This is a genomic window from Caballeronia sp. LZ062 (assembly GCF_031450785.1).
GTDB lineage: Bacteria > Pseudomonadota > Gammaproteobacteria > Burkholderiales > Burkholderiaceae > Caballeronia.
Genome location: NZ_JARTWB010000002.1, coordinates 400165 through 457835 on the forward strand (window position 1 = coordinate 400165; position 57671 = coordinate 457835).

A 57671-nucleotide genomic window follows, 5' to 3' on the forward strand; every position below is an offset into this window, starting at 1 on the left:
TCGCGGTCGTACCAGCTGGCATCGACAGGCGTGACGGGCGGGGCGCTCCAGTATTGCAGCAGGCGGTCGGTGCGGCCGAAGTGAAACCAGTCGCTCAGATGAAACGGCAGACGCTCGAAGATGGTCGGGTCGAGCGTAAAGAACGAATTCGCAAGGATGCGCGTGTCCTTTCCGTCGCGCTGATAGACGGCTTTGGCAAAATCCAGAAAGCCGGCGTGCTCCAGCATGCTGTCGGTGCGCAGCTTGACGACATAAGGCGTGCGCACGGACTCGAGCCCCGCGAGCGTCGAAACGATTTGCCGGTTCACGTTGTTGGCCTTCGGCGAGTCGTACTTGATGCCGGGCAACCCGCCCGGATCGTCCGACTCGATGACGGCATCGGCGAGCAGCCCACGAGGCAGCTCCGCACCTTTCCACGTCGAGACGATGATGTCGGCGTTCGGCAAGGACCGCCGCGTCTGACGGACGTTCTCGCGAAACGAGTCGCGGTCCGCGCCGACATACGGCTTGACGGCGCCCTGAAACACCACGGTGATGTCGCTTGTCTTCATGATGAGGCGGGCCGTTCGTGCGCGGACAGAACGCGGGCTGAAGGAAGCTGTCGGATGAAATGCCGCAGCGGGTTATCGAGCGTGCGAGGCACGCGTTTGACGCCGTAAAGCGAATGCCGGTCGAAGACTTGCCAAGTCGCGTCTCCGTCGTTCATCCATTGCAGTTGAGAGAGACGACGCGCGAGCCGGGCATCGTCTATTGCGCTGTCGGACACGCTCCGGCTCATCTGCGCGATGACGCGGATCATGCCGGGGCTCAAGCGGTAATAGGGCGTCTTGATGAACGCATATTCGACGCAGTGCCTGAGCCCGCGCGCACGCTCCCAATTGTTTCCGAAGAGCCACTCGAATGCTTGCAGGAAACGCCAGTACGTGCGGTCGAACACATGCGTTTCGGAGTACACGTAAGGCGTGACATGAGGCGTCGCGCCGATAGCATGCGCAATGGTCGGAAACACGACTTCCTCGAGCGGATAGCTCGCCTCGCCGGAATGCGCGCCGCGCGCGATATCGGCGACTTCGTACAAGGTATCCGCCTCGTAGAATGCGCCTTCGATCTGCGATCCGACGAGCGGGCAATTGCTGAAGGTCTTGCAAAGCGCGTCGAGCGCAGCGTCCGCGCGGGCCTTCGGGCTGACCCACCAGTAGCTGCGGGGCGTGATCGGTCTTACGTTATAGCCGCGCCCGTGCCGCGCTATATGGTCGGCCACGCCGGGCGCGACGAGCATGTCGTTCGACGCATGAAAGCAGATGTGCGTCGCATCGCCGAGCGACCGAATGAACGCGATGTTCGAAAGATGCGCGCGGAAAATGCTGCCCCAACGCGTGTTTTCATGGGCGGGGTTGATGACGTAGTTGCCGCACCGCTGGCTTTCGAGCGTGGCCCGCAGACTTGCCTCGTCGAGCCTGCCGCTGCGCGACACATGAAGCACGACGCACGCTTCCGGGAAGAAGCGCGCGAAGTTCGCCAACTGGTCTGCGACCACGAGCGGCGCTTCATGAACCGGCAGCGACACGTAGATGGTCATGCCTGTACCTGTTGCCTCGCGAGCGCGACCTGTTCTGTAGGCTTGCGCCACTGCTGGCCGGACTGGCTGCGGCGCTTCATCAGTTCGCTGTGATTGAAGGCGATTGGGAATGCCGGTCCGACATGGTTCAAATCCGCCGAGCACAGCGCAAAAGGGCGCCGCTTGTGCGTGTCGACGATGGGTAGCGCTGAGAAGTCCTCAGCGGGCACAGTCAAAGCCTCCCACGCGACTCGACCTTGTCCCATAGCCAATTCGTCGGACTGTTGTGCTGGCATAACAAGCGCCCTTACTGCGGCCACCCGGTACTCGTGCATCGGAAGCGCGCAGTGGCAAGACGGTCGAGGCAGGCGTGTCGGCGTGGTCGGTAACAGTCATCGGTCGCAGCCATCCCTCTAATGATTTCGATCAGCACTGCAACGCGGAGACATGGGTGATCGACGCGTGCCGTCTCGCGAGTTCTCGAAGCGTGGTGTGAACTGGTGCGCCGCAATCTTTGTGCCTTATAGGCAACGCGCGGTGCGGAGAAGACGTTGATGTTGCGTAGCAGTTGCGGTTGCGCCCGCATTACCATGAGCAGCGGGGACCGTCGACTTCGCAGGCGTCTTGTTTTCGGTGTCGGGGGCGCTTCAGTTCGCGTCACTTTCGGTGCATTGCACAGGGAAAGAGCACCGCGGGGCGATAGAAACGTTCTGCCGTGGGCTAACGTTTCTGCTCTTGCCTCAGACGCGCGTCAACTACCGCGCCTCCGCGACGCGACACCATTGATAAGGATAAACACCGGCCCCGATGCGAGCGTCGTACAGCTTGCAGGAACCGACGTCGAGCGCGAAACCGTAGTCTGCGAGCGCATTCTGCGAATCGGCGAGCTCCCGCGCGTTTCGCGCGGCGTCGTATTCGCGCTTGTCCATATAGCCGGGAATGAGGGCGTACACAGGTCCGCCGCGTGAACGCGCCATCGTGTGAATCCGTTCGTCGTAGGCGGGGCGGGCTTGCGGGAAAGCTGATCGAATCGTGGCGAACGCGACCGATCCGGGAAACAGCGGGACGAGCCAGCCCAGCGGCGGGTCGCCTGCGGTCAGGATGACCGTCGTCTTCCCGGCAGCGGGAAGCGAGGGCAGGTCGATGGAAAACATCTTGGCAGCCCAGCGTTCGTGCCCCCACGAATGCGCGCCGCCGGCCAGCACGAGGACCGAGCAGGCGATGAACGTTCTCTTGGCGAGCGTATTCGCTCGCTCATACGTCGTCATCTGGCGAAGCATGAGATAGATCACCAGCGGCAAACAGAGCTCTATGGAGACCAGGTATCGCTGGATGCTGAACACCTTCATCCAGACGATATAGCCGATTGCGACGTAGGCAATGACGTATCGGCCACGGGACGGCAGCGCCGGACTTTGCATGCCCTTGAATCGCCGGACAGCGCGCGCGCCCACCCAGCACCAGAAGCAGGCGTAGGCCAAAGCCCAGATCACCTGATGCAGACGGGCTTGCCCGACGCGGCGCGGGTCAAGCGAGAAAATGAAAGGCCACGCAAGGGATTCCCAGACGTTCCGGGGAAACCAGACGGTGTCCACGATGGACACCGATGATGTAAGCGGGCTCGGGAAAACGGCGCTGAACTGTGGATAGAGCGGATTGCCGTACCGATGCCACAGCTCCACGAACCAGAAGCCGCCCGTGAGCGCGAGTCCTGCCAGGACCCCCACGCCGAAAAGAAACGCTGTCAGAACGCGCCTTCGCAACGACAGGGGAGCGGCAAGCAGACCGGCGCACATCGCGACGCAGAAGACGGCCGTCGTCAACTTGAGTCCGGCGCCCGCGCCCGAGACGATTCCTGCCATGCACACCGTCGCCAAGACCCGCACGCTCGCTTGCGGCAGCCGCGGCCACACCTTCAGCAGCACGAGCAACGCGCCGAGGCTGAAAAGCGAGGTCGTATCGTCGCCCATGCTGTTGCCGACGCCGGACAGGAAGTTGGCCGTAAGACAGCCGGCGATGGCAAGCCAGAAAGGCGTTCGATACTTTGCAGTCTCGGGCAGATCATCCAGCGTGAGACGGCAGATTCCGAGCAGCAGCACGAAGTTGAGACCGTGCACGACGCCCATGATGAAGCCGACCAGCATCGCCGGCAGATGCATCGTCATCAAGTAATACGGCACGTCCAGCAGCGGATTGAAGTAGCTCTGCATGCCGGCCGGAGCAAGATCCGTCGACAACCTTCCGGTCAGGAAGGCGAAAGCGTTGTACAGGTGATAGTTGCGCAGGTCCCAATTGGCGTCCGCACCCTGAGCCATCGAAAAGAGGCCGAAAACCAGCGGAACGATCCAGGACGCGCGCGTGAGCGACTGTGGGCTGTTCATGTCGATGCGCCGCAGCGCACGCGTTCGATTGTTTGCAGTCGTCGTGTTCATCGAGATGGGTGCAATGCTTTCAGTTTCTGAAGGCCCAGAACTTCGCTGCGAAGAAGTTCACGGCCATGCCGGCGATCGAGCCGCAGGCCACGCCGAGCAGCGGCAGCACGGGACCGTGCCGGCCAGCGACGATCACGAGCGAGTACACCGCATAGTTCACGCTTGCGCCGCCCGTCATCGAGATCAGATAGCGCCACCATTCAGCCCAGACCGAACGTTCGACCCGGCCGCGAAAGGTGTATCGCCGATTGATCCGCCACGTCACCCAGACGGCAGCGAGGAAAGACACGGCGCGGCCGGCGAACGGTCCGAGTCCGCAAGCGAGGGCGAGATACAGCACGCCTGCATCGACCACGAAACCGATTGTCCCGGCAATCGCGAATCGAATGAGTTGTGATGTCGTCGTCACCGGCGCGGGCCCGGCACGGCCAGATAGGCAAGGCGCTTGGCTTCCGCCCGCCCGTGCGTGACCGTGTCGAGCACGACGCCGCACGTGAGCAGCATGGCGCCGAAGAGCACGAGCGCCACGCACAGCAATGCCGTGGGAAGGCGAGGCACGAGCCCGGTGCGAGCATACGTTTCCAGCAGCGGCAAGGCGAGCAGAACGGCGCAGATCGCACAGACGCCGAAGCCGAGCGAGAAAAACGCAAGCGGCTTCTCTGTCTTGAAGAGCCTGGCGATGGTCATGAGGATGCGAAACCCATCGCGATACGTGTTGAGCTTGCTCACGGACCCGTCGGGGCGCGACTTATAACGTGTCGATGTCTCAGCGACCGGCATCCGTAGTTCGAGTGCGTGCACCGTCAGCTCCGTTTCTGTCTCGAAGCCTGTGGCGTGAGCCGGAAACGACTTGACATAGCGGCGCGAAAGCACTCGAAAGCCCGAGAGCATGTCCGTGAACGTGCGACCGAAGATTCGGGAGACACAGCGAGTGAGCAATACGTTTCCAAACCGGTGCCCGAGCCGATACGCGCTTTGCTCGTCGGAGACTCGCGTGCCGACGACCATGTCGAGCCCGTCGTCCAGCATCATCGCGACCATTCGTGGCGTCGCCGTCGCATCATAAGTGTCGTCGCCGTCCACGAGCACGTAGATATCGGCCTCGACGTCTGCGAACATTCGACGGATCACGTTTCCTTTGCCGCGCAACGCAACGCTTCGAACGTGGGCTCCTGCGTGTCGAGCGACATCCGTTGTCTTGTCCGCTGATCCGTTATCGAAAACATGGATTTCACACTGCGGCAGCGCCGCCTTGAAGTCGTGCACGACCTTGCTGACTGTCGAAGCTTCATTGAGGCAAGGGATGAGAACGGCGATACGGGGTTCGGACTGGTCGGACATTGGGCGGTGACTCGATACTCATGGAATCCGTGATCGCGGTTCGCAATCTGACGGGCCACTATGGTAATCGATTTGTTTTCGCCGGCGACGGCAGACCGAGCCCAAGGAGGGCAGCATCCGCGATGGCTTCGCAATCGAAAGGCCGTTGCGTGGATTCTCGTGTCGTCTTACACCCATGAAAATGGCAAGAGCGCGTGTGACGATTAAACGGACCGAATGCGACTGGTTCCACCATTTTTTTCGATTAATTGCTTGACCGGCTGCATAGTGAAAAGGGCATTGAGGCGTTAAGCGCAACGGCATCCGGTTAATCGCGTTCCGCCACGCCGGAACGAACGCGTCATGGCAATAGCGCAAATTGTCGAATCTTTCCTACAAGCGGTTCATTTCGGGGAAAATGCCGGATGCGTCGTCCGACAAAACATGCCGCAAAGTCAGAACCAGTCATTAAGAATGCAGTTGAACGCCCAATCCGCCAACGCAAGCTCGATTCAATTGATCAGCGTATCCCTCGTCGTCTATCGCCCGCATCGGCAGCTTCTCGAACGCACGCTTCGTACGCTCGATGAGGCGCTGCATTGTCTGCCGCTTGCCGATCACGGCGCCTCCGCGCCGCTGTATCTCATCAACAACGGAACAGACGATGGATTCGACCTCTTTGCGCTTGCCGGCGAAGCTGCGCTCGAGACGCACATAATCGAAGGCCAGGGCAATGTCGGCTACGGCCGCGGCCACAATCTGGCCATCGAGCGGGCGGCGAGCCGCTATCACCTGATTCTGAACCCCGACATCGAACTGGACGGCGACGCACTCGCCCACGCGCTCGCCTTCATGGACGCGCACCCGGACGTCGGTCTTCTTTCGCCGCAGATCATCGAAGACGACGGCAGCCGGCAATACCTCTGCCGCCGCTATCCCACGGTGTTCGACCTCTTCATCCGCGGCTTTCTTCCGCGCAGCCTGCGAAAGCCGTTTCAACACAGGCTCGCGAGATACGAAATGCGCGACGTCATCGGCGAGAAAGACGTCGTGTGGGAACCGCCCATCGTCAGCGGTTGCTTCATGCTGTTTCGCACCGAAGTCCTGAAAAAGCTCGGCGGCTTCGATCCGCGCTACTTCCTCTACTTCGAAGACTACGACCTGAGCCTGCGCACGCACGACGTGGCGCGCGTGGCCTACGTGCCGTCCGTGCGCGTGCTGCATCACGGCGGCGACGCGGCCGGCAAGGGCTGGACGCACATCAAGCTCTTCATCGCGTCGGCGTACAAGTTCTTCAACCGCTTCGGCTGGAAATGGCTATGACCGGGCGTATCGCCGTGACGGGAGCGAACGGCTTCGTCGGCCGTGCGGTCACGCGTGCGTTGATCGACGCAGGCAAGGAGCCGCTTGGCATCGTCCGCCAGAATGCGGGCCCGCGGACCGTGCAGGTTCCTTCGCTCGACGCGATCACGCCCGCCGTCTTCGAAGGCTGCGATTCGGTGATTCATCTCGCCGCGCGCGTGCACGTCATGCGCGACGCCGCCGCCGATCCGCTCGCCGCCTTTCGCGCGGTCAACGTCGACGGCGCGCTGAAGGTCGCCGACGCCGCGCGTCGCGCCGGTGCGACGCGCTTCGTGTTCGTGAGCAGCATCAAGGCGCTCGCGGAATTCGACCACGGCGAGGCGCTGAAGGAGACTGACGAACGCCGTCCGCCGGACGCGTATGGCGTCTCCAAAGCGGAAGCCGAAGTGAGTCTTCGCGAGTTCGGTGCGCGCACCGGGCTGGAAATCGTGATCGCGCGTCCGCCGCTCGTGTACGGACCCGACGTGCGCGCCAACTTTCTGGCGCTCATGCGGGCGATCGCGAAGGGCGTGCCGCTGCCCATCGGCGCGGTGACGGCGCGAAGAAGTCTCGTCTACGTCGATAACCTCGCGAGCGCGCTCGTCGAATGCGCGACGAATCCGCGCGCGGCTAACCAGATCTTCCACGTCACCGATGGCGAAGACCCCGGCGTGGCCGAACTCGCGCGCCGCCTCGGGCATCATCTGAAGCGGCCCGCGCGTCTGTTGCCGGTGCCCGTCGGCCTGTTGCAGGCGGCCGGGCGGCTCACGGGCAAGACGGCGCAAATCGAGCGGTTGACGGGCAGCCTGCGTGTCGATTCGACCCATATCCGCGATGTGCTAGGCTGGCGCCCCTCGTACTCGCTGGATGCGGGTCTCGCCGCCACCGCCGAGTGGTTTTTGGAGCAAAGTGCGGCAAGGACGACGGCTTAACGTCCGGTAACAACCGATAAGTGGCGGTAACACGCGGGTCAGCGCGAAACCGGCATTATCGGCTCTAGCTTAAAAAAAACGTACACAAGGCCAATCGGGAAATGAGTGCCTCGCTGTTTCCGTTCCTCGTTCATTCGCCGTGGATGTCGGCCGCCTGGGTCGCGGCTGCGTCGCTCGGCGTGTGCGCGCTGATCCTGTTCGCGCTGCTGCGCACGGGTCTCGCGTGGCGGCTTGCCACCGACATTCCGAACGACCGTTCGCTCCATACGCGTCCGACGCCGCGTGTCGGCGGATGGGGCATCGTGCCGGTCGCCGTCATCGCGATGCTGCTGCTCACGCCGTCGATCTGGCTGGCTGCGCTGCTCGCCGCCGCACTTGCCGCCGTGTCGCAGATCGACGACCGCCGCGGCTTGCCCGCGCGTGTGCGTTTCGGGGCGCACGTCGTGGCCGTCGCGCTGTTGATCGCGCTGAATCCGGCTCCCGTGCCGTGGTGGGCGCTGGCGGCGGTCGGTTTCCTGATGGTCTGGCTCGTCAATCTTTACAACTTCATGGACGGTTCGGACGGGCTCGCGGGCGGCATGGCGCTCTTCGGCTTCGGCGGCTACGCAGTCGCGGCGCTGTCCGGTCCGGTGCCGCAGATCGATCTCGGCGTTGCAAGCGCAGCCGTCGCGGGCGCGGCGGCGGGCTTCTTGCTCTTCAACTTTCATCCGGCACGAATATTTCTAGGCGATTCGGGGTCCATTCCTCTAGGATTCCTGGCAGGGGCGCTCGGCTACTGGGGCTGGCTGAAGGGCACGTGGCCGGTCTGGTTTCCGGCGCTCGTGTTCGCACCGTTCATCGGCGATGCATCGGTCACGCTGCTGCGGCGGCTCGCGCGTGGCGAGAAGTTCTGGCAGGCGCATCGCGAGCATTACTATCAGCGCATGGTGCGGCTCGGGGCCGGTCACGCGCGCACGGCGCTCATGTGGTACGCGTTGATGCTGGCGGGCGTGGTGCTCGCCAACTGGGCGCTCGCGCTTTCGCCGGTGGCGCAGTGGACCGCGGTTGCGGCCTGGGCCGTCGTATTCGTGGTCGCTGGACTCGCAGTCGATGCATGCTGGCGGCGCCACGTGGCGCTGCCGACCGAACAATCTCGAGGTAGTCGCGGATGATTCGATATAAAGCTTCATGGCTTTCCGCAGGCGCCTTCACGTTCGACCTGTGCGCGGTCGCAGGCACCTGGCTGGCAGCTTATCTGATCCGCTTCAACGGCACGGTGCCGCACGACTTCCGGCACGGCGCGCTCGTCGCGCTCACGTGGGTGCTGCCCGTGTACGGCGTCATGTTCCGCGTCTTCGGGCTGTATCGCGGCATGTGGGTGTTCGCGAGCCTGCCCGATCTAATGCGCATCTCGAAGTCGGTGGTGGTCGGCGCGCTCGTCGTGATGATCGGCGCGGTGATGGCGCAGCCCACGCCCGTTATTCCGCGCTCAGTCCTGATCGTCGCGCCGCTGTTGCTGTTTCTGGCGATGGGCGGCGCGCGGGCGCTGTATCGCGCGAGCAAGGAGTTCTATCTGTACGGCGGCCTCGTCGGGCAGGGCAAGCCCGTCATCGTGCTCGGCGCGGGCACGGCGGGCGCCATGCTGGCGCGCGAACTCGCGCGGTCGTCGGAATGGCGTCTTGTCGGCCTGCTCGACGACGATCCCGCCAAGCAAGGCCGCGAAGTGCTCGGCCACAAGGTGCTCGGCTCGTTCAGCGACTTGTCGAAAGTTGCGGAGCAGTACAAGACCGACTACGCGATCATCGCGATACCGTCTTCATCCGTCGACGAACAGCGGCGCGTCGCGACGCTCTGCGTGCGCGCGGGCGTCAAAGTCATGGTGCTGCCCGCGCTCAATCAGTTGACGCAAGGCGAGGGCGGGTTTCTGTCGCGCGTGCGGCAGATCGACCTCGAAGATCTGCTCGGCCGCGAGCCGGTGAAGATCGACATGCCGCATGTGGAGCAACTGCTGCACGGGCGCGTCGTGATGGTGACGGGCGCGGGCGGTTCCATCGGTTCGGAACTGTGCCGGCAGATTCTGCGCTTTTCGCCGGCGCAACTCGTGGCCTACGATCTGAGCGAATACGCGATGTATCGCCTGATCGAAGAACTGCATGACAAGTTTCCGGATTTCTCCGTGGTGCCCGTGGTCGGCGACGCGAAGGATTCGCTCCTGCTCGATCAGACGATGGCGCGCTTCACGCCGCATATCGTGTTTCATGCGGCGGCGTACAAGCACGTGCCGCTGATGGAAGAGCAGAACGCGTGGCAGGCCGTGCGCAATAACGTGCTGGGCACGCTGCGCGTCGCGCGCGCCGCGATCCGTCACGACGTGCGCCATTTCGTGTTGATTTCGACCGACAAGGCCGTCAATCCGACTAACGTGATGGGCGCGAGCAAGCGCCTGGCCGAGATGACGTGTCAGGCGTTGCAGCAAACCGCGCCGCGCACGCAGTTCGAAACCGTGCGCTTCGGCAACGTGCTCGGCAGCGCGGGCAGCGTGATCCCGAAGTTCCAGCAGCAGATCGCGAAGGGCGGGCCGGTCACGGTCACGCACCCGGAAATCACGCGCTTTTTCATGACGATTCCCGAAGCCGCGCAACTGGTGTTGCAGGCATCGAGCATGGGGCGCGGCGGCGAAATCTTCATTCTCGACATGGGGCAGCCGGTGCGAATCGTCGATCTCGCGCGCGATCTGATTCGGCTCTACGGCTTCAGCGAGGAGCAGATTCGCATCGTGTTCACGGGTTTGCGACCCGGCGAGAAGCTCTACGAAGAACTCCTCGCCGACGACGAAACCACCACGCGCACGCCGCATCCGAAATTGCGGATCGCGCAGGCGCGGGGCGTGCCGGAAGGGTTCATCGACGAACTCTTGCCGTGGCTCATGCAGCATCGCGTGTTGTCGGACGACGAAGTGCGGCGCGATCTGCGCCGATGGGTGCCCGAATACCAGACGGCCGTGGCGCCGGTGCTGCAAAGCGTGCCGGTGACGAAGGCAAAGGCGGCGAACTAGGCGCAGTCGCCGCTCGTCGTCACGCCCGCGTATCGCTCTCCTGAAACGTCGGCAGACGCGCGTACAACTCGGCGACCCAGTCGATGAACACGCGCACGCGCCGCGGCTGATGCCGATTCGCCGCGTACAGCACGGACACCACGCGCGGCTGGGCCGGATACTCCGTCAGCACACGCCGCAATGCGCCGCTTCTCAAATGCGGATCGAGCGTATAGCTCGAACTCTGAATCAGCCCGAGTCCCGACAGGCCGCACGCGATATACGAATCGGCGTCGTCGACGGCGATCTTGTACTTGAGCGCGACGGTGCGCGCTTCGCCGTCCACGATGAATTCCCAGTTGCGCACGCGTCCCGACTTGTTGAGCACATAGCCCACGGCCAGGTGCCGCTCCAGATCGTCGAGCGTGCGCGGCTCGCCGTATCGCTCGATGTAGCCCGGCGATGCGCACGTGATCTGCGTATAAGCGCCGATGCGCTTCGCCACCAGTCCGACATCGCCGATCGCGCCCACACGCACGACGCAATCGACGGCTTCTTCGACCAGATCGACCTGCCGGTCCGTGAGCACGAGTTCGATGCCGATGTCCGGATACGCCGCGAAAAACTCCGGCAGCGCGGGAATGATGGTGTTCTTCGCCATCACTTGCGGCAGGCTCACCTTGACGTTGCCCTTGGGACTCAGCTTCGAATGCGAAAGCGACGCTTCCATGTCGTCCACTTCGCCGAGCACGCGCACGCATCGCTCGTAATAGGCTTCGCCGTCTTCCGTGATGCTGATGCTGCGCGTCGTGCGATTGAGCAGGCGCGCGCCGAGATGCGCCTCGAGCGCCTGCAGCGTGCGCGACACGCTCGCGGGCGGCAGGCGAAGCGCGTCGGCGGCTTTGGAAAAGCTGCCCGCCTCGACCACGCGCGCGAACACTTTCATTGCAAGGAAGCGGTCCATCCCGAGATCCCGAATCGTGAATATGAGCCTGCGATCAAGCGAGGATCATACTTGGGATCGCTTCGTGCGCGCGAAGAACGGCAGCGCCGGCTATTGCGTCAAAGGCCGAGCCCCTTGCACAGCCACCACGAGTAATGCTCGATCAGCCGCTGAAACGGCGCGTGATGCCCGTAAGCGATGGACGACACCGCCAGCAGTCCGACGCCCGCCACGACGGCGCGCGGCATCTTGCGCGGCTGCTCGAACACGCGCACGAGCAGCATGGCCGCGATGGCCGCGCCGAGCAGCCAGCCCACGACGACTTCACTCGGCGTGTGCGCGTCCTGAATGATGCGGCTCGCGCCGATCAGCGCCGCGAGCCCGAGACCGCCCGCCGCGCCCAGCCGATACCACCATCCGCCGAGGCTGCCCGCGAGCAGGCCGCCCGCGACCGTGTAGATGGACGCGGCGAGCATGGTGTGGCCGCTGATCATGCGGAAATTGACCGCGGACAATTCCAGTCCGCAGCCCGCATAAAGAATCTTGGAGAGTCCGACAAGACCCATTCCGATGCCGAGCAGCACGGCCCAGCGCACGGCGAGGCGCATGTCCACCGAGCGCAGCCAGAGCGCGCAGACCAACGCGAGCGGCAGTAAAAGCGCCGCATCCCCGAGATTCGAAAAAATCCACAGTACCCGTTCTTGCATACGTATCCGTTTTAGGTATCCGTCGATGTGACGATTGTCGTTATGAACTGTCCGCCTGCTTTCTGCGGCCGGCGAGCCGATATTCGGTCGGCGAAATGGAAAGCCGCTTGCGGAAAATCTTCGCGAGGCCGTCGCCGCTGCCCGCGCCGCAGCGCCGCGCAATCTTATCCACGGGCAAGTCTGTCGCGGCGAGCAGCATGCAGCTTGCATCCAGACGCGCACGCAACAAGTATTCCGATGGCGTCAGCCCGATCTGCGCCTTGAAGCGGCGCAGGAAGTTGCGCTCGCTCATCGCGGCGACGCGCGCCGCATCCGTGATGGAGATCGGCTTCACGTAGTTCTCGCGAATCCAGCGCGCGGCGGCGTCGATTTTCTGGCGCACGCCCACGCTGTCGGTGTCGTCCAGCACGGTGGCGAGCTTCTGCCATGCGCCCGGAATGGACCGCTCCGACACTTCACGCGCAACAGCCGCGCCGTAATCGCGCTTGACCAGCGAGAGCGCCGCCGCAATCGGGCCTTTCGGATCGTCGAGCGTGAGCGTCTGCTCGGCGATGCACAGCGCATTCGATAACGCCGGCGACAGCGCCGACGACAGCGCCTGCGCGCCCGGCTGCTCGCTGAAATCGAGCGAGCGGTTCTGCAACGTGAGATTCGCCGCCGCGAGAATATGCGCGCCTTCGCCGATGGCCTTGATGAACGGAATCTTCGGCGCGACGCGGCCCAACTGCTTCCTCAGGAGCGCGTCCTGACGTGCCTGCCGCGCACCTGCGCCGCCCGCGATGAAAAGCGCATCGCACTCGTTCATCCAGCGCGTTTCGATGCTTTCGGTCCAGATGCGCATGGAGCAGCTGCTTGCAATGCTGCCTCCCACGCTTGACACGAACTGCAGCGAATAGTTCGGCGTTCGCGCGGCGAATGCGTGCGGCTCGCCACGTTCGACGCCCGCAGAGGACAGACGCACCTGATTCGCGAGCGAGAAGACCTCGGAAATCGAACTGACCTCGACGAGCGAAAAGTCCTCGAAGATCAGAATGCCGATCCGCTTTGCCGTGTCGGCGGACGGCGCTTCACGTTCGGGCGAGCGCACCGCTTGCAGCCTTCCCGTACCATTGGCGTACACCATCGACTTTCTCCCTTTTTCCCTGTCATCCCCTTTGTTCGAAAGAACGTCGAAAGCGGGAAAAGTAAGCACACATGCGACGCACTATACGCGGCAGCGAACAGTCGCCGCGCCGCGAGTCTGAAAATGACGATGTGTTGGCAGATGATTTCGATATCGCGGGAATAAGCTGACGCAACTCGTGTCGTCTGATGAAATCGGACGACTGCGACTACAAGAAGAGGCGGCCGCACATGCTTACACGGCGTCGCGTTCGCCTCCTACAACTATTCAATAAGGTGAGCCGATGCTTAAAGTGCGCAAGGCGGTATTTCCGGTGGCGGGCCTCGGCACGCGTTTCCTTCCCGCAACGAAGGCGAGCCCGAAGGAAATGCTTCCGGTGGTGGACAAGCCACTGATTCAATACGCGGTCGAAGAGGCGATGGCCGCGGGTATCACCGAGATGATCTTCGTCACGGGGCGCAGCAAGCGCGCAATCGAAGATCACTTCGACAAGTCCTACGAGATCGAAGCCGAGCTCGAAGCGCGCGGCAAGGAAAAGCTGCTCGAACTCGTGCGCGGCATTCTGCCGAGCCATGTGACGTGCATGTACGTGCGTCAGGCCGAAGCGCTGGGTCTCGGCCACGCGGTACTGTGCGCGGAGAAGCTCGTCGGCGACGAGCCGTTCGCCGTGGTGCTGGCGGACGACCTGCTCGACGGTCAGCCGCCCGTGCTCGCGCAAATGGTCGAGGTATTCGATCACTATCATTCGTCGGTGATCGGCGTCGAAGAAATCGACCGCAAGGATTCGCGCTCGTATGGCGTCATCGAGGGCAAGCCTTGGGACGACGGCCTGTTCAAACTCTCGCGCGTGGTCGAGAAGCCGGACCCGGAAGTCGCGCCGTCGAACTTCGGCGTGGTCGGCCGCTATGTGCTGATGCCGCGCATCTTCGAATTTTTGCGCTCGCAAAAGCCCGGCGCAGGCGGCGAAATTCAGTTGACCGATGGAATCGAGACGCTGCTTTCGCAGGAGCAAGTGCTGGCGTACCGGTATCGCGGCAAGCGCTTCGATTGCGGCAGCAAGCTCGGCTATTTGAAGGCGACGGTCGAATTCGCGCTGCGGCATCCCGAAGTGCGCGACGAATTCTCGGACTATCTGCGCTCGCATTTCGCACCGGCGCCGGCTCCGGTGATCGAGCCGGTGGTCGACCGGATCGATGTCGAATCCGGTGATGCCGAAGACGAACTCCCGGTCGATGCCTAAGCCGTGTTGAATACGCTTCGAGGCGCTGATCGCGCCTCGAAGCGGTTAAGCAGTTGCCGCACAGTTACCGCACGCAGTTACCGGAAATACGCCTTCGTATTCTCATGCACGTCTTCGCGTGCCAGCAGTTCATCCGCGAGCAGCCACTCGTAGCCGCTATGCTGATCGAACCGTCCGATCGGCACCGAACCGCTCAAGCTCATCGCGTAAGCCAGCACGATGTAATGCGTGCCGAACCCCGGCGTCCCCGCGAAATTGTCATCGTAGCGATGCTCGAAGACGCCATAAAAGCGCGCCGACGATCGCTCCGCACTCGCGACACCCAATTCGTTATGCACGATGCGCCTGAAGGCCGCATCGAGCGATTCGTCCTTGGCTATCCGTCCGCCCGGAACGAACCACGTATCCTGCGCGGGCCGGTTGCGCCGCTGCCCGACGAGCACGCGCCGGTTGCCGTCCGTCACGATCAGATCGATCGAGACGAGCGGCGCAAGCCGAACCACTGTCATGAAATCCGCTTCGCTCAACATCGCCATTGCGTTGGTCATTTGCTTTAATCGTTATGAATGTTGTTGCCGGTCCCCGCTGAATCATGTCAGCCCGGCGCGATCAGTGTAGCGTGCGGGTGCGTGCGGCAGGCCGCCGCAGCACTGGTATTAAACGACTAAAGATCGCTTAGTGGTGCCATCGAGTTATTGAGCTCCATAGCCCACGGGTTTAGTAACGTTCGCGCGCATGAGATCGGCGTTGACGGAGACCACATAGACCGGCGCTTCGGTCAGCTTGAGCGCCACGCGGCCGTCGCTATACGGCAGCGTCGATGCGTTGCCCATCATGTCGAACACCGTCACCGTTCCCGACTTACCCGGCACATCGACAGCGAGGCTGTAGTTCACCGCATGCGACGCGTCGAAGCCGTTCGCGCCAGGCCACGACGCGTTGCTGTGCGTCCAAAGCGCCGTGACCACCTTGCCGCCATTCAGACGCTGAAATGCGTACGCATAGACGCCCTTGGGCATGCCGTTGAGATAGCCGAGCGTGGTCGTACCGTCGACGATGCGCGTCATCGCGGCCACGGCCATCGCGGCGGGCTTCGGGCTGATGTCCTTCTGGCCGTAGCCGCCTTGCGCGTTGACGAGATCGAAGAACACGCCGTAGCCCACTTCGGGCGGATCGGCGGCATAGAAAACGAAGCTCACGTCCGCGCCTTCGCCGAGCAGCATCAGATGCGTGCGTGCGGCCACCGCGCCTTGCGCGTACAGCACGTTCCAGTTCGGCGTATCGGCGCCGTACTTGCTGCCGATGTCGTAGCTCACGCCCGTTTCCGTGACGAAGAGCTTCGCGCCCGGCTTCACGACTTCGCTCATCGTGCGGCGCAGTTCGCGCATGGCGGCGGGCATCGCTTTGGCGGCGGTCGCCGCGTTCGCATCGAAACGTTCTGGCGGATGCGACGGCGACGTGCCCACGTCGTAATAGCCGTGCGCGCTCACGCCGTCCAGATACTTGCCGATGCCGAGCGGCGCGAGACGCTTCAGCCATGCCGCATTCGACGCGAGGTTCGAGAGCGTCAGACCCATCACGACCCCGTTGGGATCGCCCGCATGAATGGCTTCGTGCGTGGCCTTGTACATGGCCACGAGATTGGCGTCCGAGTCGCGCCAGGGCAGGCCGCCTTCATAGTCCGGCTCCCACGTCACCTGATAGTAGTTGCGTGACTGTCGAGGAAACCAGCGCTTCAGCACCGCGTTCGATTCCTCGCCGACGCGCTTCATGTAGTGGCGGTACGCATCGAGCGACGTGGGCGCGTAGCTGTGCGTGGTCTGCTTCGTGGGGCTCGCCCATGCGGGAATACCGTCGAGCTGAATAAGGCGCAGCAGGTCGCCGGGCTTGAAGAAGGGCGCGAGATTATCCTTCGATGCGTCGAAGGTGTTCGGCCCTTTCTCTTCGGTCATATACCAGTTGCGGTTGTCGTTGACCCACGTGAGGCCGAGGTTGGGATAGAGCGGCCGATAGCCGTCGCCCGAGCAGCAACCTTCGCCCGGCTTCAGATACGCGGCGCCCTGCCCGCCGAAGCGATGCTCGTCCGGATGCGCGAAGGTCACGGCGGCCAGCGCCGGCGACACATCGGGCAGCACGCCGAACGTGGCGATGCCGGCCGGCCGCGTGCCGCGCATCGGCAATGCGCGCTTGCCCGATTCGAGCGATGCGCTCACCGCGAAGTAGCCCGCCGCTTGAGATCTGCACGTGAGCGAGACCGTCGCCGGTCTCGCATCGACGGCGAAGCGGCCGCTTGCCTTGACCGTGTTCCACGCGTCGCGGATCTGCCAGTTCACCGTGTCGGCGGAGGCTGCGCGCGTCGTGATCGCGATGCGCAGCGGCGCGTTCAGCGCGAACATGCGCGTGCCGTCGCTGCCGGGCGTATCGGCTTCGATCGCCGCGCTGGCGCTGCTGCCTGCCGAGGCACTGACGGGCGGTGAGGGCGGCTCGCACCGAAGCGGAGGCGTATCCGACGCCGTGCGCTGGACGACCGCCGCAGGCGTGTTCTGCGCCGCGGCTTCGTCGGACGCAGCCTTGTCGCAGCCGGTGATGCACAGAAGCGCGGCGCTCGCGATTGCGAGGCGATGCATGGGCGGATATGGGTTCATCGTACGAACGTTCGGGCAAATGAGCGGCTTGCGGCCGGGAGATCGCGCAACGATGGCCTCCCGACTGCCGCGCGACCGTGCGCGCGCGCACGCGTAAGTGTCGTTCGTCGGAAGAATACGGAACCGCGAACGCACGTCTGTGCCTTTCGCGTGCGACCACATATCAGAAGTGAAACAGGACGTGCCGCGACCCCGTTGCTTCGCATTGCGCCGTGTCGGAAAACCTGACCGACGGTTTCTCGAACGGCAGGCGGACTTTCTGGGCATTTCGATAACGTGCGTATCCATCCGACAAACTATCCGCTTTCGCCCGACGATTTGAAGTGCGCGTTAGGTGTTCGTCAGCTATTTAATTCTTTTGCCGTGCGCCGCCGCAAACAACTAGCCGTTGGCGGAAACAGCCGCCCGCCGAGACCCGTGCGCGCGCCGCTTTGGGGCTTCCGCTGTGTTTTGCGCCGCAGCATGAGACGGCCATTCCCGCGCGACGATTATGTCGTTCGATAATTAATCCACGGATATTTTAACGAGTGAGCTTTTTTCATTATGTCCGTTTATTTAGAGCGGTCCGGAATTAATCTGGCGCTTCCGAAGGTTTATTAAATGCACGGTGATACAGACGCATTCCAATCTCGGAACGCCGCGATGGCATAAACACGGATTTGCCGCTTCGAGCGATACATCGTCAGCCTGTCATACTGCCTGATGTTTCATCGATGAATCAGTTTCGCTGCCAGATTTGACCGCGCATACCCCGTGAGGCCGCACACGACCGCCCGGTGAGGCTTTCGGGGCGCGTGGGTGGCGCATCGCACAGAGCGGTATTTGCGCTCTATCCAACAATCGTGTAACCGTTTGTATGATGAATCTGGAATTCTTTTCCGCTCTCGATTTGAATGAAACGGTCATCTGGATTCGAGAGGGGTTATCAATGTGCGCTCACCCTCATATCGGGACAGGTTTTGTCGTTCAGGCGCGAAAATCAGCCCACAAATAAACTTTGTCTGCTTATTATTCACACCAGCGGACCGATTCCGCCAGACTCTCGTTCCCATCGGTCACGGCAACCCGGCGAAGTTCGGGAAACGCCTTGATGCAACGCAATGGCCGAGTAACTCTTCCGCACCCTGGAAACAAAAGCTGCAGAGGATGACCATGCCTTACGCCACTCTCGAACCCGTTGTCATGGGTTGGACGCCTCCCTCGCCACGACCGTCGCAGGTCGAGGTGAAACGCATCGCGATTCTGCTGTTCGACGGATTCTCGCTTCTGGGCGCGGGAATCGTCGCCGAGGTCTTTCACATGGCGAACGAACTGTCGTCGTTGAAGACGCGCGCCGAATGCACCTACGACGTGCGCTTTCTGTCGGTCGAAGGCGGCAACGTGGCTTGCGCCTCGTCGGTACGCGTCTCGACTGACGGACTCGACGCGCGCCACTACGGCGGCTTCGACGCGCTGTTCGTCGCGGGCGGCCGCGGCGCCGAAGAAGCGGCGAAGGACGAGCGCATCGTCGAATGGGTGCGCCGCATGAACACGAAGACCACGGTCGTGAAGGCGATCTCCGAGGGCCGCAAGGTGCTGGAGGCAGCGGGCATCGGGTGCGCAGGCAACGCTGGCGGCGAAGCGCAGGCGCGTTACGGCAACGCGATGATCCAGCTCGTGCGCGACGATCAGTCCGCCGACGGCGGCGACCGCTACGAGTCGATGAAAGGCGCGCTCATGATCGTGAAGCGCGATCTCGGCCTCGACGTATCGCGCAGTGTCGCCGAACGTCTGATGCCGGGGTCGGCCGCGAAGCTCGTGTCGATTCTCGGCGACAGCGGCGCTGCATCCGCAGGCGACAAGATTCGCGCGGCGGCGCGCTGGCTGCAGGACAACTGCGAGCGGCCCATCTCCGTGGTCGATGCCGCGCAGGTCGCCGCGATGAGCGAGCGCAACTTCCTGCGCCGCTTCAAGATCGAGATGGGCATCACGCCATCGGATTACTTGCTTCAGGCACGCCTTGCCGTGACGTGCGCGCTGCTCACCGACTCTGAACTGCCGGTGGACAAGATCGCGCGCCGCAGCGGCATGGGCAACGGCGACCGGCTCGCCAAGATTTTCCGCAAGCGTCTCCTGATTTCGCCGACCGAATACCGGATGCAGAGCCGGCGCGAAGCCAACGGCTAAGCGCGGCACGGCATGGCAGGAGACAGAAGGTCGAAGGTCACAAGAATGCGCGCCGCCCTATGTGGGATAGCGGACAGGGATGGCGCAAAGCGTCGAACATTTGGCCGGACCATCTTGGTCCGCGGCCCAATCATTCTCGGGCGGCAACTGGCAGACAGCGCCGCGCACACGAACATGCAGGCAGGAGTCCTACGATGAGCAATGAGGCACGCACGGAAGGTGAGGTGATGGTGGGCGGGAGCGAAGTGGAGGCGGGTTCGGCGATGACGGCCGGGCCGTGCCGCCGGCTCGTGCCGGTCATTCTCGCCGGCGGCTCGGGCACGCGCCTGTGGCCGATGTCCCGTGAACAGTTTCCCAAGCAGTTGATCGGCATTGTCGGCCGCGACTCGCTTTTGCAGGCCACGGTTTCACGCATGAAAGGCTTCAAGGGCGGCTTCGATGTCAGCGCCGAGCCGATCATCGTATGCGGCGAAGAACACCGCTTCACGACGGAAGAGCAGACGCGCGAAAGCGGCGTCACCGCGCAGATCATCGTCGAGCCCGCGCGCCGCGATACCGCGCCCGCGCTCACGCTCGCCGCGCTCGCCGCATGCAAGGACGGCCGCGACGCGATCATGGTGGCGATGCCCGCCGACCATTCGATCGCGGATATCCCGGCGCTGCATCGCGCGATCGAGATCGCGGCAGGTTACGCGGAGCGCGGCATGATCGCGACGCTCGGTATTCCGCCGACGCGCCCCGACACCGGCTTCGGCTATATCCGCCTGGGCGATGCGCTGGAAAACGGCGCGCACGAGATCGAGCGCTTCGTCGAGAAGCCGGCCGCCGAAGTCGCCGCGCAATACGTCGCGGCAGGCACGTACTGGTGGAACAGCGGCATCTTCGTCGTGCGCGCGAGCGTGTGGCTCACTGCGCTGAAAACGCTCAACGCCGACATGCACGCGGCCTGCTGCGCGGCGCTCGGCGAAGGCAAGGACGACGGCAAGTTCTTCCGTCCGGATGCAAGCGAGTTCGGTCGCGCGCCGTCCGATTCGATCGACTACGCGGTGATGGAACACATCGGCACGTCGAACGCGCCGTGCCAGGGCGTCGTGGTGCCGCTCGTCGCGGGCTGGTCGGATCTCGGCTCGTGGGACGCCGTGTGGGACGCGATGGACAAGGACGACTCGGGCAACGTGGCGAGCGGCCGCGTGGTGTTCGAAGGCGCGACCTCCAGCTATGCGCGCTCGGAAGGCGGACGACTCGTCGCGTGCGTGGGCACGACCAACATCATCGTCGTGGAAACGGATGACGCGGTGCTCGTCGCGGACCGTTCGCGCGTGCAGGACATCAAGGGTCTCGTCGCTCGCATCCGCGAGCAGCATGCGCCCGAAGCGGACACGCATCGAAAGGTGCGCCGCCCGTGGGGTTTCTACGATTCCATCGAGCATGGCGACCGCTTCCAGGTGAAGCGCATCGTCGTGGCGCCGGGCGCGCGTCTGTCGCTGCAAATGCATCATCACCGCGCGGAACACTGGATCGTCGTGTGCGGCACGGCGCTCGTCACGCGCGGCGAAGAAGAGTTCCTGTTGAGCGAGAACGAATCCACGTTCATTCCGCTCGGCGTGCGGCATCGTCTGGAAAACCCGGGCAAGGTGCCGCTCGAAATGATCGAAGTGCAGTCGGGCAGCTATCTCGGCGAGGACGACATCGTGCGTTTCGACGACAAGTACGGCCGCAACTGAGTAGCGCTTCGGGGGCAGTGAGACAGCTTTCTTGCAACGGCAGGCAACACACCAAGACCGGCATGCGAGGAGGAGACAAACGTAGTCCGTTAGCAAGTTGAATCGTTCGGGGAAGAGACATGCGCGATTTACAAGGGTTGCTCGCGCGCCTGTTCGACGTCGCCATGATCGTCGGCGGCGCGGCGGTGGCGTCGCAGATCAGGTTCGAGTACATAGAGGCACATGCGTATTCGGCAGCGTTCGTCGCGTTCGCGGCGGCGTTCTCGCTTGCGCTTTTTCCCGGCTTCGGGGTCTATGAGTCATGGCGCGGCCGCAGCAAGGTCATGCTCGCCTGCCAGGTGTCGCTCGGCTGGCTGGTGGTGCAGGGCTGCGCGCTCGCGCTCATGTTCTCGCTGCATCGCCTGGATTACGTGTCGCGCCTCTGGTTCGCTTATTGGACGGCAGTGTCGGGCGGCCTCATGATCGCGGGCCGTCTCGTCATGCACGTAGTGCTGGCGCGTATGCGCAATGCGGGCATGAACCTGCATCAGGTGGCCATCGTCGGTTGCGGCAGGCATTGCAACTCGATCGTGAAGAAGCTGGAGCGCGCGAAGAACTCGGGCTTCCGTGCAAGCGCGGCGCTGAACGTGGCGCCGGAAGCGGGGCGGCTCAACACGCGCGTTCCGGTGTACGAAGACCACGACGCGTTCGTGAACTTCGTGCGTACGCAGAACGTGCATGAGGTGTGGCTCGCGTTGCCGCTGTCGGAAGAGCGCACCATCCTGCGCTTCGTGAACGAGTTCCGCGACGATCTCGTCAACGTGCGCTTCATTCCAGACGTGCGCAGCCTCGCGCTCTTCGAAGCGGGCGTGACCGATCTGCTCGGCGAAACGGCCATCAATCTCGTGGCCTCGCCGCTGTCGCAAAGCGCGCTGTTGCAGAAGGAAATCTTCGACCGTCTGTTCGCACTGCTTGCGATCATCGCCGTGTCGCCGTTGCTGATCGCAATTGCCATTGCAATCAAGCTCACGTCGCGCGGGCCGGTGCTCTTCAAGCAACGTCGCAAGGGTGCGGATGGCCGCGTCTTCAAGATCTACAAGTTCCGTTCCATGCGTGTGCATACGGAACAGGCCGGCGTGCTTCGCCAGGCCACGCGCAACGACCCGCGCGTGACCCGTGTCGGAGCATTCCTGCGCCGTACCAGCCTCGATGAGCTGCCGCAGTTCTTCAACGTTCTGCTCGGCGACATGTCGGTCGTGGGTCCGCGTCCGCACGCACTGGAACATGACGACCTGTATCAAAAGGTCGTGTCGGGGTATATCCATCGTTACCGGATCAAGCCGGGCATTACCGGCTGGGCCCAGGTCAACGGCTTTCGCGGGGAAACTGATCTGATTGAAAAAATGGAAGGACGCGTCGCTCACGATTTGTACTACCTCGGTAACTGGTCGTTCGGACTCGATATGAGAATCATCGCCGCTACGATCTTCAAGGGACTACGCCACACCAACGCATATTGATGCAGGGGACGACCATCATGCACAACCAACAACAACCGGGCACCACAACCATGGCCGCCAATACGAACGTGTCGGGTGTCTTCCGGCTCTCGAGCCTGGCAGCGGCCGCTTCACTCTGCGTCATCTTCGCGGGCTGCGCGCTCGCGCCGGGCATGCACATGGACAAGCCGGCGGCGCTCGCCGAAACGTCCAACGACCAGGGCGAAACGACCTCGGCCGTGAACATTCCGATCACGCCGATCGATCTCTCGCTCGTGCGCAAGATGAAGGCCGCGCAGCCGACCACCTCGGTCGATCCGAACGCGAGCCTCTACGGCAAGGCGCGTGCGTACACGCTCGGGCCGGGCGACGTGCTGCAGATCACCGTGTGGGACCACCCGGAACTCGTGGCCGCGGTCGGCCAGCCGCCGCAGCAGACGCGTCCCGCGGATGCCGCGCCCGGCTTCGTGGTCGATGCCGACGGCAACCTGCAATTCCCGTACGTCAACCGCGCGATCCATGTCGCGGGAAAGACCGAATCGCAAGTGCAGCGCGAGCTGTATAACGAGTTGTCCAAAGTATTCGTGAAGCCGCAGCTGACGGTGCGCGTCGCATCGTTCCGTGCGCAACAGGTCTACATCGATGGCGAAGTGCGCACGCCCGGCTCGCAGCAGATCAACGACATTCCGATGACGCTGACGGAAGCCATCGGCCGTGCGGGCGGTTTCGCACCAACGGCGGATCAAAGTCGTGTCACGCTTATCCGTGATGGTGTGACGTATCACATCAACATCGCCGGGATGACCGCGAAGGGCCGCAACCCGGCGGACATCCTGTTGAAGGGCGGCGATGCACTGCGCATCGATTCGCGCGAAGACAACGGCGTGTACGTGATGGGCGAAGTGACGAAGCCGGCAACGGTGATCCCGATGCGCAACGGCAAGCTGACGCTGTCGGACGCGATTTCGCAAGCCGGCAGCTTCAACGCCGAGACGTCGGATCCGAAGGAGCTGTACGTGATTCGTAACGGCCAGACGGACAACCCCGAGGTGTACAAGCTCGATGCGCGTTCCCCGGTGTCCATGCTGCTTGCGAACAGCTTCGAGCTGCAGCCGAAGGACGTGGTCTACGTGGACAACAACGGGCTCGTCCGCTTCAGCCGTGTCCTGAACCTGCTGTTGCCGGCGATCAACGCCGGTCTGACGGCAGCGGTCATCACGAAGTAAAAGTAACAGCAAGTCTTCGATTCTTGCAGTATGACCGGCGCGCAGGGGCGCGCCGGAGACCTTGTGCGACATTCAAAGAAATAAGCGAGCGAGACCATGGCCATGAACTTTGATGCACGCTACTCGGACGTCTCGACCGGCGACGAGTTGCGATTATCCGACTATCTGGCTGCCGTATTCGGCAACTGGAAACTCGTGACGGTCGTCATGCTCGCGGTGGTCGCGCTGGGGACGGCCTACGCATTCATCGCGCCGCCGACCTACAAAGCGGACGCCCTCATTCAGGTCGAAGAGACCAACGCGAACAACAACGCCAACGCGAACGTCAACGCGGTGCAAGCCGTGTCGCAGATGTTCGACGCGAAGTCCACCACCGCTGCGCAGATCGAACTGCTGCGCTCGCGCCTCGTCGTCGACGACACGGTGCGCCGCCTGCATCTCGACATCAGCGCGGTGCCGCATTCGATCCCGGTGATCGGCGGTGCGGTCGGCAGCGTGTTCTCCATGTTGAACATGACGCCGCCTGCGGGCTATCTGTCGCGCTTCGCATGGGGCAACGAGCAGATCAGCGTGCCCCTCTTCGACACGCCGAAGGAACTGTACGACCAGAAGTTCACGCTGGTTGCCGGCGAGGACGGCACGTATGCGCTGACGGATCCGGAAGGCGTCGCGGTGCTCACGGGCAAGGTCGGCGAGGAAGCCACCGGCATGACGGCCCATGGCCCGGTCAAGCTGAAGGTGGACAAGCTGGTCGGCGCGCCGGGCGTGCACTTCGACCTGCAACGCTTCTCCACGCTCACGACCATCGACAATCTTCAGCAGCGTCTGACGGTTGCGGAAACGGCGCTGCAATCCGGCATCATTAGCGTGAGCCTGGAAGGGCGCAACCCGAAGGAAGCGGCGCAGATCGTCAACAACATCGCGAACCGCTACGTGCAGCAGGATTCCGACAAGCGTTCGGCCGAAGCGGAACACACGCTCGCGTTTCTCGATCAGCAATTGCCTGTCCTGAAGAAGCAGCTCGATGATGCCGAACAACGCTACAACACGTTCCGCAATCACCAGGGCACGGTGGACTTGAGCGAGGAAAGCCGTCTGTTGCTGCAACAGATCGTCGATAACAAGACGAAGCTCACGGACCTGCAACAGCAACGCGCGGAACTGTCGCAACGCTTCACGCCGAACCATCCTTCGGTGCAGGCACTCGATGCGCAGATCGCATCGCTGACCGGCGCGCAAACGCGCCTCGGCAAGAACGTCTCGACGCTGCCGGATACCGAGCAGACCGCGCTGCGTTATCTGCGTGACGTGCGGGTGAACACCGAGCTGTACACGAACTTGCTCAACAGCGCGCAGCAACTGCGCATCGCGAAGGCAGGTCAGATCGGCAACGTGCGCGTGGTGGACTACGCGCAAGCCGCCGACGATCCCGTGCGTCCGAAGCGTCTGCTCGTGATCCTGATCTCGGCTGGCGTGGGCCTCGTGCTCGGCGTGATCGTCGCGTTCATCCGCAAGTCGCTGTATGGCGGCGTGGAGCGTCCGGAAGAGATCGAGAAGCAACTGGGCGTGCGTGTGTTCGCCATCGTGCCGCGCAGCACGCAGCAACTGCGCCTGCAACGCAAGGTCGGCATGCGTCGCGAAGGTCTGCACGTTCTGGCCGCTCAGGCACCGGAAGATGCAGCGGTGGAAGGCATTCGCGGCCTGCGCACGTCGCTGCAACTGCAAATGGCCGATGCGCGCAACAACGTGGTGATGCTCACGGGTTCGCGTCCGGAAGCTGGCAAGTCGTTCCTGTCGGTGAACCTTGCGACGCTGGTTGCATCGACGAGAAAGCGCGTACTCCTGATCGATGGCGACATGCGCCGCGGCGACATCCATTCGCACTTCGGCGTGCGTCATTCGCCGGGCCTCTCGGATGTGCTGATGGGCGCAGACGTGTCGAGCGCGATCCTGCACGATGTGCTGCCGGGCGTGGACCTCATCACGAAGGGCTCGCTGCCGTCGCATCCGTCCGAACTGCTCGCCAGCGATCGTCTCGGCGAAGTGCTGGAGCAACTCAAGCAGATGTATGACCTCGTTGTCGTCGACACGCCGCCTGTGCTGGCTGTCACTGACGCGACGGTCATCGGCAAGCACGCGGGCACGAGCCTGCTCGTCGTGCGGCATGGCAAGAACCAGGTGCAGGAAATCGGCGAGACGATGAAGCGCCTGCATCACGGCGGCGTCAGCATGAAGGGCGTGCTGCTGACCGACGTTCCGCAATCGAAGATTTTGATGGGCAGCACCTACGCCGGCTACTACGGCTACGAGAGCATCGCCGAATAAGGCGAGCAGAAAAAGAAATAACAATGATGGCGCGTCGCCGCGCGCCAACTTCAGACCGCAGAATAAGAGGTTATACATGGACCGCAAAGTTGCTTTGATCACGGGTATTACGGGGCAAGACGGGTCTTATCTTGCTGAACTGCTGCTCGAGAAGGGCTACGAAGTTCACGGCATCAAGCGCCGTAGCTCGCTCTTCAACACGGACCGCATCGATCATCTGTATCGCGATCCGCACGATCCGGACCAGCGTTTGTTCCTGCATCACGGCGACCTGACCGATTCGACGAGCCTCGTGCGCATCATCCAGCGCGTGATGCCCGACGAAATCTACAATTTGGCGGCGCAATCGCATGTGGGCGTGTCGTTCGAAGAGCCGGAATACACCGCCAACGCGGACGGCCTGGGCGCGCTGCGTATTCTCGAAGCAATCCGCATTCTCGGCCTCGAAAAGAAGACGCGCTTCTATCAGGCATCGACGTCCGAGCTGTACGGTCTCGTGCAGGAAATCCCGCAGCGCGAAACCACGCCGTTCTATCCGCGCAGCCCGTATGCCGTGGCGAAGCTCTACGCTTACTGGATCACGGTGAACTACCGGGAAGCGTATGGCATGTACGCATGCAACGGCATACTGTTCAACCATGAGTCGCCGGTGCGCGGCGAAACGTTCGTGACGCGCAAGATCACGCGCGCCATTGCACGCATGGCGGTGGGCCTGCAGGAAGATCTGTATCTCGGCAATCTGTCCGCCATGCGCGACTGGGGCCATGCGCGCGACTACGTCGAGATGCAGTGGATGATGCTGCAACAGGAACAAGCCGAAGACTTCGTGATCGCCACGGGCGTGCAGTACAGCGTGCGCGAATTCGTGCAGCACGCGGCCGCCGAACTCGGCGTGCACGTTCGCTTCGAAGGCGAGGGCGTGAACGAAGTGGGTATCGTCGATCGCATCGACAACCGCGACACCAAGTTCAAGCCGGGCCAGGTGATCGTGAAGGTCGATCCGCGCTACTTCCGCCCGACCGAAGTGGAAACGTTGCTGGGCGACCCGACCAAGGCGCACGACAAGCTCGGCTGGAAGCCGTCGACGTCCTTCGAATCCCTCGTGAAGGAAATGGTCCGCGCGGACTATCAGATCGCCCGTCGCGACGCGCTCGTGACGCTCGCCGGTTTCAAGGCTCTCGAACATCACGAGTAAGCCATGAACAAGCACGCACGTATCTTCGTCGCGGGACACCGCGGCATGGTCGGCTCGGCGCTCGTGCGCCGTCTGAGCGAAGCCGGCTACGACAACATCGTGACGCGCACGAAGGCGCATCTGGATCTGACCGATCAGGCCGGTGTGAACCTGTTCTTCGAAGAAGAGCAGATCGACGTCGTGTTCCTGGCGGCGGCGCGCGTCGGCGGCATTCTCGCAAATTCGACGATGCCCGCCTCGTTCATCTACGAGAACCTTGCCATCGAAACGAACGTGATTCACGCGGCCTGCCGCTGGAACGTTTCGAAGCTCGTGTTCTTCGGGTCTTCGTGCATCTATCCGAAGGCGTGCCCGCAGCCGATCAAGGAGGAGTATCTCCTCGAATCCGCGCTTGAGCCGACCAACGAGGCGTATGCCATCGCGAAGATCGCGGGTCTCAAGATGTGCGAGGCGTACAACCGTCAATACGGTACGCACTTCGTCTCGCTCATGCCGACGAACCTCTACGGTCCGAACGACAACTATGACCTGAAGAGCAGCCACGTGTTGCCTGCGCTCATCCGCAAGGCGCACGAAGCCAAGCTGCGCGGCGACGCGACGCTGCCCGTATGGGGTACGGGCTCGCCGCGCCGCGAGTTCCTGCACGTGGACGATCTCGCCGCCGCAGCGACCTTCCTGATGGAAAGCGACGTGAACGAAGGCGTGTTCAACGTGGGCGTCGGCCATGACCTGACCATCGGCGAACTCGCGCATACGGTATGCCGCGTGGTGGGCTTCGAGGGCGAGCTCGTGTTCGATGCAAGCAAGCCGGACGGCACGCCGCGCAAGCTGCTGGATGTCTCGAAGCTCGAAGGCATGGGATGGAAGGCGTCGATCGCGCTGGAAGACGGCATCCGCGCGACTTACCGCGACTTCCTTGATCGCTACGCATCGATGCAGCCGGCGCCCGTCGCTGCCTGAAAACGCGCGGCATCCAAAACGCAGGGAATATAACAATGTCTTCAGTGACCATCTTTCATAACGTCGTGTGGTCGCGGCACAAGGGGGCGGTGCTGTCGGCGCTGCACAACATCGCGGGGACCGGATCGATCCGGTATTCGATGGTGCAGATCGCCGACACGGAGCACGATCGCATCGGCTTCTCGGATGTCGACTACTCGTATCATCGCTATCCGATGACGAAGCTCTACAACGGATGCTATGAAGACGTGCCGACGTGGCGCATGACGGTGCGCCTCGTGTGGGAAGTGCTCAAGGCCAAGTCGGATCTCGTGGTTCTCCCCGGTTATCACCGCCCCGAATACTGGGCGATGATGGCAGCATGCATCGTGACGGGAAAGCGCCGCGCCGTGTTTTGCGATTCGACGGGACGCGACAACCCGCGCCGCATGTTGACGTCCATTCCGAAGCGCGTGTTCTTTGCGCTGTGCGACGGCTACTTCGCATTCGGCACCCGCAGCCGCGAGTATCTGATGTCGCTCGGCGCGAAGCAGGAGAAGATCTTCATCCCGTGCCAGGCCGCGGCGCTCCCGCGCTCGTTCTCGCCCGAGACGGTAGTCGAGGATCGCCTTGCGCATCGGCAGGGCAACAAGCCGGTGTTTCTGTTCGTTGGACGCCTGTCGGCGGAGAAGGGAATCGATACGCTCGTCGATGCGTTCAAGCAGTTGAGAAAGAGCGTGCCGAATGCGGAGTTGCGCATAGTTGGCACCGGTCCTCTCGGGGATGATCTGAAGAAGCAGGTGTCGGAAGCCGGTCTGCAAGGCGCCGTGCACTTCCTGGGCAGCCTTCAGGACGAGCCGCTCTCACGCGAGTACTTCGGCGCCACCTGCATGGTGCTGCCGAGCAAGCGCGAACCATGGGGTCTCGTGACCAACGAAGCGTTGAGTCATGGGTGCCCGGTGGTCGTGAGCGAGAGCTGCGGCTGTGTGCCGGAACTGGTCGTCGAAGGCGTGTCGGGCTATGCGTTCCCCGCAGGCGATGTCGCGAGCCTGCATCGAACGATGCTCAAGGCGCTCGAAGCGTTCGCGGATACGGCGGGCGTCGCCAAACGCTGTACGGACGTGATTCAGCGGTTCGATCCGCCTTCGGCTGCGGCCAACATCGCGCGGGGTTGCGCGTTGTTGCTGACGAGCTGACGGTTCGCTGGTTCGTGGAAATTTCCAACGGGGAAGACGTCAAGGAGGACGAAGGAAACAAGGATGGGATAGACGCCGTTGGGTCGCGGTCTTCGCGTCCCGATGGCTGGCGCTTTGCGGGCGAGAGGGCACGTTCGGGGCTCAGGGCGCGATTGTCGGGCGAGGGACCACATGAGAATACTGATCTACGGGCTGAACTATGCGCCCGAGTTGACGGGGACCGGCAAATACACGGCGGAAATGGCGGAAGCGTTGGCCCAGAACGGGCATGACGTGCGCGTCGTTTGCGCGCCGCCGTACTATCCGGAATGGAAAATCGGCGATGGCTATGCGAGCTGGCGGCATCGCTTCGAAACGCGCAAGGGCGTGCGCCTGTGGCGCGCGCCGCTATGGGTGCCGAAGAAGCCGAGCGGCGCGAAGCGCATGCTGCATCTTGGCTCATTTGCGCTCGCGTCGCTGCCTGCGCTCATCGCGCATGCGCTGTGGCGTCCGCATGTCGTGATGACGATTGCGCCGAGCCTGATGAATGCGCCGGGCGCGCTTGCGCTCGCCCGCCTGACCGGTGCGCGATCATGGCTGCATATTCAGGATTTCGAAGTAGATGCCGCGTTCGATCTGGGCCTGCTCAAGAATGCACGCGCCGCGAAGAGCGCGCTCGCGTTCGAACGCTGGCTGATGAAGCGGTTCGACGTCGTTTCGTCGATCTCGGACAAGATGGTCGAACGTGCGGTGAAGAAGGGCGTCGCGCCTGCCAAAGCGTTCCACTTTCCGAACTGGGTCGATACCACCGCGATCTATCCGATCGACGGCGCGAGCAGCTTCCGCAAGGAACTCGGCATCGGCGAGCATACGAAGGTCGTACTCTATTCGGGCAACATGGGCGCGAAGCAGGGACTCGAAGTCCTGGCCGAAGCCGCCGCCGCGCTCGCCGCGCGCGATGACATCGTGTTCGTGTTTTGCGGCAACGGTGCAACCAAGGCGAAACTGCAAGAACGTTGTGCCGATCTGCCGAACACGCGCTTCCTTTCGTTGCAGCCCATCGAGCGTCTCAACGAACTGCTGAATCTCGCGGACATTCATGTGCTGCCGCAACGTGGCGACGTGGCCGACCTCGTAATGCCTTCGAAACTTACGGGCATGTTCGCGAGTGCGCGCGCTGTCGTCGCGATGGCGCATCCGGGCACCGAGCTTTACGAAGCAGTGTCGGGGCGCGGCGTGGTCATCCCGCCTGAGTGCGTCGAGGCATTGACGGATGCCATCACGATGCTAGTTAGCCATCCCGCGCTGCGTGCGCGTTACGGCGAAGAAGGGCGTCTCTTTGCGCAGGAGCGCTTGTCGCCGCAGTCGGTGTTCGCGCGGCTCGAAGAGCGTCTCAAGTCGCTGATCGGCGATATAGCCGACACCCGCATCAGCGATGCCGCCGACATTTCCATCGTGCGTATCGCGGAGCGCGCACCCATCCTGCCGCAGGTCGAGAAGATCGAGTGAGCAGTCTTGCCGGTCGTCTTGCGCGTCATTCGAGACGCGCGGGACGACCGCGCGTCGTTGATCAATATGGCGACTTGTAGATGTCTCGCGCCCGCGCAGCTTTGGCCGGCGCCTTGAAGCCATTGGGCGTCGGATAAAGCGTGGCGGCGGCGCCCTGCGGCATCAGCATCGCCTTTGCATCGTCATTGCGCGCAACGCGGCGCAGCTGTGCGCCTGCACCCGGATTGCCCACGTAACCGTTCTGCTGCGCGAGCAGCCTGTCCGTCGGGGAGATGCCTTGCGCCGTCTGCGCATTGGTGATCGGCCCGCGCTGTCCTGCCCGGCCGTTGGTCGGCGCGCCATACGGATCCGCATAGGTATCGGGGCTGCCGAGCAAGTCCATTTCCGCCGGCACACCGCCGCCCGCCTGCTGCTTGCTGATGGCCGCATCTGCGAAATTGCCGGCATGGGCAACGGACGATGCAGCGAGCGCGCAAGGCCCCAGTGCAGCGATGAGAAGCGGCATGAGCGCCGCGCGTAGCTCGTGTTTCATGGGTCTCTCCAGGCTGATTACGTTATGCGTTATACAGACCGCGCGTGCGGTCATCGGTACGCTACGTCACGCGGCACGATGCATGGAGTGCAGCATAGGGTGATGCATCAGCCGTCAGCGCCAAAAGTCTTGCCGATACGGCCAACCGTGCCGCACCGCACATGGCGCTTTTTAACGTTCGCTGATAATTCGTTCACCGTATGTAGTCGCAGACGAATAAGCGAAACGATACGAACCGACACGAAAAGAGCGCGCACGCAAACGCGCGCCGAGATACAAGGCCAAAGAAAGGTGCTTGGGCGCATATGACGCGACAGGCGGACAGTGACACGGGCGGGGAAAACCATGCACAGAGCGATCGACGAGCGGAGCATCGGCGCGGCCGGAACGAACGGCTTCGAGGGCGCGCGCGAGACATCCGCGAGACGCGGAAAGGTCATCGACCTGTCGCTCGCAGGTCCGGGCAACTTCGTGGCGAAACGCGGCTTTCTCATCGAACTCGTGTGGTTCTTCGTCGAAGCGTGCTTCATCAATAACAAGCTCATACCGGTTTCATTCGTGCGCGTTGCGTTGCTGCGCGCGTTCGGCGCGCGTATCGGCAGGAGCTGTCGCATGCCGCATCCCATACGCGTGAAAGCGCCTTGGAATTTAAGTGTCGGCGACAACTGCTGGTTCGGCGTCGACGCATGGATTTATAACCAGACCGATATTCGCATCGGCTCGAATGTCTGCATCTCGCAGGGGACGTTTCTGACCACGGGATCTCACGATGCCGCTGGCAACATGGACTTGCAGGTCGCACCGATCGTGATCGAGGACGGCGTGTGGATCACATCCAAGTGTGTCGTGCAGATGGGCGTCACCATCGGCCGCTCGGCGCTCGTCACGCCGCAGTCGGTGGTGCATCGTTCGCTGGAAGCGGAAGGCGTGTACGGGGGTAATCCGGTGCGCTTTATCAGAAAACGCTTCCCGGCGTGAATGGATATTGGCAGTCGAGAGCGCAGTGATCTGGTCGGGGCCACGCGCACCCGCATGCGATCCTGCGACACCGCTTAAGCATGAAAACAAGAAGGAGCACGGGGAATGTTCATTGACAGCCGCAGCGTCGAGGAAGGCGCAGTCATAGAGACCACGGTTTGCATCGTCGGCGCGGGCGTGGCGGGGATCACACTTGCGCTGGAACTGGAGAAGCAGGGCATCAACGCGTGTCTGCTCGAAAGCGGCGGATACCGCGCCGACGACGAAACTCGCGATTTGTATCGCGGCGACAACGTTGGGGTTCCTTACGAATTCGCCGATGGCTGCCGCAGCCGTTATCTCGGCGGAAGCAGCAATTGCTGGGGCGGCTGGTGCCGTCCGCTCGACCCGTGGGACTTCGAAAAGCGCGACTGGGTGGCCGATAGCGGCTGGCCCTTCGGCCTCGACGAGCTGCGTCCTTACTACGCGCGCACGCATGCGTTGCTGCAACTCGGCGAGAACAACTTCGACCCCGCGTATTGGGAAGCGGCGATTCATCGCCCGGACGTGCGGCGGCATCCGTTCCCGAGCGGCAACGTGCGCGACACGATTTCGCAGTTCAGCCCGCCCGTGCGCTTCGGCAAGGTGTATCGCAAGCAACTGCTGGCGGCGCAGAACGTCCGCGTGTTTCTCTTTGCCAACGCATTGAACATCGACACCGACAGCGACGCGCGTTCGGTCACGAAGATCGACGTGGGCACGCTCTCCGGCCGCCGCTTCGTGGTGCGCGCGAAAGTGTTCGTGCTGGCGACGGGCGGCATCGAGAATGCGCGCCTGCTGCTGTCGTCGAACAAGGTGCAGGCGGCGGGCCTCGGCAACGGCAACGACCTCGTCGGCCGTTACTTCATGGACCATCCGCGGATCATGTCGGCGAACGTGCACTTCAAGAAGGAATGGTCGCGCAACAAGCTCTACGACATCAAGTACCACTATCAGAACAAGGCGGTGTCGGCGCACGGCACGTTCATCTCGTCGCAGTTCGCGCTCACGCAGCAAGTGCTCGAACGCGAGAAGCTGCTCAACGCACGCGCATGGTTTTACTCGGTGTTCCGTGGTGAAAACACGAAGGGCTCCGAAGCCCTCATTCGCGCGAAGCAGGCGCTTCTGAAGAAGGACCAGCCCGGCTACAGCATGACGGGCGATGTCATGACGATGCTGGCGCATCCGGTCGATACCGCATGCTTCGGCCTCGCGCGTCTTTTGCAGCCGCGTCCGCTCATCACCGAAGTCAAGATTCAGACCATCGTCGAGGCAGAGCCGAACCGCGACAGCCGCGTCACGCTGTCCTCGAAGAAGGACGCGCTCGGCATGAATCGCGTGAAGGTGGACTGGCAGGTGACGGAGCTGGTGAAGCGTACCTTCGACCGCACCGTCGCGCATATCGCGGCGGAACTGCAACGCGGCGGCGTGGCGGAGGTGACGCTCGACGAGCCGCTCGAAGGCAAGCCGTGGCCCGCGCAGCTCGAAGGCACGTGGCATCACATGGGCACGACGCGCATGCACGATTCGCCGAAGCAGGGCGTCGTGGATCGCAACCTGAAGATCCACGGCATGAGCAACCTGTACGTGGCAGGCAGCTCGGTGTTCCCGACGGTGGGCGCGAATTTCCCGACCATCACCATCGCCGCGATGACGTTGAGGCTTGCGGCGCATCTGGGGCGCGTCATCAAGAGCGACGACACGATCGGCACGCTCGTCACGTCGTCGGGCACGCCGATTCGGAACGAAACACCAGCCGACCTTCCGATGGCGGCTTCAGCAATGCATATGCGGGGAGACCTGGCTTAAAAGCCGGCGTTTGGGGAAAGGGGACGCCGCCGGTCGTACGACCGGCGGCGTTTTCTTTTGGCGAAGCGGTTTCGTACTGGGCGGCGTCGCTATAATCGCCTTCCGTCTTCGCTCATGAATGAATCGCCGTGAAAAAGCTCACCGTTGTCGCGCTCGCTTCGCTGTTGCTTGCCGCTTGTTCGTCTGCGGAAAAAGAAGCGCAGCGCGCAGAAGGCTTCTCGCACTCGGAGCAATCGCTCGATATAGCGCAGCGCAACGCGACCGTCCCGTGCCGCGACGCCGCGCAATGCGATGCAATGTGGACGCTGACGAAGCGTTATATCGAACAGAATTCGAATCAGCCGGTGATTCGCGCGGATGCGGTGGCTATCGAGACCGATGTGCCTTCGCGCTCGGGCAAGCCCGTTTATTCGGCCACGCGTGTGGCGAAAGGCAATGGCGCGACGATTGCGCTCTACGCACAATGCCGCGGCATGTATGGTCCGGAACGTGTGCGCGGTTCGGATTACGACGACTGCGCGAGCAAGATCATCGCGGCGCAGAATCGCTTCGCCGCTTATCTGCGCTCGGCTCAGGGTCAGTAACGTTAGAGGGACGCGGAGAGCATGCCTCGCGCGTGGCCGCCATCGCGCGTATTCGCCGTTTCGCGCAGCACGCGTGCGAGATCCTTCGACATCGCTTCGACGTGAAAGCGCTTCGTGAACGTCGCAAGCGCCTGTTCGCGCATGGCAGAAGCGGTGTGAGCGTCCATGCGCAGCCAGGTCGATAGCGCGTCGATGGTGCCCTCGACCGTATCGCTTGCGACGATGCCAGCGCCGTCTTCCTTTACTTCGCGCCAGATGTTGACCTTGTCGGAGATGAGCACCGGCAGCTTCGAGCCAAGCGCCTCGGCCACCGCGATCCCGAAGTTCTCCTGATGCGACGGCAGCGCGAACGCATCGCTCGTGCGAAACGCGCCCCACTTGAGATCGCCGCTCAGCATGCCGGTCCATGTCACGCGGTCGTCGATGCCTAATTCCTTCGAGAGCGTGCGTAATTGCGCGGCCCATTCGCTATCGTCGGGGCCGGCCATCACGAGATGCGCGCGAGCGTCGATATCGCGCACGGCTGCAAACGCCCTCAGCAGCAGATCGCAGCCCTTCTTTTCATGGATGCGGCCGAGAAAGAGAATCGAACGCTTGCCTGCTAACTGCGGAAACTTCGACAGAAATGCCTGACGCAATGCGCTCGAATCGGCGGGCGGCTGACGCGTGCCGAACGCCACCACTTCTTCTTTCGCGCGATAAAGCCTGAACGACTCGCGCGCAAGCAAGCGTTCCTCCTGCGTCGTGAAGAGCACGCGCCTCGCATCGCGCAATACGCGATATTCGGCCCACGGCCAATAAAGGCTCTTCTTTAGATGCTTGAGGGGATACGTGCGCTTGAACCACGGATCGAGCATGCCGTGCGGAAACACGTAGTAGGGCACGTCACTGTCGCGCAACGCCTTCCACGCGCCGAAGCTGTGATACTGCCAAAGACCGTTGACGATCACCGCATCGAAACGCGCGGCGTGTTCACGCAGCCAAGGCACGAGCCGCGGGCAGAGTCCATAGAATCCACGCGACGGACCGAGCGCATGCAGCCGCAGCGGGAAGGCGCCGAGATACGGCGCATCCGGCGCATCCAGCGAGACAACTTCGATTTCATGCCCCATCGCCCGCATGCTGAGGCCGCTTTGCAGCACGCCTTCGGTTGGGCCGCCCGCACGCGGATCGACGGTGGAAAGCAAATGCAGAATCTTCATGACGAAACGATCCCCGGTTCGTTGGCGTGTCCATGTCCGCTGGCTTTTCGAGGCCTTTTTATGCGGACGGTGCGAAGGTGCCCGCTCCCGGCGGCGCCTCGTGGCGGGTCTCGCCGTGATGCTCGTGAGCGAGGCCGGGTGCGTGCGCGGGCGTCAGTTCCGGCTGAGGACCGTACGGACGCCACTCGGGGCGCCAGTCCGCATGAGCGTCATCACGCTTTCCATAATACGGTCTCCTGAAAGACGGCCGATGCGCCGCCTGCGTCCGCATGGCATGAGCGATACGCGCGAATGCCGCGACGAGCAGACCGAGCGCCACGCCGAACACGATGCCCGAGAAGCGGTTGCCGAGCGGATTGCCGCCGACCGACGTGGCAGGCAGCGCGGCCACGACAAGCAACGCGCGCCCGAGCACCGGCAGATACATCGCATCGGGCGCGCGATTGCGCCACGAGCGATACGCCATCGAACCGCGATATAGCGCCCACAAGACGGCGGCAGGCAACGCGATGCCGAACAGAATTCCGCCCGCGAAGAACTGATAGACCCAGAAGTTATGGCCCGCGGCCCATTCCTTGATCGCGTAGAAGTCCTTCTTCGTGAACTGGCCCGCGAGGTCGGGCAGGTACGTCGGCGAATAGCGATAGTCGTGACCGTAGCCCTTGCCGACGACGACCGCGAGTGCGTCGGACGTGGTCTGATCGTACTGGTCCTTCATTTCGGCAAGACGCGTGATGGTTGTCGGATCGCGACCGGACTCGGTGTCCTTCGCAAAGGACAGGCGTTGCGACCAGTGCTCGGCCACGCCGGGGAAGAATGCGGCGGAAGCGGCGACCATCGCACCGAGCAGCGAAGCGATCATGATCGCGCGCAGCGCCGCCGTGAAGAGGTGCTTGACGGACGGCGCGGCAAGCCACGTCGCATAGGCGAAGAGCAGCACGGTGCCGACCAACAGACTGCGCGTCACGCTCAGCAGCTCGATCACGACGGTCGCGAGAAAGAGCAGTACCGTGAACTTGGTGATGCGCTTGGCGATGACGAACTCATGGAGCAAGAGTCCTTGCAGGCAGAGGAACGTGACCGACACGATGCGAAAGCGCACGTTCTCGAGGCCGCCGCCCGTTGCCATGCCATAGACGAAGCTGAAGATGAGCGATGCGATCATCGACCAGTACATGGCGCGTTCCATCTGTTCGAGCCGCAGCGAGTCCCACGGACGGCACGCGACCAGATAGCCGAGCAGCATCAGCGCGAAGGGCAGAATCACGCGCATGTAGTTACCGGAATCATTGCCCTGAATGATCTGCGTCGCGATACTGCCGACTATGGTCAGCGTGAACAGCGACGTGACCCACGTGCGCAGCCGCGAGCGCTGTGCGAAGCGCGGTGCGATCAGCAGCAGCGCGCCACCGGCGAATATGGCCGGTACGGTGAGAAGAATCTGGATAGCCTTGCTGGCCGTTTCCGCACCCTTGAAGTCGAATGCGAGCGGAAGCAGGAATAGCCAGATCCAGACGACGGCGAACTTGTTGCGCATGGCGTTCTCTTTAGATGGCAAAGCTCGTCGAGCTTCATTTCTCGCGGTTGGATCCGCTTCGTGCCCTGGAAGCCTTGAGTCGCGTGTTGTATGTTTGATTCAGCTTGAGCGACGGTCCCCGGGGTACCCCGTATTTGTGCGTCGAATATATCAGCGGCCAAAACCGCACGCCGTCGCGGCGGCGTTTAGCAACTAGTGTTCGGCGCGAAACGACGGACGGCCATGTGCGCCGCACCACGCTCGACTCAAGGCCCTGAAAGCGCGCGAACGACTATGTTGCCGACGCCGCACAGTGCGCGCGGCGCTGTCCGGCAATCATGCGATTCTGGCGGATCACGCCGCTATTCCCGACCGATTATTGTCCTGCCGGCAATTGGCCTTCACGGGCCGCTGACGGCATTGACCAATGACATCCGCGATGCGCGTGCGTGCGCCGATATGAGGACTCCCGGCGGCGAAGCATCCAATAAACCATAAGCAACATAAGACCTTCGCAGACAAGGGGGGAAGGCTATGAGCCTTTTCGGCGCCACACGCATGCCAGGACCCAATCGATCGATCGAGCTCGATTTCATCCGGGGACTCGCCATCATCGCAGTCATGGGGTATCACTTTCACTCATACCCGACAGGCAGCGCGTTCATCGCCGCCATCGAGTATCCGCTCAAGAGCTTCGGACATGAAGGCGTGAATCTGTTTTTCACGTTGAGCGGCTTTCTCGTCGGCGGTCTCTTGCTCAAGCAATATGCGCAGGATGGACGCATCGACGCGGCACGTTTCATCGTGCGGCGGATCTTCAAGATCTGGCCCGCGTACTACGCGCTCATTCTGTTCCATGTGCTGGTGGGACGCCATCCGACGAATACGTTCCTCGTGCAGAACCTCACGCACATGCAGAACTTCTTTGGTTCGTCGATTGCGCAGACGTGGAGCCTTGCCGTCGAGGAGCATTTCTATCTGTTCCTGCCGTTGCTGCTGATCGGATTCGCGCGCTGGCAAACGCGCATCAACACGATCCTGATGGTGCTCGCGTCGATCTGCGTCGCGGTCCTGATCGGGCGCAGCATCGCGGTCTATAACGGCGATCTAGAAGGCACGTTCTTCTATACGCAGTACCGTATCGACAGCCTGTTGTTCGGGGTCATGCTCGCCGCGCTCTATTGGCTGAAGCCGGCGGTGTATCGCGGTATCGCAGAGAGAAAGGGCCTATTGTTGGCCGCCGTCGCTGGGCTCGTGCTATGGCTCGTCTTCGGCACCCGCAACGTGGAGCTGGACCAAAGCATCGGTTATACCGTCCAGGCCGTCGGTTTCTGCGCGCTGATCGTTCTCACGCTCGAGTACTCGGGGCGCATCCGCGAGTCGCGGCTTTATCGGCTGATCGGCTGGATCGGGGTGTATTCGTATGGCATCTATCTGTGGCATTCGCTGGCGCTCGCGCCGGGCGACATGCTGATTCGCAAGGCCGCCGCGCTGCATATTCCGGCAATACCCGCATGGGGCATCATCATGGCGGCGCAGTTCGCGATTGCAATCGTGGTCGGCTATGTGACGACGCGTGCCGTTGAGTTCCCGTTCTTGCGCATGCGTGACGCACTGTTTCCGGCGAAGCGGAAAGTGCAGGCACAAAGTGTGGTGGAAGTGGTGGGAAAGCAGGCTTGATTCGAACTGGCCGGTTCTTGCGGTGATCGCAAGAACCGGCGTCATGCTTACTGCGTCACGCCATCGCCTGGCGTAGCGTTTCCTTGAACTGTCCGAGCGTATTGCGTTCCAGCAGATGACCGGCCACGACGGGCCGCTTGCGGCGCGCGAGCACATCGTCGAGTGCGCGGTTGATCGAAGCCGGCGTGAGATCGTCGATGACCGGCCCCAGCTCACCCGTGCGGCAGAACCATCCGATCAGGCCATCGGCCGTTGCAATGACCGGCTTGCCGAAGCGGAATGCCTGCACGAGCACGCCGCTCATGCCGTAATGGCCTTTGTAGCCGAGCCACACCACATCACATGCGGAGAACAGATCGAGTTCCGTCTCGCTCGAAATGAAGCGGTCCATCACGATCGGCGCGGGGGCGAGCTTGCCGGCTGCTTCGGTCAACAGCGCGCGCACGTCATTGTCCTGAGCGCCTGCGATCACGAGTCTGGGTGCATGCACGCCATCGTTGCGCTGCGCCAATGCATCGATCAATTCGAAGATGCCCTTGCGATCGTTGATCGCGCCGTAGACCAGCACATGTGTGCCCTTCGACAGACCGAGCCTTTGCCGCGCCGCCGAGGGCTGCGCAGCTTGCGCATCCGGGAACGGATCGGCGAGATAGTCGATGCTCGTTCCGCGCGCGTGGCCCCCGTTGCGCTTCCACCAGTCGGGTAGCGTCGGGTCGATAGTCAAGAGGGTCTTCATGCCGCCCACGCGAATGGCACGTGCAAATAGCCGTGACTTCACCGCATTCACGAGCGGTCGGCGCGGCGCGCGTACGCCGACGAGATGATGATGGAAGTTCGAGCGCATCGTGACGCCGACCCAGGGCGTGTCGCCGAAGGGCGATCGCAGGAACGGCAGCGCGAGCAGGAAGTAGTCGACGTAAGGCACGACGACGAGCGCCACGTTGCGTTCGCGGCTGGCCATTGCATAGGCATGTTTGAAGTTGCCATGCGCGCGCACATAGCTGATGGACCCAAGGCCCTTGCGCCCGCTTTGCTCGGGCGGCGCAACGAACGTGATGCCGAGCGTATCGCCGCCTTGCTCCTGAATCTGCTTCACGAGCGGATGCCCCGCATTGCGCGGCTCGGTGACGATGAGGCATCGCAAGCCCGCTTCCATATAGGCATTCGCAGCCCATTGCGCATAGCGCCAGCGGTGGCCGCTGAAGTCTGGCTCGATGATGAGAACGGTGTCGTTCTTCATGAAAGTGGCACCCGTTATGTGGTTTTTTATCGGACACGGTTTGCGTCGAACATCGAACGTAACACCGCGCGCGCGTATTGAATGGCCATATTTCAGCGCTTTTCCGCGTCGCGCGATGTGGTGAAGAACACCAATCGCCATTCGTCAACTCGCGATAACGCGCACCCATTGCCGAATAGTGCTACGCGTTGGCGTCCGGAACCCTCGCGGCCACGCTATTTTTCCCACAGTCGCCTGAAAAGAAGCGCGGCCTCGCGCGCACCCGTCATGCGGACAGGGTGCGCGTGCGCGACGCGCAAGGTGGGTCGCACGCGATACCGACATATCGCGGCGCCACGAATCGAAATACAGCAGCACGGGGAATGTGAGTGAGATCTGTCCGGCTATCCTTCTTGCCAGCACGCGCGCGGTTCGAGCACGATGCGGCCTTCTGGGTGCTCCTTCAACAAGTGGTGGTGCGCGGCTTCGTCGCGGTGAAGTTTCTGGCCATCGGCCGCATTCTCGGGCCTGAAGCGATCGGCGCGGTCAGTATCGCGCTGCTCGCGGTCGCGATTGCCGAAGCGTTATCCGATACAGGGCTTGCGCAGGCCGTCGTGCAGGGACGCAATGCGCCTTCCCAAAGCGAACTGGGCGCGGTATGGGCCACGCTCGCGATGCGCGGCGTATTGATCGGCCTGTTGATCGCCGCGCTCGCGCCGTTCATGACGAGCCAGTTCCACCTGGGCGGCTCCGCCGGGCTGATTCTGCTTGCGGCCGTCTTGCCGATGGTGCGCGGCGTCGCGTCGCCTGCGTACTTCACCGTCACGCGGCAACGCGGCTTTCAGAAGCTGGCGGGCGTGGAGACATCCGCCGCGTTCACCGACTGCGCTGTCGGGCTCGCATGCGCGTTGTCGGGTGCGGGCGCGTATTCGGTGCTGATCGGCCTCGTCGCGGGCGAGCTGCTGAAGACCACGCTGACGTGGACCGCCATGTCGCCGCGTCCGCCTATCCGCTTGTCGTTTGCCGGGATTTCGCACTACGTGAACTTCAGCCGCTGGATCTGGGCGGGCAGCGTCGTCAATCTCTTGCTGAATCAGTTCGACAAGGTTGTCGTCGCGAAGCTGCTCGGTCCGTTGCAACTCGGCGCGTATCAGATGTCGTCGAAGCTCGCGCAGATGCTGCTCGCCGATGCCGCCATTGCAATGTCGCAGTATCTCTTTCCCACTTTCGCCGAGCATCATCGGCGCGATGTCGCAGGCGCGCGCAAGCTGTTTCGCCGTTATCTGCTGCTGGCGGCCGTGGGGCTCACGGTGCTCGTCATTGTTCTGCGCGTCGCCGCCGAGCCGCTCTTCAATCTCGTGCTCGGGCCGGCATGGCTTTCGGCGGTGCCGCTCTTTCGCATCTTCGTCATCAACATGGCGATCGGCGCGGTCATCGCGGTGCTGGTGTCGTGGCTGCGCGCGAGCGGCATGCCCAAGGTTGCGACGCACGCGTCCATCGTGCAGGCAGTCGTGTTGTGCGTGACGGTGCCCATCGCCACGCATTTCTGGGGCGTGACGGGCATCGCGTGGGCGATGACCGCGGGCCTTGCATCCGCGACGGCGTGGATGCTCTATCGCATCGTCAGGGAGGCTTGAATGCGCATCGTACATCTCGTCCTGGCACCGCGACTTTCCGGCGCCGAGGTATTGGCGAAAGACCTGGCGATCCATCAGCAAAAGAGCGGCGAAACGGTGGCGATTGCCTCGCTCACGCCGCCGCATGAGGACTTCACCGCATTGCAAGCGGAGCTCGTGGCGAACGGCGTGCAATGTCTCTTTCCGGACCGCATGTATGGGCGCTTCGGCAAGCTGTGGGAACTGCATCGAACGATCCGCGCGTATCAGGCGGACGTGCTGTTCGCGCACGCGACGATTCCCGCGTTTTACGCGCGCATGCTGCCGCTCGCGGTGCCGATTGTCTATGTGATGCATTCGGCCACCAACGACTTCGAGAGCCGCATGTTCCGGCGTGTCGAGCGCACGCTCTCACGGCGTGCGCGCGCGGTGATCGCGGTATCGCCCGCGAATATCGACGACTACGTCGGCGCGGTCGGGCGTCATCCGGCGATGACGCTCATTCCGAATGGCGTCGACATGTCCCGCTTTTCGATGCGTTCGGCGAGCACGACGGGGCACGGATCGCAGATCGTGCAGATCGGGCGCTACACGTCGGTGAAGAATCAGCTCTCGACCGTGCATGCGTTCGAGCAGGTCGTCCAGCGCGTGCCTGATGCGCGGCTCTTGCTGTGCGGCGTCATAGAAGACCCCGCGTATCACGCGGCGGTGGGCGATTTGATCGACAAGCTCGGGCTTTCCAGCAATGTGAGCCTGCAAGGTCCGCGTTCGGATGTGGCGGAGCTGCTGTTCTCGTCTAACGTGTTTGCCATGCCTTCGAGATCGGAAGGGCACAGCATCGCGTTTCTGGAAGCGCTCGCGTCGGGCGTTCCCGTAGTCGCGAGCACCATCCGCCCGTTCGGCTTCGCGGCGGACTTTCCGAGCGTGCGTCTGTGCGATCCGGACGATACGAAGGCGTATGCGGATGCGCTCGTCGTTGCGCTCGGTCAGCCGCGCGCACACCGGCCGCTCAACGGCCTGACGCTGGCCGACACCGCCGCGCGTTACCTAGCCGTCGCGCGAGAAGTCACGCAACGCCTGCCGCGTCCTGCGCCGGCTTGAAGCGGCAAGTCCTACGCGTCGCGGATGAAGCGCTACGCGCGCCAGCGATTCCATGCTGGCGCGCGTTTCATTTTTCGCCTATGAAATAGCGTAGTGCCGCTCAATGGAGACATCATGTCTGACATGCTCAGCATCTCGACGCCCGATGGCGATTTCGACGCTTACGTCGCGTATCCGGCGCAAACGCCCGCGCCTGCCATCGTCGTTCTGCAGGAGATTTTCGGCATCAACGGCGACATGCGCGAAACCACTGACGAATACGCGCGGCAAGGCTATGTCGCGCTATGCCCGGACTTGTTCTGGCGACTCGAGCCGAACGTGAACCTCACCGATCGCACCGAAGCCGAATGGCAGCAGGCGATGGAGTACTACAACGCGTTCGATCTGAACACAGGCGTGGAAGATATCGCCGCGACCGTCGGCTTCGCGCGTGGGCTGACTCAGGTGAAGGGCAAGGTCGGGTCGGTCGGCTTCTGTCTCGGCGGCTTGCTGTCGTTTCTCACGGCGGCGCGCACGGATATCGACGCAGCCGTTTCGTACTACGGCGGCGGCACGGACCAGCACTTGAGCGAACTGCCGAAGATCCAGGCGCCTTTGCTGATTCATCTGGCGGAAGAGGACGAATTCATCAATGCCGATGCGCGCAATCGCGTGTTGGCCGCCGTGCAGGGGCACGCCAACATCGAGGCATACACGTATCCCGGCTGTCATCACGCATTCGCGCGCCATCACGGCGCGCATTACGACGCGGCGGCGGCTAAGCTCGCCAACGGGCGCACTGCGGATTTCTTCGAAAAGCACCTGAAATAGGGCCCTAAAGCGACAACGCCGCCCGGAAGAGGGCGGCGTTGTCGCATTAGGCATGATGCTACTTCTTCACCGGATGCGGCCGGCGAAACACCATCCAGCGCGGCACCTTGAAGCGCACGATGCTCACGTAGAGCCACACATAAGTGACCGCGAAGACCACGACGAAGCAGAACAGATGCACCGTATGACGCCAGAAGAGCGTCGCGGGAATCACGGCAATCAGGCACAGCAGCCACAAATAGGGCGACGTCAGCGAGTTGCGCCGCGTGAGTTCGCGCGCGTTCTGCACGCCGACGGCCCAGCGCATCAGGCGCTTGTAGACGAGCATATGCAGATGCACGCCGTCCGGAATGCCGGGCGACATGCCGCGAATGAACTTCTTCCGATAGATGGAGAAGCAGGTTTCGAAGATCGGGTACATGAAGAGCAGCACCGGATACCACGCCGATACATCGCGATTGCGCATGACGAGCATGATCGCGAGTTCGCCGAGCATGAAACCGACGAAGTACGCGCCGCCATCGCCTAAAAAGATGAGGCCGGCGGGAAAGTTCCAGATGAAGAAGCCCATCACGGCGCCCATCATGATGAGCGACCCCGAGAGCACGACGGGATCATGAACCTGAAACGCGACATAAGCGAGTGAGGCGAACATCATGAACGTGACCATCGACGCGAGGCCGTTGAAGCCGTCGATGATATTCACTGCGTTGGCGAGCGCCGCCACCGCGAGCACTGTCACTGTGCATGAGATGATTGCGTAGGACAGCAGAAAATCCAGCGGCGGCACGCTGATGCGCGTGACCGCGATATCGAGCAGCGCATACGCAAGGCCGGCGGCGGCCATCGTGCAAATAAGACGCACGAGCGGCGTCACGCGCTTGGTGAGGTCTTCGAAGAGCCCGGAGAGAAACGCGGGCAAGCCGCACGCGATGATGCCCAGAATGCCGCCCGATACGAGCGGATAACTCCATCGCAGTTGCACGGCGGAGGCGGTGAGTCCGCAGAGAATGCCGACGCCGCCGATGCGCGGAACGGGCCGCGCATGAAACTTCTGCACGCCGGCGAGATCGGTGTCGCCGAGCACGCCTTCCTGCAAGTGCGCAAAGCGCACGATCAACAAGGTCACGAAGAGCGAGACCAAAAAAGCAAGCGCAAAACTAAGCATGAAAATAGACCGGTTGATGACAGCAGCCCCGCATCGCTGAATAAGCCGCGAGCAGACGATGCGAGGCTCGGCGCCGCTTTATGCGAAACCTTGCGGATTCTGCGACTGCCAGCGCCAGTGATCGGCGCACATGCGCTCGATACCGTGCTCCGCGCGCCATCCGAGCAGCTCCGCGGCGGCGGCGGGATCGGCGTAGCACGAGGCCACATCGCCGGGGCGGCGCGGCACGAGTTCATACGGCACGCGCTTACCGGAAGCCTTCTCGAACGCCTTCACGACATCCAGCACGCTATAGCCTTGGCCCGTGCCGAGGTTCACCACGAAGCTGCGATCCAGCGACTTCAGCGCGTCGATGGCCGCAATGTGTCCGCGCGCCAGATCGACGACGTGAATATAGTCGCGCACGCCGGTGCCGTCGTGCGTATCGTAATCGCTGCCGAAGACGCGCAGCTTGTCCAGCTTGCCGACTGCCACTTGCGCGACATACGGCATCAGGTTATTCGGAACGCCCGCCGGGTCCTCGCCGATCAATCCGCTTTGATGCGCGCCGACCGGGTTGAAATAGCGCAGCGTCGCGATGCGCCACGACGGATCGGACACTTCGAGATCGCGCAGAATCTGCTCGGCGATGAGCTTGGACTGACCATAAGGGTTCGTGGCCGAAAGCGGAAAGCTCTCGTCGATGGGCACGCTTTGCGGCACGCCATACACCGTCGCCGACGAGCTGAACACGATGTTGCGCACCTGCCGCTCGCGCATCACGTTGAGCACGGCGAGCAGGCTGCCGATGTTGTTGCTGTAATACTCGATGGGCTTCGCGACCGATTCGCCCACGGCCTTGAGCGCCGCGAAATGGATCGCGCCCGTGATGGCGTGCTTGTCGAAGATGCGGTTGAGCGCGGCTTCGTCGCGTGCGTCTTCCTGATAGAACGCGACGCGCTTGCCCGTGATGCGCTCCACGCGCTTCAACGATTCCGCGCGGCTGTTGACGAGGTTGTCGATGACCGCGACGTCGTAACCCGCGCCGAGCAACTCGACGCATGTATGCGAACCGATGAAGCCCGCGCCGCCCGTCACGAGAATGGTGCCCTTCGTATCTTGTCCAGCGTCGTTCGGCGACATGTTGCCGTTCATCATGTGCTCTCCAGGAAGCGCAAATCAGAGTGAAATGCCGGTTATGGCGTGTATTGTGCTCTTGTATCGTTCGACGACGTTCTTCTCGTCGAATTCGCGGGCCACCTTTTCGCGGCCGCGCTGGGCCATCGCCTCACGTTCTTCGATCGGCAGCGTCAGCATGCGTTCGAGTTGTTCGGTGAGGCTGTCCGCGCTTTTGACCTCGCACAGCAGGCCGTTCACGCCGTGTTCGACCACTTCGCGGCAGCCGGGGACGTCGGTGGCGACAATCGGGCGGCCCATGGCGGACGCTTCCATCAGCGTGCGCGGCACGCCTTCGCGGTACGACGGCAGCACGACGCAATCGGCGGCCGCGACGAGCGGGCGGACATCGTTCGCTTCGCCCAGATACTCGACGATATTCTCACGTTCCCACGCCTCGACGTCCGTGCGGCTGATCGCGCTGGGATTATCCACGCCAACGGGCCCGAGCAGCTGAAAACGCGCGTGCGGATAGCGCCGCCGCAAACGCCGCGCCGCCTCGACGTACTCGGCAACGCCCTTATCCCACAGCAGACGCCCGATCAGGATGAACACGAAGTCTTCGCGGCGCGGCAACGGCACGAGCGAAAAATCGTTCAGATCGACGCCTTCTCCGTGCAGCCGCCGTGCACGGTCGGGATGAGCTAGCAGCTTCTCATCGACGAACGCCTGATGATCGTCGCGATTGAGGAACCACACTTCGCGCGGAAAGCGGAACGCAAAGCGATAAAGACGCTTGGCGATCTGAGCGGTGCGGCTCTTCTGAATGAAGACGTAGCCTAAGCCCGTCGTCACCGCGATGGACGGCACACGCGCCAGCACGGCGGCAAGCGAGCCGTAGATGTTCGGCTTGATGGTGTAATGAAACACGAGATGCGGTCGCGTCGCGCGATATTCGCGGTACAGCGCCATCATCGTCTTCAGGTCTTCACGCGGGTTCGTGCCCTTGGACGCCACCGGCAATTCCACGCAGCGGCAGCCCATTTCGATCAGCGGCTCGAACGTGCGGTCGCGCGGCGCGATGATCGTGACCTGTGCGCCGCGTTGGGTCAACATGTGCAGCACGCCGCGACGGTACGTATAAATGGCCCACGCCGTGTTGCACACGAGGGCGATGCGTAGGCTGGACTTGGGTGTGTTCATCCGGTGCTTTTTGTTTTGAGGCGCGATGCCGTCGGCCTCATGCCGGCGACGATGCCTTGAGGAGCTTCGCCTTCAATCCGCGCAGCGCGCGATACGGCAGCAGCAAATGCGCCATGCTTTTCGCGACGCCGATCCAGTCGAACGGATTCGCCGCACGGAAGTAACGCAATTGCAGGCGCAGCGTTGACAGCGTTTGTGTCCGGCGCTTGGTCGCGCTGATGCCCGCTTCGTTCAGTTCGTAATAGAGGCCGAATTCCGGCAGATTCGCGCCGTCGTAGCGCGCCATGAGACGCAGCACCAGATCGAGGTCTTCGGCCGCGCGATAGTCCGCGCGATAGTTGCCGACTTCGCGCACGGCATCGACGCGCAGCATCAGCGACGGATGCGCGAAACACGAGCGCGCGAGCATGGCGCGGCGGATCGCAGCCGTGTCGGTGGGCGGCGTGAGGTCGAAGAGCGGCGCACCGTTCGTCGCGACGACATGCGTCCACATGCCGAGCACCGCGACATGCGGATGCGCTTCGAGATACGCGCGCTGTTTCGCGAGGCGGCCGGGCGTCGCGAGATCGCCGGCATCGATGCGCGCGGCGTAGCGGATACCGCGCTCAGCGAGTGCGTCGATGCCCGCTTGCAACGCGCGCTCGATGCCGACGTTCTTCGCCATGCGCAGTATTTCGATGTCGAGGCCGTCGATGACAGGCGCGACAATCGGCGGCGTGCTGCCGTCATCCACGATCAACACGCGCACTGGCGACGCCTCACGGAAGGACGCGAGCGTGCGTTCCACATCGGCCTGACCGTTGAATGCGGGCATGAGGACGGCGACATCGGATAGAGCGTTCATGCGCGCAGCCGGAAGCGGATGTAATAGAAATTGACCGACGCGGCCGCCATATAGCCCGCCGCCAAACCGACGAGCGCGCCATAACCATCGAAGCGGGGAATGGCCCACGCGTTCACCGCGAACGCGACGGCGAGCGCAAGCAGCCACTTCGAGAGCAGCACGTACCTCGCCTGAAACTTCAGCACGACGAGATTGCCGATTGCCTCGATGCCCGCAGGCACCGAAAGCCATACGGCCCAGCGAAAGATGCTCGCCGCGCCGACGTAATTCGGCCCGAACACGCGCGCGATGATGAAGCCCGCGAGCGCGTCGAGAACGGCGGCGCCCGCGATCATCAGCGCGGCGGTCATCGCGAAGAGACGCAGCAGATTGCGCTTCAGGCGCGGCGTTTCCTGCACGCGATACACGAACGCCGGCGCGATGGTTTGCGAAAGCATCAACGCGAGCGCGATCCAGTTCTCGTTCAGTTGCTGCGCCGCTGAATAAAGCCCGAGTTCCGCGAACGACACGCGATGCGCGAGCATCAACCGGTCGAGCTTCAGGAACAGATACATGCAGATGAGCCCGAGCCAGAACACGGTGCCCGCGCTCGCGAAATGCTTGAAGAGCGTGCGGTCGAAGCGCCAGCCGAGCGTGCCGCCATGACGTCGCATGTAATAGACCACGAGCGCCGCGCCGATGACCGCGGCTTCCAGCGCCCACAACCAGCCGAAGCTCGACGCACGCGCAGCCATGCGCACCAGCAGATACACGAGCGCCGCTTTGACGATGGCCGTGAACATGCTCGCGATCAATTGCGGCTTGCTGTAGGTCATGCTTTGCAGCCACGCATTGACGACGCCGATGAATGGCTCGCGAAAGAGCATGGTGACGGCAAGCCCCGCGAGCATCGCGCCGACGAGTGGGTCCACGCCGCCCAGCGCAATCCATGCCCACGTCAACAACAGCGCAACGATGGACACGCTCATGCGCAGCACGAACGCGCTGCCAAGCACCGCACCGGTTTCGGCGGGCGGCTTCCCGACGATGGTCGGCACGAGAATCTCGGCTCCGCAGACCCACGTGATCGGCGCGATCACTAGCAAAAGCGTGTTCGCGTATTGCCATTTGCCGAACGCATCGGGGCCGAGATAGCGCGCAAGCAGACCCGAAATGACGATGGCTACGGCAATCTGCGTGAGCCGTTCTAGTCCCAGCCAGACGATGTTCGCGAGCGCGCGGGCGACGTCCGGATTGCCGGAGCGCGTGAGCATTTTCATCGGTATCGCCCGTATGCCTGTTCAGGCACGCTGCCTGCTACCGTAGCCTGCTCGCTGCACGCTGATGTCCAAAAAAACGGCGTGATCGCGTGAATGTCGGTCAAGTTTTGTGCGTTTGCGCGCGAAGGCGCCTCATTCGTCGGGGCAAAGGCGAAAGAGCGTATAGGCATTGGATTAGAATGAATGCGCAGGCTTGAACCGCGGCGCGCAACGTCGAAGGCGCTGAAAGACAGCGATTATAAGTGCGAACGGTAACGCTTCCTTCGCGCGAGCTTTCAAGCTGGCTTCCCTGTTTCGCGATGCCGAAATGCATGCGCAGCATTCGTCATGTCATGCCTCGCAGTCGTTCGCGCGCATGTTGGTGTGTCGGGCGCGCTTCTGTCGTCACGACCCGTACGCCCTTATGGCTGCATCGCCGAGAATTCATCAATCAAATACAGAAGAGGTAGCCATCTCATGAGCCAAGTATCCCAGTCCATTTTCAAGGCTTACGACATTCGCGGTATCGTCGGCAAGACGGTCGATAGCGATGTCGCGAGAAGCATCGGCCGCGCGTTCGGCAGCGAGATCCGCAAGCAGGGCGGCGATTCGGTCGTCGTGGCGCGCGATGGCCGGCTCTCCGGTCCCGAACTCGTCGGCGCGCTTGCCAACGGCCTGCGCGAAGCGGGCGTCGATGTGATCGACATCGGCATGGTGCCGACGCCCGTCGGCTACTTTGCTGCGAGCGTGCCGCTGCCTTTGCCTTCGGGCGAACGGCGCGTGGATTCGTGCATCGTCGTGACGGGCAGCCACAATCCGCCCGACTACAACGGCTTCAAGATGGTCCTGCGCGGCGCGGCCATTTACGGCGAGCAGATTCAGGGCCTCTATCAACGAATCGTCAATGATGACTTCAGTTCGGGCGAGGGCAGCTACACCGAGTTCGACGTCTCGCAGATGTATCTCGACCGCATCGTGTCGGACGTGAAGCCGGTGCGCGGAATGAAGATCGTCGTCGATGCGGGCAACGGCGTTGCGGGCGGACTCGCGCCGCGTCTTTTCAAGGCGCTCGGCTGCGAGCTGGTCGAACTCTTCACGGACATCGACGGCAACTTCCCGAACCATCACCCGGACCCGGCGCATCCCGAGAACCTGCAGGACGTGATTCGCGCGCTGAAGGAAACGGACGCCGAAGTCGGCTTTGCATTCGATGGCGACGGCGACCGTCTCGGCGTCGTGACGAAGGACGGCCAGGTGATTTTCCCCGATCGTCAGTTGATGCTGTTCGCGCAGGAAGTGCTGTCGCGCAACAAGGGCGGCCAGATCATCTATGACGTGAAATGCACGCGCAATCTCGCGAAGTGGGTCCGCGATCAGGGCGGCGAGCCGGTCATGTGGAAGACGGGCCACTCGCTCGTGAAGGCGAAGCTGCGTGAAACGGGGGCGCCGCTCGCAGGCGAAATGAGCGGCCACGTGTTCTTCAAGGACCGCTGGTACGGCTTCGACGACGGCCTGTACACCGGCGCGCGCATGCTCGAAATCTTGTCGCGCGTAGACGATCCGAGCAAGCTGCTCAACGACCTGCCGAACTCCCTTTCGACGCCGGAATTGCAACTGAAGCTGGAAGAGGGCGAGAACTTCGAACTCATCTCGCGTCTGCAGAAATCGGCGAAGTTCGAAGGCGCGGACGACGTGCTGACCATCGACGGTTTGCGTGTCGAATACCCGGATGGTTTCGGTCTCGCGCGTTCGTCGAATACCACGCCCGTGGTCGTGATGCGTTTCGAAGCGGATAGCGAAGAAGCGCTAAAGCGCATTCAGGAAGACTTCCGCCGCGTGATTCTGGCGGAGAAGGCGGACGCGAAGCTGCCGTTCTGACAGAGGCTTGGCGAAGACGGCGCGATCGCGAGGTCGCGCCGTTTTTTTGTTTCGCGCAAAGCTGTCGAATATCGGTACGTTCGCCCCGCCCGCGAACCAACCCGCGCTAAAATCCCCGCTCCCGTTTCCTCTTCGTCGCGCGAGCCGCGTCTTTCCTCTTAGCGTGCAAAAGATCCTGATCGTCCGGGTGTCGTCGCTTGGCGACGTCGTTCACAACATGCCGGCCATCGCCGACATTCGCCGCCGCTATCCCGATGCGCAAATCGACTGGCTCGTCGAGGAGAGCTTCGCGAGCCTCGTCGAACTGGTCAGTGGCGTGCGCCGCGCGATTCCGTTTTCGCTCAGACGCTGGCGCAAAGGTTTCGCGTCTGCGGCGAACTGGCGGGAGATTCGCACGTTCCGGCGTGAACTGGCGGCGGAGAAATACGATCTCGTCATCGATTGCCAAGGGCTCATCAAGACCGCATGGGTCGCAAGCTGGGCGCGCGGGCCGCTCGTCGGACTCGCGAATCGCACGGAAGGAGCGGGCTTCGAATGGCCGGTGCGTTTCTTCTACGACCGGCGCGTGCCGATCGAACCGCGCACGCATGTCGTCGAACGCACGCGGCAACTCGTGGCCGCCGCGCTCGACTTGCCGCGCCCGCAGACGAGCGACGACATCGACTTCGGCATCGACACGCGCCGCGCCGCGCTCGCCGTGTCCGCGCTCGGTTTGAATCTGCCGGTGCCGTACGTTACGTTCGTGCACGCCACGTCCCGCGCGGACAAGCAATGGCCCGAAGCCGCGTGGATCGAACTGGGACAGGCGCTCGTGACGCGCGGCGCGTCCATCGTTCTGCCGTGGGGCAGCGACGCCGAGCGCGCGACGAGCGAGAAGCTCGCGAAGGAGTTCGGCGCGGCGGCCATCGTGCCACCGAAGCTCTCGCTGCCCGCGGTGGTCGGCCTGATCGATGGCGCAGCCGCGACCGTCGGCGTCGATACCGGCCTCGTGCATATTGCCGCAGCCCTGAAGCGGCCCACCGTCGAGTTGTACAATTTCTCGACCGCATGGCGCACGGGCGGTTACTGGTCGCCGAACGTGATCAACCTGGGCGACGCGAGCCGGCATCCGACGCTCTCCGAAGTGAAATCCGCGCTCGCGGGCTTCGGCCTGCTCTGACGCTTAAGGGTGACGCGTGGCGCCGTGCGCGAGCCAACTCAAGTTCGAGAGCACATGACGGAATCTCAAATCATCGAAGTCGCTTCGTGCGACTGGCAGGGCAAGAACCTGTCGGTGCCGCGCGAGGCGCTGCTTGCCGGCGTGGAAGACGGCAAGGTCCTCTATTTTCCCAATCTGCGTTTTGCAATCGAAGGCGGCGAGCGCGCGCTGCTCGACCCGAAGATCGCGGACCCGAAGCGCAAGAACATCAGCCTCGCGCCTAACGGCGGCGCGCTCAACGGCGTCCTCGGCGACAACGTGATGCAGTCGGCGGTGCGCTCGCTCATCGCGCGGTATCAGGCGAATGCGCGCTCGCTCGTCGACGGCCTTTTTCCCGAATACGACGGCAATCTGCGCGTCGCGCCGACGAGCCTGCGGCTGCATCAGGTGGAAACGCGCGAAACGTCGTGGCGCAAGGACGACAGCCGCCTGCATGTGGATGCCTTCCCGTCGCGCCCGAACTACGGCGAGCGCATTCTGCGCGTCTTTACCAACGTGAATCCGAACGGCACGCCGCGCGTGTGGCGCGTCGGCGAGCCGTTCGAGCACATGGCGCGGCGCTTTCTGCCCGACATCAAGCCGCAGGCGCCGGGTTCGGCGTGGCTCATGAATCTGCTGCACATCACCAAAAGCAAGCGCAGCGAGTATGACCATCTGATGCTGCATCTGCACGACGCGATGAAGGCAGACCTCGATTATCAGAAGTCCTCGCCGCAGGAAACCATGCCGTTTCCGCCCGGCTCGGTGTGGATCTGCTTCTCCGATCAAACGTCGCACGCCGTGATGTCCGGCCAGTTCATGATGGAGCAGACATTCTTCCTGCCCGTGAAAGCGATGGCGCGGCCCGATCACGCGCCGCTCGGCATCCTCGAACGGCTCAAGGGCAGGGCGCTCGTTTGAGCGGCGCCCCTTCCGCCCCGTCCGCGCCCGCTGCGCCGCTCTCGGCTGTCGTGCTGAGGGCGATTTATCGCGCGATGTGGTGGATCGTCGCGCCGCTCGCGGTGCTGCGGCTGCTGATTCGCTCGCGCAAGGAACGCGGCTATCGCGAGCATATCGGCGAACGCTTCGGACGCGGCCCCGCGCGCCGCGCCGACGATCTCGCGCCGCTCATCTGGGTGCACGCGGTGTCGGTCGGCGAGACGCGCGCCGCGCAGCCGCTCATCGAAGCGTTGATGAAGGCGCACCCCGAAGCGCGTCTCCTCATCACGCACATGACGCCGAGCGGCCGAGCGACGGGCGTCGAACTCTTCGGCAATCGCGTGATGCGCAGCTATCTGCCCTACGACTTGCCGCATCTCGTGCGGCGTTTTCTGCGCGCGTGGCGGCCGTCGCTCGGCATCGTGATGGAAACGGAAGTCTGGCCGACGCTTATCGACGAATGCCGGCGCGCCGACGTGCCGCTCGTGCTGACGAATGCGCGCATGTCGGAGCGGTCGTATCGGCGGGCGGCGCGCTTTGGCCGTCCGGTGCGCGAAGTCTTCGGCGGTTTCTCGCGCGTGCTCGCGCAGACGCCTTCCGACGCGGAACGGCTCACCGCGCTCGGCGCGCGCAACGTGGCGGTGCTCGGCAATCTCAAGTTCGACATGACCGCGCCGCCCGAACTCGTGGCGCGTGGCCAGGCGTGGCGCGCGGCTATCGGCGAGCGGCCCGTGTGGGTCGCCGCGAGCACGCGCGAAGGCGAGGAAACGCTCGTCCTGCGCGCGTTCGCCGGGTTGAACGTGCCGAACGCGCTGCTCATTCTCGTGCCGCGCCATCCACAACGTTTCGACGAAGTCTCCGCGCTGATCGCGACGGCGGGCATGACGAGCGCGCGCCGTTCGGTCTGGGCGCCGAAGCCCGTGGCGGCGGGATCGGGCGCAGACGTGCCGCCGCCGTTGCCGTCGAGCGTGCAGGTTTTGCTCGGCGATTCGATGGGCGAGCTCGGCGCCTACTATGCGGCTGCCGACCTCGCGTTCATCGGCGGCAGTCTGCTGCCGCTCGGCGGGCAGAATCTGATCGAAGCGTGCGCGGCGGGCGTGCCGGTGCTGATCGGGCCGCATACATTCAACTTCACGCAGGCGACGAAGGACGCGATCGCGGCGGGCGCGGCGCTGCGCGTCGAGAATCCGCAAGGCCTCGCCGAGGGCTTGCGCGAGCTTTTCAACGACAAGGCGCGCCGCATTGCGATGAGCGCGGCCGCAGCGGCGTTTGCGGCGCGGCATCGCGGGGCGACGGAACGCACCGTGGAAATCCTCGGCGTGATGCTGGAGGAGGAAAGTGGGCGGCTCAGTCAGGCCGACTCGATGCGGTTCGTGGAATGACGCTTGCGAAACGATGAATGGATCGACCGCCTGCGCGGCAACAGGCATAAAAGCGCACGGTCGGTCGGGAATACGACCGGCAGACGCGGATCGACCCTTTCACGTTGTGCGAACGAAGAGGACTCCAGCATGAAGACAGCTCCGCCCAGCAGCAAGACCGAGCAGGACGTCAAGGCAGAAAAACAGTCCGGCAAGCCCGCGACGACCAGCAGCAGCAAGCCCGCCAGCGGCCAGCATGCGGCGAATCACACCAAGGCCGGAAAGGACCATGGCGCCGGCGGCGGCGCGAAGCAGCGGCACGGGCCGCGCTGAACTTTTTGGTCGCCGGAATGCGCGGCCACTGGCGATGCACGTCGCCGTCGGCCGCGCGCCATTCAGCTAGCCAGCAGGCCCTTCTTCTCGATAAAGGCGATCACGCTATCGAGCCCGCCGAGCGCTTTGAGATTGCACATGACGAACGGCCGCTCTCCGCGCATCTTTTTCGCATCGGACGCCATCACGTCCAGATTCGCGCCGACGTAAGGCGCGAGGTCCGTCTTGTTGATGACGAGCAAATCCGACTTCGTGATCCCAGGCCCGCCCTTGCGCGGAATCTTCTCGCCGCCCGCCACGTCGATCACGTAGATGGTCAGGTCCGAGAGTTCGGGGCTGAACGTCGCGGCCAGATTATCGCCGCCGGATTCGATGAAAACGATATCCGCATCCGGGAAGCGCGACACCATGCGATCCACCGCTTCCAGATTGATCGACGCGTCTTCGCGAATCGCGGTATGCGGACAGCCGCCCGTTTCCACGCCCATGATTCGCTCGGCGGGCAAAGCGCCTGCGACGGTCAAGAGCCGCTGATCTTCCTTCGTGTAAATGTCGTTCGTGATGGCGACGAGATCGTAGCGATCGCGCATCGCCTTGCAGAGCATTTCGAGCAGCGTCGTCTTGCCGGAGCCGACCGGTCCGCCGACGCCCACGCGCAACGGCGGCAGTTTCTTCGTACGACGAGCGGCGGCGGAATAAGCGGGAGCGTTCATGCGATATCGGTTCTGAGCAGGAAAGTTACGAGCGAAAGAGCCGCGAGTATTGCGACTCGTGCCGTGCGGACAAGATGCCGAGTTGCGGCGCGAATGTGTTGATTTCATCGGGCGATGTGACCAGCGCGCGAGCCACCGCGTCGTCTATCGGTCCGCGCAACGCGACGATGATCCGCTGCCCCGCGAGCTGACCGAGCGGCACGGCCTTCAACGCAGCGGCCGCCTGGTTCTCGACCCAGCTGAACGCATACGCGGCAAGCGCGGCGTCGGGCGCGGCGTCGTGGGCATACGCGGCGAATGCAAACGCTGTCGGTTGCGCGATGGGCTTCATCGCGGCGAGCGTTTCACGGCGCGCCGCATCGCCCCATTCGAGCGATGCGCACAGTTGCGCGAGCGACCAACCCATCTGTTCCGTTTCGCGCCGCAGTTCGGCGGATTCACGGCTCGCGATGTATTCGTCGTTGGCATGCGCGAGCGATGTTGCGTCGTGCGTACGCCAGCGTTCCATCTGATGCGCGATGAACGGCAACTCGCCGCGCGCCAGCACGTTTGCGAGACCGCTTGCGATCCATTCGCGCGTGGTGTCGGCATCGCGAATAAAGCCGTGTTCGATCGCAGCTTCGAGACCCTGCGAATAACTGAACGCGCCGATAGGCAGCGCCGGCGACGCGAGATGCAACAGCGCAGTGAGTTCAGTCGTGCGCATGACCGTGGTGATGATGATGCCCATGCGCGTGGTCATGTGAATGATCATGGCCGCATGACGAATGATCGTGGCCGTGATGCTCGTGATAGACCTTCTGCGCGAGCGCGTAGTCTTCGCTGAACGTCTCGTCATGACCATGCTTGTGACCGCCGCCATACGCGCCGGTCTCCGGCTGAAACGGCTGCGATTCGCGCGTGACGGTGGCGCCCAGCCGCGCGATCATGTCTTCCAGCACGGCATCGGCTTCGAGCTTTAGATGATCCGCGTGGATCTCGACGGGCGTGTGCCGATTGCCCAAGTGATACGCCACGCGCATCAGCGTGAGCGGATTCACCGCGCGCACGACGAGCACGTCCTCGGCCGCAGCGACGATGCGCACGAGCCCGCCGTCGTCGGCAACGAGCACGTCGTCATTCGCGAGCACGGTGCCGCGCGGCATCACGAGCGCGACTTCCTCGCCGTTGTCGAGCGTGGCGGCAAGACGGCTCTTGCAGCGCGCCTCGAAAGCGAGTGTCAATGTGGGCGCGCGCTTGATGAGCACGGAAGCCAGTTTGGCGGTAAGACGTTTGTCGATGGTACGCATGAGACGGTCAGAACAGGAAGTAGCGTTGCGCCATCGGCAGCACGGTGGCGGGATCGCAAGTGAGCAGTTGTCCATTCGCGATGACCTGATAGGTCTGCGGATCGACGCTGATGGACGGCTGCCATGCATTGTGGATCATGTCGGCCTTCGTCACATTCCGGCAGTTCTTCACCGCGACCACTTGTTTCTTGAGGCCATAGCGATCGGTGATACGCGACTCCATCGCCAGTTGCGACACGAACGTGAGCGACGTCTTGCCGAGCGCGCCGCCGCGCGTCGCGAACATCTCGCGGTAATGGACCGGCTGCGGCGTCGGAATCGACGCGTTCGGATCGCCCATTTGCGCGAGCGCGATCATGCCGCCCTTGACGATCATC

50 protein-coding genes (2 of these 50 only partly in view) are annotated in these 57671 nt (G+C 63.0%); 26 read left to right on the plus strand and 24 right to left on the minus strand.

Annotation, left to right across the window (positions count from 1 at the left end):
* From P9239_RS07900 to P9239_RS07925, 6 genes are all read right to left on the minus strand, one after another.
* Window positions 1–551: the 5' portion of a WavE lipopolysaccharide synthesis family protein gene (locus P9239_RS07900; protein WP_309749951.1), read on the minus strand. 478 nt of this gene lie to the left of the window's left edge; only the first 551 of its 1029 coding nucleotides appear in the window; its start codon is at window positions 549–551; its stop codon lies off the left edge, out of view.
* Window positions 548–1579 carry a hypothetical protein gene (locus tag P9239_RS07905; protein WP_309749952.1) on the minus strand — a complete coding sequence of 344 codons (1032 nt, stop codon included), beginning with the start codon at window positions 1577–1579 and terminating at the stop codon, window positions 548–550. The genes P9239_RS07900 and P9239_RS07905 overlap by 4 nt, the downstream gene beginning before the upstream one ends.
* The gene (locus tag P9239_RS07910) at window positions 1576–1854 is read right to left on the minus strand and encodes a hypothetical protein (RefSeq protein WP_309749953.1); all 279 of its coding nucleotides are present in this window, start codon (window positions 1852–1854) and stop codon (window positions 1576–1578) included. Before P9239_RS07910 ends, P9239_RS07905 begins: the two co-directional genes overlap by 4 nt.
* 459 nt (window positions 1855–2313) lie before the next feature.
* The gene (locus tag P9239_RS07915) at window positions 2314–3939 is read right to left on the minus strand and encodes a hypothetical protein (RefSeq protein WP_309749954.1); all 1626 of its coding nucleotides are present in this window, start codon (window positions 3937–3939) and stop codon (window positions 2314–2316) included.
* Between the two features lie 70 nt (window positions 3940–4009).
* A complete protein-coding gene (locus tag P9239_RS07920; protein WP_309749955.1) occupies window positions 4010–4399 on the minus strand; it encodes a GtrA family protein in 390 nt (129 codons plus the stop codon).
* On the minus strand, window positions 4396–5331 hold the full coding sequence (locus P9239_RS07925) for a glycosyltransferase family 2 protein (RefSeq protein WP_309749956.1): 936 nt from the start codon (window positions 5329–5331) through the stop codon (window positions 4396–4398). Before P9239_RS07925 ends, P9239_RS07920 begins: the two co-directional genes overlap by 4 nt.
* Window positions 5332–5784: 453 nt before the next feature.
* Here P9239_RS07925 and P9239_RS07930 point away from each other — a divergent pair, with 453 nt between their 5' ends.
* From P9239_RS07930 to P9239_RS07945, 4 genes are all read left to right on the plus strand, one after another.
* Window positions 5785–6633, plus strand: coding sequence for a glycosyltransferase family 2 protein (locus P9239_RS07930; RefSeq protein ID WP_309749957.1), 849 nt, complete (start codon window positions 5785–5787; stop codon window positions 6631–6633).
* Window positions 6630–7583: an SDR family oxidoreductase gene (locus P9239_RS07935; RefSeq protein ID WP_309749958.1), complete on the plus strand. Its 954-nt coding sequence runs from the start codon at window positions 6630–6632 to the stop codon at window positions 7581–7583. Before P9239_RS07930 ends, P9239_RS07935 begins: the two co-directional genes overlap by 4 nt.
* Window positions 7584–7684: 101 nt before the next feature.
* The gene (locus P9239_RS07940; protein ID WP_404980062.1) at window positions 7685–8734 is read left to right on the plus strand and encodes an MraY family glycosyltransferase; all 1050 of its coding nucleotides are present in this window, start codon (window positions 7685–7687) and stop codon (window positions 8732–8734) included.
* Entirely contained in the window at window positions 8731–10617 is a 1887-nt protein-coding gene (locus P9239_RS07945) for a nucleoside-diphosphate sugar epimerase/dehydratase (RefSeq protein WP_309749959.1), read from the plus strand. The genes P9239_RS07940 and P9239_RS07945 overlap by 4 nt, the downstream gene beginning before the upstream one ends.
* A 19-nt stretch (window positions 10618–10636) precedes the next feature.
* On the opposite strand, the gene P9239_RS07950 is transcribed toward P9239_RS07945, so the two are convergent.
* From P9239_RS07950 to P9239_RS07960, 3 genes are all read right to left on the minus strand, one after another.
* Complete coding sequence (locus tag P9239_RS07950) at window positions 10637–11560, minus strand: LysR family transcriptional regulator (protein ID WP_309749960.1); 924 nt, start codon at window positions 11558–11560, stop codon at window positions 10637–10639.
* Window positions 11561–11658: 98 nt separating this feature from the next.
* Window positions 11659–12246, minus strand: a complete 588-nt coding sequence (locus tag P9239_RS07955; RefSeq protein WP_309749961.1) for a phosphatase PAP2 family protein — start codon at window positions 12244–12246, stop codon at window positions 11659–11661.
* Between the two features lie 40 nt (window positions 12247–12286).
* The gene (locus P9239_RS07960; protein WP_309749962.1) at window positions 12287–13369 is read right to left on the minus strand and encodes a helix-turn-helix domain-containing protein; all 1083 of its coding nucleotides are present in this window, start codon (window positions 13367–13369) and stop codon (window positions 12287–12289) included.
* Between the two features lie 283 nt (window positions 13370–13652).
* Here P9239_RS07960 and galU point away from each other — a divergent pair, with 283 nt between their 5' ends.
* Window positions 13653–14609 carry a UTP--glucose-1-phosphate uridylyltransferase GalU gene (gene galU, locus P9239_RS07965; RefSeq protein WP_309749963.1) on the plus strand — a complete coding sequence of 319 codons (957 nt, stop codon included), beginning with the start codon at window positions 13653–13655 and terminating at the stop codon, window positions 14607–14609.
* Between the two features lie 77 nt (window positions 14610–14686).
* Here galU and P9239_RS07970 read toward each other — a convergent pair whose 3' ends face one another.
* Window positions 14687–15139, minus strand: a complete 453-nt coding sequence (locus P9239_RS07970) for a GDP-mannose mannosyl hydrolase (RefSeq protein WP_244849145.1) — start codon at window positions 15137–15139, stop codon at window positions 14687–14689.
* A gap of 162 nt (window positions 15140–15301) precedes the next feature.
* Entirely contained in the window at window positions 15302–17254 is a 1953-nt protein-coding gene (locus tag P9239_RS07975; RefSeq protein WP_309749964.1) for a hypothetical protein, read from the minus strand.
* A 1152-nt stretch (window positions 17255–18406) separates the two neighbouring features.
* Between P9239_RS07975 and P9239_RS07980 the strand changes: the two genes are divergently transcribed.
* The 9 genes from P9239_RS07980 to P9239_RS08020 all read left to right on the plus strand — a co-directional run bounded on the left by P9239_RS07980 (window position 18407) and on the right by P9239_RS08020 (window position 30991).
* Window positions 18407–19420 (plus strand): helix-turn-helix domain-containing protein, encoded by a 1014-nt coding sequence (locus P9239_RS07980; RefSeq protein WP_309749965.1) that lies wholly within the window; start codon window positions 18407–18409, stop codon window positions 19418–19420.
* Between the two features lie 227 nt (window positions 19421–19647).
* Complete coding sequence (locus P9239_RS07985) at window positions 19648–21144, plus strand: mannose-1-phosphate guanylyltransferase/mannose-6-phosphate isomerase (RefSeq protein WP_309753937.1); 1497 nt, start codon at window positions 19648–19650, stop codon at window positions 21142–21144.
* Window positions 21145–21263: 119 nt separating this feature from the next.
* Complete coding sequence (locus P9239_RS07990; protein ID WP_309749966.1) at window positions 21264–22643, plus strand: undecaprenyl-phosphate glucose phosphotransferase; 1380 nt, start codon at window positions 21264–21266, stop codon at window positions 22641–22643.
* Window positions 22644–22693: 50 nt separating this feature from the next.
* Window positions 22694–23848, plus strand: coding sequence for a polysaccharide biosynthesis/export family protein (locus P9239_RS07995; protein ID WP_309753938.1), 1155 nt, complete (start codon window positions 22694–22696; stop codon window positions 23846–23848).
* A 96-nt stretch (window positions 23849–23944) separates the two neighbouring features.
* The gene (locus P9239_RS08000) at window positions 23945–26173 is read left to right on the plus strand and encodes a polysaccharide biosynthesis tyrosine autokinase (RefSeq protein WP_309749967.1); all 2229 of its coding nucleotides are present in this window, start codon (window positions 23945–23947) and stop codon (window positions 26171–26173) included.
* Between the two features lie 76 nt (window positions 26174–26249).
* A complete protein-coding gene (gene gmd, locus P9239_RS08005; RefSeq protein WP_175944732.1) occupies window positions 26250–27368 on the plus strand; it encodes a GDP-mannose 4,6-dehydratase in 1119 nt (372 codons plus the stop codon).
* Between the two features lie 3 nt (window positions 27369–27371).
* Window positions 27372–28328, plus strand: coding sequence for a GDP-L-fucose synthase (locus P9239_RS08010; protein WP_309749968.1), 957 nt, complete (start codon window positions 27372–27374; stop codon window positions 28326–28328).
* A gap of 35 nt (window positions 28329–28363) precedes the next feature.
* On the plus strand, window positions 28364–29503 hold the full coding sequence (locus P9239_RS08015) for a glycosyltransferase family 4 protein (protein ID WP_309749969.1): 1140 nt from the start codon (window positions 28364–28366) through the stop codon (window positions 29501–29503).
* Between the two features lie 171 nt (window positions 29504–29674).
* A complete protein-coding gene (locus P9239_RS08020; protein ID WP_309749970.1) occupies window positions 29675–30991 on the plus strand; it encodes a glycosyltransferase WbuB in 1317 nt (438 codons plus the stop codon).
* Between the two features lie 61 nt (window positions 30992–31052).
* On the opposite strand, the gene P9239_RS08025 is transcribed toward P9239_RS08020, so the two are convergent.
* Complete coding sequence (locus P9239_RS08025) at window positions 31053–31523, minus strand: hypothetical protein (RefSeq protein ID WP_309749971.1); 471 nt, start codon at window positions 31521–31523, stop codon at window positions 31053–31055.
* 345 nt (window positions 31524–31868) lie between these two features.
* Here P9239_RS08025 and P9239_RS08030 point away from each other — a divergent pair, with 345 nt between their 5' ends.
* The 3 genes from P9239_RS08030 to P9239_RS08040 all read left to right on the plus strand — a co-directional run bounded on the left by P9239_RS08030 (window position 31869) and on the right by P9239_RS08040 (window position 34912).
* Window positions 31869–32501 carry a DapH/DapD/GlmU-related protein gene (locus P9239_RS08030; RefSeq protein WP_309749972.1) on the plus strand — a complete coding sequence of 211 codons (633 nt, stop codon included), beginning with the start codon at window positions 31869–31871 and terminating at the stop codon, window positions 32499–32501.
* 105 nt (window positions 32502–32606) lie between these two features.
* Window positions 32607–34328 carry a GMC family oxidoreductase gene (locus P9239_RS08035; RefSeq protein ID WP_309749973.1) on the plus strand — a complete coding sequence of 574 codons (1722 nt, stop codon included), beginning with the start codon at window positions 32607–32609 and terminating at the stop codon, window positions 34326–34328.
* A 128-nt stretch (window positions 34329–34456) separates the two neighbouring features.
* Window positions 34457–34912, plus strand: coding sequence for a hypothetical protein (locus P9239_RS08040; protein WP_309749974.1), 456 nt, complete (start codon window positions 34457–34459; stop codon window positions 34910–34912).
* A 2-nt stretch (window positions 34913–34914) separates the two neighbouring features.
* Here P9239_RS08040 and P9239_RS08045 read toward each other — a convergent pair whose 3' ends face one another.
* Window positions 34915–36114, minus strand: coding sequence for a glycosyltransferase (locus tag P9239_RS08045; protein WP_309749975.1), 1200 nt, complete (start codon window positions 36112–36114; stop codon window positions 34915–34917).
* Between the two features lie 58 nt (window positions 36115–36172).
* The gene (locus P9239_RS08050; RefSeq protein ID WP_309749976.1) at window positions 36173–37651 is read right to left on the minus strand and encodes a hypothetical protein; all 1479 of its coding nucleotides are present in this window, start codon (window positions 37649–37651) and stop codon (window positions 36173–36175) included.
* 513 nt (window positions 37652–38164) lie between these two features.
* On the opposite strand from P9239_RS08050, the gene P9239_RS08055 reads away from it, so the two are divergent.
* Window positions 38165–39310: an acyltransferase gene (locus tag P9239_RS08055; protein WP_309749977.1), complete on the plus strand. Its 1146-nt coding sequence runs from the start codon at window positions 38165–38167 to the stop codon at window positions 39308–39310.
* A 55-nt stretch (window positions 39311–39365) separates the two neighbouring features.
* On the opposite strand, the gene P9239_RS08060 is transcribed toward P9239_RS08055, so the two are convergent.
* Window positions 39366–40550 (minus strand): glycosyltransferase, encoded by a 1185-nt coding sequence (locus P9239_RS08060; RefSeq protein WP_309749978.1) that lies wholly within the window; start codon window positions 40548–40550, stop codon window positions 39366–39368.
* A 368-nt stretch (window positions 40551–40918) separates the two neighbouring features.
* Here P9239_RS08060 and P9239_RS08065 point away from each other — a divergent pair, with 368 nt between their 5' ends.
* The 3 genes from P9239_RS08065 to P9239_RS08075 all read left to right on the plus strand — a co-directional run bounded on the left by P9239_RS08065 (window position 40919) and on the right by P9239_RS08075 (window position 44056).
* On the plus strand, window positions 40919–42166 hold the full coding sequence (locus P9239_RS08065) for an oligosaccharide flippase family protein (protein ID WP_309749979.1): 1248 nt from the start codon (window positions 40919–40921) through the stop codon (window positions 42164–42166).
* Window positions 42167–43246, plus strand: coding sequence for a glycosyltransferase (locus tag P9239_RS08070; RefSeq protein WP_309749980.1), 1080 nt, complete (start codon window positions 42167–42169; stop codon window positions 43244–43246).
* A 114-nt stretch (window positions 43247–43360) separates the two neighbouring features.
* Entirely contained in the window at window positions 43361–44056 is a 696-nt protein-coding gene (locus tag P9239_RS08075) for a dienelactone hydrolase family protein (protein ID WP_309749981.1), read from the plus strand.
* A 58-nt stretch (window positions 44057–44114) separates the two neighbouring features.
* On the opposite strand, the gene P9239_RS08080 is transcribed toward P9239_RS08075, so the two are convergent.
* The 5 genes from P9239_RS08080 to P9239_RS08100 form a co-directional block, all read right to left on the minus strand.
* Window positions 44115–45224 (minus strand): glycosyltransferase, encoded by a 1110-nt coding sequence (locus tag P9239_RS08080; RefSeq protein WP_309749982.1) that lies wholly within the window; start codon window positions 45222–45224, stop codon window positions 44115–44117.
* Between the two features lie 78 nt (window positions 45225–45302).
* Window positions 45303–46361, minus strand: a complete 1059-nt coding sequence (gene galE, locus P9239_RS08085; protein ID WP_309749983.1) for a UDP-glucose 4-epimerase GalE — start codon at window positions 46359–46361, stop codon at window positions 45303–45305.
* 21 nt (window positions 46362–46382) lie between these two features.
* Window positions 46383–47522, minus strand: a complete 1140-nt coding sequence (locus P9239_RS08090; protein WP_309749984.1) for a glycosyltransferase family 4 protein — start codon at window positions 47520–47522, stop codon at window positions 46383–46385.
* Between the two features lie 37 nt (window positions 47523–47559).
* Window positions 47560–48366, minus strand: coding sequence for a glycosyltransferase (locus P9239_RS08095; RefSeq protein ID WP_309749985.1), 807 nt, complete (start codon window positions 48364–48366; stop codon window positions 47560–47562).
* Entirely contained in the window at window positions 48363–49625 is a 1263-nt protein-coding gene (locus P9239_RS08100) for an oligosaccharide flippase family protein (RefSeq protein ID WP_309749986.1), read from the minus strand. The genes P9239_RS08095 and P9239_RS08100 overlap by 4 nt, the downstream gene beginning before the upstream one ends.
* Before the next feature lie 456 nt (window positions 49626–50081).
* On the opposite strand from P9239_RS08100, the gene P9239_RS08105 reads away from it, so the two are divergent.
* From P9239_RS08105 to P9239_RS08125, 5 genes are all read left to right on the plus strand, one after another.
* Window positions 50082–51482, plus strand: a complete 1401-nt coding sequence (locus P9239_RS08105) for a phosphomannomutase/phosphoglucomutase (RefSeq protein WP_309749987.1) — start codon at window positions 50082–50084, stop codon at window positions 51480–51482.
* 163 nt (window positions 51483–51645) lie between these two features.
* A complete protein-coding gene (waaC, locus tag P9239_RS08110; protein ID WP_309749988.1) occupies window positions 51646–52641 on the plus strand; it encodes a lipopolysaccharide heptosyltransferase I in 996 nt (331 codons plus the stop codon).
* 54 nt (window positions 52642–52695) lie between these two features.
* Window positions 52696–53580 carry a Kdo hydroxylase family protein gene (locus tag P9239_RS08115; protein WP_309749989.1) on the plus strand — a complete coding sequence of 295 codons (885 nt, stop codon included), beginning with the start codon at window positions 52696–52698 and terminating at the stop codon, window positions 53578–53580.
* 50 nt (window positions 53581–53630) lie between these two features.
* Window positions 53631–54980: a lipid IV(A) 3-deoxy-D-manno-octulosonic acid transferase gene (waaA, locus tag P9239_RS08120; protein WP_309753939.1), complete on the plus strand. Its 1350-nt coding sequence runs from the start codon at window positions 53631–53633 to the stop codon at window positions 54978–54980.
* A gap of 129 nt (window positions 54981–55109) precedes the next feature.
* On the plus strand, window positions 55110–55292 hold the full coding sequence (locus P9239_RS08125) for a hypothetical protein (protein WP_250534487.1): 183 nt from the start codon (window positions 55110–55112) through the stop codon (window positions 55290–55292).
* A gap of 62 nt (window positions 55293–55354) precedes the next feature.
* Here the strand turns inward: P9239_RS08125 and ureG are convergent, their stop codons facing one another.
* The 4 genes in view from ureG to ureC are tightly spaced (at most 25 nt apart) and all read right to left on the minus strand, a layout consistent with a single transcriptional unit that may run on beyond the window.
* Complete coding sequence (ureG, locus tag P9239_RS08130) at window positions 55355–56005, minus strand: urease accessory protein UreG (protein WP_309749990.1); 651 nt, start codon at window positions 56003–56005, stop codon at window positions 55355–55357.
* Between the two features lie 25 nt (window positions 56006–56030).
* Window positions 56031–56711: an urease accessory UreF family protein gene (locus tag P9239_RS08135; protein ID WP_309753940.1), complete on the minus strand. Its 681-nt coding sequence runs from the start codon at window positions 56709–56711 to the stop codon at window positions 56031–56033.
* A complete protein-coding gene (ureE, locus tag P9239_RS08140; protein WP_309749991.1) occupies window positions 56698–57294 on the minus strand; it encodes an urease accessory protein UreE in 597 nt (198 codons plus the stop codon). The genes P9239_RS08135 and ureE overlap by 14 nt, the downstream gene beginning before the upstream one ends.
* Window positions 57295–57301: 7 nt before the next feature.
* Window positions 57302–57671, minus strand: partial view of an urease subunit alpha gene (gene ureC / locus P9239_RS08145; RefSeq protein ID WP_206466785.1) — the final stretch only. The gene runs 1337 nt beyond the window's last position; the window shows 370 of its 1707 coding nt (coding positions 1338–1707); its start codon lies beyond the right edge, outside the window — the gene reads right to left on this strand; the stop codon is at window positions 57302–57304.

Coding starts and splice junctions, on each gene's coding strand:
- P9239_RS07970 (WP_244849145.1), bottom strand. CDS start 15,139: ATGTTGAGCGAAGCGGATTTCATGACAGTGGTTCGGCTTGCGCCGCTC.
- P9239_RS08125 (WP_250534487.1), top strand. CDS start 55,110: ATGAAGACAGCTCCGCCCAGCAGCAAGACCGAGCAGGACGTCAAGGCA.
- P9239_RS08070 (WP_309749980.1), top strand. CDS start 42,167: ATGCGCATCGTACATCTCGTCCTGGCACCGCGACTTTCCGGCGCCGAG.
- P9239_RS08090 (WP_309749984.1), bottom strand. CDS start 47,522: ATGAACACACCCAAGTCCAGCCTACGCATCGCCCTCGTGTGCAACACG.
- P9239_RS08030 (WP_309749972.1), top strand. CDS start 31,869: ATGCACAGAGCGATCGACGAGCGGAGCATCGGCGCGGCCGGAACGAAC.
- P9239_RS08115 (WP_309749989.1), top strand. CDS start 52,696: ATGACGGAATCTCAAATCATCGAAGTCGCTTCGTGCGACTGGCAGGGC.
- P9239_RS08025 (WP_309749971.1), bottom strand. CDS start 31,523: ATGAAACACGAGCTACGCGCGGCGCTCATGCCGCTTCTCATCGCTGCA.
- P9239_RS07960 (WP_309749962.1), bottom strand. CDS start 13,369: ATGGTGTACGCCAATGGTACGGGAAGGCTGCAAGCGGTGCGCTCGCCC.
- P9239_RS08100 (WP_309749986.1), bottom strand. CDS start 49,625: ATGAAAATGCTCACGCGCTCCGGCAATCCGGACGTCGCCCGCGCGCTC.
- P9239_RS08095 (WP_309749985.1), bottom strand. CDS start 48,366: ATGAACGCTCTATCCGATGTCGCCGTCCTCATGCCCGCATTCAACGGT.
- ureE (WP_309749991.1), bottom strand. CDS start 57,294: ATGCGTACCATCGACAAACGTCTTACCGCCAAACTGGCTTCCGTGCTC.
- P9239_RS08010 (WP_309749968.1), top strand. CDS start 27,372: ATGAACAAGCACGCACGTATCTTCGTCGCGGGACACCGCGGCATGGTC.
- P9239_RS07905 (WP_309749952.1), bottom strand. CDS start 1,579: ATGACCATCTACGTGTCGCTGCCGGTTCATGAAGCGCCGCTCGTGGTC.
- P9239_RS08035 (WP_309749973.1), top strand. CDS start 32,607: ATGTTCATTGACAGCCGCAGCGTCGAGGAAGGCGCAGTCATAGAGACC.
- P9239_RS07945 (WP_309749959.1), top strand. CDS start 8,731: ATGATTCGATATAAAGCTTCATGGCTTTCCGCAGGCGCCTTCACGTTC.
- P9239_RS08050 (WP_309749976.1), bottom strand. CDS start 37,651: ATGCGCAACAAGTTCGCCGTCGTCTGGATCTGGCTATTCCTGCTTCCG.
- P9239_RS07995 (WP_309753938.1), top strand. CDS start 22,694: ATGGCCGCCAATACGAACGTGTCGGGTGTCTTCCGGCTCTCGAGCCTG.
- galE (WP_309749983.1), bottom strand. CDS start 46,361: ATGATGAACGGCAACATGTCGCCGAACGACGCTGGACAAGATACGAAG.
- P9239_RS08000 (WP_309749967.1), top strand. CDS start 23,945: ATGGCCATGAACTTTGATGCACGCTACTCGGACGTCTCGACCGGCGAC.
- P9239_RS07975 (WP_309749964.1), bottom strand. CDS start 17,254: ATGAACCCATATCCGCCCATGCATCGCCTCGCAATCGCGAGCGCCGCG.
- P9239_RS08060 (WP_309749978.1), bottom strand. CDS start 40,550: ATGAAGAACGACACCGTTCTCATCATCGAGCCAGACTTCAGCGGCCAC.
- P9239_RS08135 (WP_309753940.1), bottom strand. CDS start 56,711: ATGCGCACGACTGAACTCACTGCGCTGTTGCATCTCGCGTCGCCGGCG.
- P9239_RS08080 (WP_309749982.1), bottom strand. CDS start 45,224: ATGCTTAGTTTTGCGCTTGCTTTTTTGGTCTCGCTCTTCGTGACCTTG.
- P9239_RS08075 (WP_309749981.1), top strand. CDS start 43,361: ATGTCTGACATGCTCAGCATCTCGACGCCCGATGGCGATTTCGACGCT.
- galU (WP_309749963.1), top strand. CDS start 13,653: ATGCTTAAAGTGCGCAAGGCGGTATTTCCGGTGGCGGGCCTCGGCACG.
- P9239_RS07915 (WP_309749954.1), bottom strand. CDS start 3,939: ATGAACAGCCCACAGTCGCTCACGCGCGCGTCCTGGATCGTTCCGCTG.
- P9239_RS08015 (WP_309749969.1), top strand. CDS start 28,364: ATGTCTTCAGTGACCATCTTTCATAACGTCGTGTGGTCGCGGCACAAG.
- P9239_RS07990 (WP_309749966.1), top strand. CDS start 21,264: ATGCGCGATTTACAAGGGTTGCTCGCGCGCCTGTTCGACGTCGCCATG.
- P9239_RS07985 (WP_309753937.1), top strand. CDS start 19,648: ATGGTGGGCGGGAGCGAAGTGGAGGCGGGTTCGGCGATGACGGCCGGG.
- P9239_RS07940 (WP_404980062.1), top strand. CDS start 7,685: ATGAGTGCCTCGCTGTTTCCGTTCCTCGTTCATTCGCCGTGGATGTCG.
- P9239_RS07980 (WP_309749965.1), top strand. CDS start 18,407: ATGCCTTACGCCACTCTCGAACCCGTTGTCATGGGTTGGACGCCTCCC.
- P9239_RS08020 (WP_309749970.1), top strand. CDS start 29,675: ATGAGAATACTGATCTACGGGCTGAACTATGCGCCCGAGTTGACGGGG.
- P9239_RS07925 (WP_309749956.1), bottom strand. CDS start 5,331: ATGTCCGACCAGTCCGAACCCCGTATCGCCGTTCTCATCCCTTGCCTC.
- P9239_RS07955 (WP_309749961.1), bottom strand. CDS start 12,246: ATGCAAGAACGGGTACTGTGGATTTTTTCGAATCTCGGGGATGCGGCG.
- P9239_RS07950 (WP_309749960.1), bottom strand. CDS start 11,560: ATGGACCGCTTCCTTGCAATGAAAGTGTTCGCGCGCGTGGTCGAGGCG.
- P9239_RS08045 (WP_309749975.1), bottom strand. CDS start 36,114: ATGAAGATTCTGCATTTGCTTTCCACCGTCGATCCGCGTGCGGGCGGC.
- P9239_RS08055 (WP_309749977.1), top strand. CDS start 38,165: ATGAGCCTTTTCGGCGCCACACGCATGCCAGGACCCAATCGATCGATC.
- P9239_RS07910 (WP_309749953.1), bottom strand. CDS start 1,854: ATGCCAGCACAACAGTCCGACGAATTGGCTATGGGACAAGGTCGAGTC.
- P9239_RS07930 (WP_309749957.1), top strand. CDS start 5,785: ATGCAGTTGAACGCCCAATCCGCCAACGCAAGCTCGATTCAATTGATC.
- P9239_RS08105 (WP_309749987.1), top strand. CDS start 50,082: ATGAGCCAAGTATCCCAGTCCATTTTCAAGGCTTACGACATTCGCGGT.
- gmd (WP_175944732.1), top strand. CDS start 26,250: ATGGACCGCAAAGTTGCTTTGATCACGGGTATTACGGGGCAAGACGGG.
- ureG (WP_309749990.1), bottom strand. CDS start 56,005: ATGAACGCTCCCGCTTATTCCGCCGCCGCTCGTCGTACGAAGAAACTG.
- P9239_RS07935 (WP_309749958.1), top strand. CDS start 6,630: ATGACCGGGCGTATCGCCGTGACGGGAGCGAACGGCTTCGTCGGCCGT.